This window comes from Massilia soli (assembly GCF_016809835.1).
GTDB classification, from domain to species: Bacteria; Pseudomonadota; Gammaproteobacteria; order Burkholderiales; family Burkholderiaceae_D; genus Telluria_A; species Telluria_A soli.
The window spans coordinates 56,791-111,437 of the sequence record NZ_JAFBIL020000011.1; the positions used below are offsets into that span (position 1 = coordinate 56,791).

Sequence of the window (54,647 nt, forward strand, 5' to 3'; positions counted from 1 at the left end):
ACAGTATCGCGATGCGGCAGTGGCCGGTATCCGCCACCTGCTCGGCGTGGCCGAAGGAGAAGCGGTACCCGTCGCCGTGATCGAAGCGGTCAAGATGGGCACCACCGTCGCCACCAACGCGCTGCTGGAACGCAAAGGCGAGCGCACCGCGTTGGCCATCACGCGCGGCTTCCGCGACGCGCTGCGCATCGCCTATCAGAACCGTCCGCGCCTGTTCGACCGCCACATCGTCCTGCCCGAACTGCTGTACAGCCACGTGATCGAGATTGACGAGCGCATGGGCGCCCACGGCGACGTGGTGCGCCCGATCGATGAAGCAGCCACGCGCAAGGCTCTGCAGGCCGCCTACGACAGCGGCCTGCGTTCGCTCGCCATCGTGTTCATGCACGGCTACCGTTTCACCGGGCACGAGGCAGTCACGGCCCGCATCGCGCGCGACATCGGCTTTACCCAGGTTTCGGTCTCGCACGAAGTGAGCCCGATGATGAAGCTGGTCGCGCGCGGCGACACCACCGTTGTCGATGCCTACCTGTCGCCGATCCTGCGCCGCTATGTCGATCAGGTTGCGGCCCAGATGCCCGATGTGAACCTGCAATTCATGCAGTCGAACGGCGGCCTGACCGACGCGCGCGCCTTCCAGGGCAAGGACAGCATCCTGTCCGGCCCGGCCGGCGGTATCGTCGGCATGGTGCGTGCCAGCCAGCTGGCCGGCTTCGACCGCGTGATAGGCTTCGACATGGGCGGCACGTCGACCGACGTGTCGCACTACTCGGGCGAGTTCGAGCGCGTGTTCGAGACCCAGGTGGCCGGTGTGCGCATGCGCGCGCCGATGATGAGCATCCACACGGTGGCGGCCGGCGGCGGCTCGATCCTGCATTTCGACGGCAGCCGCTATCGCGTCGGCCCTGACAGCGCCGGCGCCAATCCCGGGCCTGCCAGCTATCGCCGCGGCGGCCCGCTCGCGGTCACCGACTGCAATGTCATGCTTGGCAAAATCCAGCCAGCGCATTTCCCGAAAGTTTTCGGTCCCGCTGCCGACCAGCCGCTCGATGCCGATGCCGTTCGCAGCGCGTTCTCCGCGATGGCGCGCACGATCGGCGACGCGACCGGCACCATGCCTGCACCCGAGCAGGTGGCTGAAGGCTTTATCCAGATTGCGGTCGGTAACATGGCCAACGCGATCAAGCAGATCTCGGTGCAGCGCGGCCACGACGTGACCGACTATGCGCTGACCAGCTTTGGCGGCGCTGGCGGCCAGCATGCCTGCCTAGTTGCGGACGCGTTAGGTATGAAAACGGTGTTCATCCATACACTGGCCGGCGTGATGTCCGCGTATGGCATGGGGCTCGCCGACCAGACATCGATGCGCGAAGCCGCCGTCGAACAGCGGCTTGACGACCTCGCGCCGCAGGAGCTTGGCGCCAGATTGGCGCAGCTCGGACAGGGCGTCACCGACGAACTCGTGAAGCAGGGCGTGGCGCGCCAGCGCATCGCGCTGGTACGGCGCGTCCATCTGCGTTACGAAGGCACCGATTCGGCCATCATCGTGCTGGCCGACCAGCCGGCCGCCATGAAAGCCCAGTTTGAAACCGCGTACAAGAAGCGCTTCTCGTTCCTGATGCCGTCGAAAGCGCTGGTGGTGGAAGCCGTCTCGGTGGAAGCGATCGGCAAATCCGACGCGCCGGAAGAGAGCTTCGCCCAGGGTATTGCCGAACGCGGCGCCGCGCTGGCGCCGCACGAGCAGGTGCGCATGTTCGGCGGCGGGGCATGGCACGAAACCGGGCTGTTCAAGCGCGCAGGAATGCGGCCAGGCGATGTGATCGACGGCCCGGCGATCATCGCCGAGGATAATTCGACGACGGTCGTGGAACCGGGCTGGCAGGCCCGGGTTACCGGCTTCAACCACCTGGTGCTGACCCGAATCGAGGCGCTGCCGGAGCGCCGAGCCATCGGCACCACGGCAGACCCGGTGATGCTGGAGATCTTTAACAACCTGTTCATGTCGATCGCCGAACAGATGGGACTGCGCCTGCAGAACACCGCCTACTCGGTCAATATAAAGGAACGCCTCGATTTCAGCTGCGCGCTGTTCGACGCGCGCGGCAACCTGATCGCCAACGCGCCGCACATGCCGGTGCACCTTGGCTCGATGGGCGAGAGCATCAAGACCGTGATGCGCGAGAACGCGGGGGCGATGCGTCCGGGCGACGTCTTCATGCTCAACGACCCGTACAACGGCGGCACCCACCTGCCGGACGTGACGGTCATCTCGCCAGTGTTCGACCAAGCCGGCCAGGCGATCCTGTTCTACGTCGGCTCGCGCGGCCACCACGCGGACATCGGCGGCACCACGCCGGGATCGATGCCGCCCGACTCGGTCACCATCGACCAGGAAGGCGTCTTGATCAACAACTTCAAACTGGTCGACGGCGCCGACGGCTTGCTGCGCGACGCCGAAACGCGCGCCTTGCTGGCCGGTGCGCGCTACCCGGCGCGCAACCCGGACCAGAACATGGCGGACTTGCGCGCGCAGGTCGCGGCGAACCAGAAGGGCGTCGATGAACTGCACAAGATGGTCGCCCACTTCGGCCTCGAGGTCGTGCAGGCGTACATGGGCCACGTTCAGGACAACGCGGAAGAGGCGGTGCGCCGCGTGATCACGGCGCTCAAGGACGGCGACTACACCTGCCAGCTCGATAATGGCGCGCAGATCCAGGTGGCGATCAAGGTCGATCACAAGGCGCGCAGCGCGACCATCGATTTCAGCGGCACCTCCGGCCAGCTTGAAAACAACTTCAATGCGCCGTCGGCTGTCTGCATGGCCGCCGTGCTGTACGTGTTCCGCACGCTGGTGGACGATGAGATTCCGCTCAACGCCGGCTGCCTCAAGCCGCTGAACGTGATCATCCCGCCCGGTTCGATGCTGAACCCGCGCTATCCGGCCTCGGTCGTGTCGGGCAACGTCGAGACCTCGACCTGCATCACCAATGCCTTGTACGGCGCGCTCGGCGTACTGGCCGCCTCGCAGGGAACGATGAACAACTTCACCTTCGGCAATGCGAAGTACCAGTATTACGAGACCATTTCGGGCGGTTCGGGCGCCGGCGACGGCTTTGACGGCACCGACGTGGTCCAGACCAATATGACCAACTCGCGCCTGACCGACCCGGAGATCCTCGAATTCCGTTTCCCGGTGCGGCTCGAAAGCTACGAGATCCGGCATGGGTCGGGCGGAGCAGGGCGCTGGCATGGCGGCAATGGCGGCGTACGCAAGGTGCGCTTCCTGGAACCGATGACGGCGGCGATCCTGTCGAATAACCGCCTGCACGCGCCGTTTGGCATGGCCGGCGGAGGCGAGGGCGCAAAGGGTATCAATGCGGTCGTGCGGGCCGACGGCAAGGTCGAGCAGCTGGCCCACATCGGAAAAACCAGCATGGAGGCGGGCGACATGTTCATCATCGAGACCCCAGGAGGCGGAGGCTACGGGAAAGCCGAGTGATTGTGCTGGCTTATGCAATGCGCATGGGGATAGAATAGCTGGCAATGACTATCAGAGCGTTCACGCCCCCTCCAGGATTTGTCGACCTGCTGCTCGACGCGGTATGCGTTGTCGATTCGGACGGCCGATTCCTGTTCGCCAGCGCTGCTTGCGAGCGGATCTTTGGCTATCGGCCGGACGAAATGGTCGGCACCCTGATGATCGACATGGTCGCGCCGGAGGACCGCGGGCGCACCCTCGAAGCGGCGCGCCAGATCATGGGCGGCGATGCCAAGCCAGGTTTTGAAAACTGCTATCTGCGCAAAGACGGCAGCAGGGTGCACATCCTGTGGTCGGCGCGATGGTCGGCGCCAGACCAGGTGCGCATCGCAGTAGCGCATGACATCACCGAGCGCAAACGGGCCGAAGCCGTCCAGAAGGCGCTGTACGCGATTTCAGAGGCAGTTCATACAGCCGGCGACCTGTCGGCGCTGTTCCCGCACATTCACCGCATCATCAATACGCTGCTGCCGGCGACTGGCCTGACGATTGCGCTGTTCGACCCGGCCTGCCAGCAGCTTGACTTCCCTTATCACGCCCACGGAGCCGACGATGAATCGGCCAGGGCAGCTGCGGCCCATCATGCACTGTGCGAGTACGTCAGCAAAACCGGCGAGCCGCTCCTGCTGAGGCGCACGGGCACGGAACGCTTGCCCGACTGGCTCAGCGATGCGGCTGCGCAAGTGGCCCCGTGCTGGCTTGGCCTGCCGCTGGTCTCGGGCAAAGGCGTCATTGGCGCACTGGCTGTGATGGAGATGGCCGATTCGCCGTGCTACAGCGAGCGCGATCAGGAGCTGATGCAGTTCGTGTCGGCCCAGATCGCAACCGCGATCGAGCGCAAGCAGCTCGACTCGGAATTGCGCCACATGGCCCAGCACGATGCATTGACCGGGCTGCCAAACCGGACTGTGCTGCACGATCGCCTCAATACGTCGCTCGCGCACGCGCGCCGCAACAATCGCGGCATTTCGCTGTTGTACATCGACCTCGACAGGTTCAAGTCGATCAACGACCTTCATGGCCATGAGACCGGCGACAAGCTGCTGAAGGAGGTGGCACGCCGGATCAACGGCTGCCTGCGCGATGCCGACACCGTGGCCAGGGTCGGGGGCGACGAGTTCGTGGTGCTGCTCGACGGCGACTGCGAACAGGGCGACGCGGAACGGGTCGCCGAGAAAATACGCGCTGAGTGCGCCGGCATCCGGATCCGCGACCTTGATCTGGTCATCACGCCCAGTATCGGAATCGCGGTCTATCCCGACAACGGCGAGAACGCGCAACAGCTACTCAGGTACGCAGACGATGCGATGTATCGGATGAAGAAGAAAGGGCGAGACGGTCGTTAGGCCGGCATTTGTAATGCCAGCCAGTGCCTGGGCCGGGCGCACTGACCGGGTCAGGCCGCCGCGATACCGTACTTGCGCTGGAGCGCGATGTACTCGCGATTGATCAGGTCCAGCTGCGGATGCCCCGGATCGTCCCGGTGGATTGCTTCCATTTGCGCGTGGCAGATTTCCGCCAGCGGGTTGTCCCAGCCCAGTTCGTCCAGCTGGCGGAGGATGCCTTTGGCGACGGCGATCATCACCTGCTGGTTCCCCGGCGACATGTGCATCGCTTCGAGCAGCGACTGCACCGCGCCCTTGAAGTCACCCATGTTGGCTTTTTCGGCTGCGACCCCGAGCATTATCTGGGCCTGCGCCTTGAGCTGCGCGCCCATGCCGTCGGCCAGGTCGCGCCGGCCGGCCTTGACGAACACGCTCATGGCTTGCTGGGTCGACACGCCGCTCTTGGTATCGTTCATCACCGACAGCATGACTTCCGAGGCGCCCTGGTCAAGCTTGTGGGCGAGGCAGCTCTCGGCCAGGCCGATGCGCAGCTTGGTCGACAAGCCGCTGCTGGCGCGCACGGCGCCGACCGCGTTGGCCAGTTCGGTCGCCGCGGCGTCGCTGTTGCCTGCCGCGTCGTGCAGCATCGCGACCGATATCGCCTTGCACGCGTCGACATTGGGATTGCCGCGCAATGAGCGTTCAAGGTCGCGAATGACGCCGCTGGCCTGCGTGGCGTCGCCTCTCTGCACCAGGGTCTTGACCAGGTTGACATGGTCTTCGGGATCGCGGAATTCGGAGTACTTGGCCTTCGACACCACCTGTTTGAATGACTTCTCGGCCGCCGACATGTCGCCCGCGTCGAGCGCCACTTCGCCCAGGTGGCGCAGGCGGCGCACCATGTGCGGCGAAATCGCCACCGCGTCTTCCAGCACCTGCTGCGCGCGTGCTGAAGCGCCGTTCGACTCGTGGCACTTGGCAAGCATGTCGTAGGCGGCCATCAGCTTGGGATTGACGGCGACGAGCTGGGTCAGCACGGCTTCGGCATCGTCGATGCGGCCTTGCGCAAACAAGGAACGCGCCAGGCCGAGCGACGCCCAGCCGATCTGCTTCACGCCGAGCATCGCGGTGTACAGGTGTTCGGCTTGCGGATGCTCGCCCAGGCTGGCGTGCAGCTCGGCGCGCAGGCGCACGAAATCGGCGGCATAGCGCGGATTGGCGGTTTCGGCATCGGCGGCGGAGCGAATCGCGTCGCGCACGCTGCCCTGGTCGATCAGTTTGTACGTCGGCAGGAACACTCTGCGGCGCTCGACTGCGCGGGTAATCCGCTGCATCAGCACATCGACGGTAAATGGCTTGAGGATGTAATCGGTTGGCGTGAGCTCGGCCGCGCTGACGACCTTGCTGTAGACGCCTTCGGACGTGAGCATGATGAAGATGGCGCCCATGCCAATCAGCTTGTGATGGCGCAGGTCTTCGAGCAGCTGCTGGCCGTCCTGCCCTTGCTCGCCGCCGCTATCGAGGTCGTACTCGCACAGGATGATGTCGAACGCCCTGCGCGACAGCGCGCGGATGGCGGTGCCCGAACTGACGGCGAATTCGATCTTGCTGATGTTCGACATGTTCAGCATGTTCTGCAGGCTGCCGCGCATCCCGGGATTGGGGTCGATCACCAATACGGTCAGGTTGCCGTTGTCTTCCATGGTCTCACTTTCGCCCTATGAACAAGGGTCTCGTTGAATCTTAATCGTTTATGGTAATTCTTGAAACTGAAAGATACGCGATTGTTATGTTCCCGGCAACAGGGATTGCATATTGGCAGGCAAAGTGTTGCTTATCGCTTCCAGAGGTCAAGATGCCAAGGGATGGTGCGACGCGGTATAATAGCGGCCTAAAGGAATTCTGCATCACGTACCAGTGTCTCATCTACCTTTAACCCGCAGCCACGCTGCATCAACCATCGTCCAAACATGTTGATTCTGCCGGGTTCCAATGCCCTGTCTGTCTTCCGCACACAACGCCTCCTGAGCCAACTTCAAGCCGTCGCGCCCGCGATCACGGCCATTGCCGGCAGGTTCTACCACTTCATCGACACCAGTGCGCCGCTAACGGCGCAAGATACTGAGCGTCTCAGCGCCATGCTTACGTATGGCGAACCGGCAGCAGCAGGGCAGGACGGCGCGAGCGAAGAGTTCTTCGTGATCCCGCGGCTCGGCACCATTTCGCCGTGGGCGTCCAAAGCAACCGACATCGCGCACAACTGCGGCATGACGCATGTGCACCGCATCGAGCGCGGCATCGCCTACACGGTCTCGCTGAAGCAGGGTGTTTTGGGAATCGGCGCGGTCAAGAAGCTGGCCGCGGACGAAGCAAGCGCCGTCGCCGGCCTGCTGCACGACCGCATGACCGAGAGCGTGCTGCGGCACGCGGATGAAGCGGCCAACCTGTTCAGCGAACTGGAAGCGCGTCCGCTCGAGTCGATCGACGTGCTCGGCGCCGGCAAGGCCGCGCTGGAAACGGCGAACACCGAGCTTGGCCTGGCTATGTCGGACGATGAAATCGACTACCTGCACGAGGCGTTCACCAAGGCCGGGCGCAACCCGACCGACGTCGAGCTGATGATGTTTGCGCAGGCGAACAGCGAGCATTGCCGCCACAAGATCTTCAACGCCGACTGGATCATCGATGGCGAGCAGCAGCCAAAGTCGCTGTTCCAGATGATCAAGAACACCCACCAGCTGAACCCGCGCGGCACCGTCGTTGCCTACAGCGACAACTCGTCGATCATCGAAGGCGGCACCGTCACGCGCTTCTACCCGCGCGGCGAGAACCACGAGTATGCGGCGTCGACCGAGCTGACCCACATCCTGATGAAGGTCGAGACGCACAATCACCCGACCGCGATTTCGCCATTTCCGGGCGCCTCCACCGGCGCCGGCGGCGAGATCCGCGACGAAGGCGCGACCGGCCGCGGCGCCAAGCCGAAGGCAGGCCTGACCGGCTTCACCGTATCGAACCTGGTTATCCCCGGCGCCGAGCGCAAATGGGAAAACGCCGCCAGCGTCACCGCGCCATTCGGCCAGCGCGCCGAAGCGGGCGTGTACGGCAAGCCTGACCGCATCGCCTCGCCGCTGCAGATCATGATCGACGGCCCGATCGGCGGCGCAGCCTTCAGCAATGAATTCGGCCGCCCGGTCCTGGGCGGTTACTTCCGTACCTACGAGCAGAATGTCGGCGACACCGTGTATGGCTATCACAAGCCGATCATGATCGCCGGCGGCATCGGCAGCATCTCGGCCGCGCACACCCACAAGAACGATATCCCGGTCGGCAGCCTGCTGGTGCAGCTGGGCGGCCCTGGCATGCGCATCGGTATGGGCGGCAGTGCCGCCTCGTCGATGGCCACTGGTACCAACACCGCCGACCTGGACTTCGACTCGGTCCAGCGCGGCAATCCGGAGATGGAACGGCGCGCGCAGGAAGTGATCAACGCGTGCTGGCAGATGGGCGCGGACAATCCGATCATCTCGATCCACGACGTGGGTGCGGGCGGCCTGTCGAACGCTTTCCCTGAAATTACCAATGACGCCGGGCGTGGCGCGATCTTCGACCTGCGCAAGGTGCCGCTCGAAGAAAGCGGCATGGCGCCGAAGGAAATCTGGAGCAACGAGTCGCAGGAACGCTATGTGCTGGCGATCTCGCCGGACAACCTGGCGCTGTTTGCCGCCATGTGCGAGCGCGAGCGCTGCCCGTTTGCCGCCGTCGGCGTCGCCACCGAAGAACGCCAGCTCAAGCTGATCGATCCGGAACTGGGCAACTCGCCGGTCGACATGCCGATGGATGTCTTGCTGGGCAAGCCGCCAAAGATGCTGCGCGACGTGAAGCATGTATCGAACGACTACCCGCCGGTTGACGTCACCGGACTTGACCTGGCCGATGTGGCCGAGCGCGTGCTGCTGCTGCCTTCGGTGGCCGACAAGTCCTTCCTGATCACCATCGGCGACCGTACCGTCGGCGGGACCACCGTGCGCGACCAGATGGTTGGGCCGTGGCAGGTGCCGGTGTCGGACTGCGCGGTCACCGCGATGAGCTTCGAGGGCTACCTGGGCGAAGCGATGGCGATGGGCGAGCGTACGCCGCTGGCAGTCATCAACGCCGCCGCATCGGGCCGCATGGCGGTCGGCGAGGCGGTCACCAACATCGCCGCCGCACCGATCAAGGATATCTCGGACATCAAGCTGTCGGCCAACTGGATGGCTGCATGCGGCCAGCCTGGCCAGGACGCGGCGCTGTTCGACACCGTCAAGGCAGTGGGCATGGACCTGTGCCCGGCGCTCGGCATCAGCATCCCGGTCGGCAAAGACTCGCTGTCGATGCGCACCACCTGGCGCGACGAAGATGCGCAGAAGTCGGTGATGTCGCCGGTCTCGCTGATCGTCTCGTCGTTCGCGCCGGTGTACGACGTACGCAAGGCGCTCACGCCGCAGATCCGCATGGACGCAGGCGATACCGCCATGATCCTGGTCGACCTCGGGCGCGGCAAGAACCGCCTCGGCGCTTCGGCGCTGGCCCAGGTGACCCAGCAACTCGGTAACGACGTGCCTGACGTCGACAGCGCGGAAGACCTGAAGGGCTTCTTCAAGGCGATCCAGCAGCTCAATGCAGAAGGCAAGCTGCTGGCTTACCATGACCGTTCCGACGGCGGCCTGTTTGCGACCCTGTGCGAGATGGCGTTTGCCGGCCGCAGCGGCCTGTCGATCAACCTCGACATCCTCGCGCACGAAGGCGAGCACTCGTCCGACTGGGGCGACGCCAAGAACTGGGCAGGGCAGGTGGCTGAACGCCGTAACGAACTGACCTTGCGCGCGCTGTTCAACGAGGAGCTGGGCGCAGTGATCCAGGTGCGTGCCGACGAGCGCAGCGAGGTAATGAATGTGCTGCGCGAGCATAACCTTGGCGCCTGCAGCCATATCATCGGCAAGCCGAACGACCGCGGCGTGATCGAGTTCACCCGCGACGCCAAGATCATCTACAGCCAGGCACGCAGCGCGCTGCACCGCCTGTGGAGCGACACCAGTTGGCGCATCGCGCGCCTGCGCGACAACCCGGCCTGCGCGGACGCCGAATACGACCGTCTGCTGGACGAAACCGATCCTGGCATCTCGCCACGCCTGACCTTCGACCCGAGCGAAAACATCGCGGCGCCGTTCCTGGCGACCGGCGTGCGCCCGCGCGTGGCGATCCTGCGAGAGCAGGGCGTCAATTCGCACATTGAAACCGCGTGGGTAATGCACCAGGCAGGTTTCGCCGCGGTCGACGTCCACATGAGCGACCTCATTGCAGGGCGCGTCAAGCTGGACGATTTCCAGGGCGTGATCGCGGTGGGCGGCTTCTCGTACGGCGACGTGCTGGGCGCCGGCGAAGGCTGGGCCAAGACGATCCTGTTCAACGACAAGCTGGCCGACCAGTTCGCGCGCTTCTTCGCACGCGGCGACAGCTTCGGCCTGGGCGTCTGCAACGGCTGCCAGATGATGAGCAACCTGAAGTCGATCATCCCTGGTGCGCAGGCATGGCCCAAGTTCACGCGTAACAAGTCCGAGCAGTTCGAAGCGCGCTTTGCGATGGTCGAGGTGCTGGAGTCGCCGTCGATGTTCTTCAGCGGGATGGCGGGCACGATGACGCCGATCGCGGTGGCGCATGGCGAAGGCTTCGCGGACTTCTCGCAGACCGGCGATATTGGGCAGGTCGTGAAGTCGATGCGCTTTGTCGACAACCGCGGCGATGCGACTGAAACGTATCCGTTCAATCCGAATGGATCGCCGGCAGGTTTGACGGCGGTAACGACGGCCGACGGCCGCTTCACGGTGATGATGCCGCACGCCGAGCGCGTGTTCCGCTCGGTGCAGCAGTCGTGGCATCCGGAAGCGTGGGGCGAGGATTCGCCGTGGATGCGCATGTTCCGCAACGCGCGGAAGTGGGTCGGTTAAACCATTAAACGTAGGGCGGATAAGCGCTTGCGCGCATCCGCCGAATTGGCGTCGCGTTGGCGCCAATTCGGTGGGCACGCGCAAGCGCTTTTTCTTTGCTAGCTCAGACTAAAGCTGACACATGGCGTCCGATGACGCCAGCATCCGTTCGAACCGGATGGCCGAGTCGTCGCCTATCGTGCCGCCAAAACCATCGTGGCAGCAGCAACTAAGGAGCACGCCATAACCGTCACCTCAGGTCCGGGCGGGGGACAGGTACTGTCTTGCGCGAATCCGCTGCACTGTGCAACGCGATATTTGGATTGGCACAGTCGAAAACCTTCGCATACTTGGCAAGCGGAGGCAGATTGACAGCACGGCGGCGCTCATCCACCTTATCGATATCTTCTATCTTGAAGGGTTGCCATTCCTGCCTGCTGACGCAGTTGCCCTGCGTGCCGAAGCGCTGTGGATAGTGGGTGCGGTCATACAGATAGGCATAATCCGTTCCCGAGGCCTGCTGGCGCGCTACCAGCGGCGCCATCATGGCAAGTACCTTTCGCTGGAACGCCTCGTCGGAGTCGGCATGCTGCGCCAGCAGCCATGCGGCACGAGCGCCATCAACCCCGACCATCTTATATGTCGGCCAGCCAAATTGATCGACGATTTGTTTCAAGCGCGCCTGGTTAGCGTGATCGACCTCTTGCCATTTGCTGAAGTCTCCTCGTTTTGAGGCGCGACGAACCTCCTGGTCGCGCGCTGCCATTGTAAGCAGTTCTCCTCGCAATTCCGGATGCGTTCTGTCGGCTGCATATGACGACACGCCGATCATGCAAAGAAAGCCCGCTGCAAGCAATGGATGACGGATGGGGTTTTGCATTGTCGTGCCCGTGCTCTTGTTGAGTTCGCTCTAAGCATAGCGCAAAGGGATGCTGGAGAACGCAATCCACTCTGGACATTCCTGTCCATAACCACAGATAGAAATGACTTTCCCCATTTCGAGACAGTTTCGTGATGTGCGCGTTTGTACCCATTGTTCCGACGGGAGCTGACCTACACTAAAAGTACCGCAAGCCTATGGCGGCTTTGCGGTATGCGACGCCCGCCACGAGGCTTATCCGGCGTGACGCCTGTCCAAAGGTTTCTGCTTTGTGAAGGAACGATCATGCGACCACTATCTTTCCTGATTTCCACATCCCTGCTCGTGCTTGCCGCTGGCGCAAGCGCACAGACCCAACCCTATCCACGGCCCGATACGGCACCGCTTACAAGTGTGACGGTGACGGCTCCAGAAAGGCCAGTCCGGCTCAGGCCTGACGAAGTAAGGCAGATAGCCGGAACCTACGACATGGCCAACGGCTGGCGACTGGAAGTGCGCGGCAGACCAGAATTCATCGACGCGACGATCGACACCGAAAAGCCGATGCGGCTCAAAGCAGTGTCGAAAAACAAGTTCGTCTCCGGCGACGGCAACGTGATCATGGAATTCAACCAACGCACGGGCGACGACATGAAGCTGAGTTATGTGCCCGACCCCAGCAAGCCATCGATGGTGTCGATACCGGCGCAGAAAGCCAGGCGCTGAGCGGTGCGTATCGGGCGCCGAGGCTTGAACGCCAACCGCCGGTTGGCGTTTTTTCGGGTTCTGCCAGTCATCGGCTGCGCATTCAAGCTGCAACCGGCAACCGGCAGCCACTGTCAGGTCACGCCAGAGCCAGTCCGGCACCACCCTGAGCGATCCACTCCATCTTCTGCACGGTGATCTGAGGGTGGCTTTCCAACGCCTCCCAGACCGGTAAAAACTCGAACCCCAGCTTTTTATAGAACGCGGTTGCGCGCTTGTTTTCGACTGCCACATCCAGCGCCACGCGCGAATAGCCGCGGTCGATCGCATTCTGCTTGATCGATTCAACCAGATTCGCGGCCACGCCGGCGCCACGATATTCCGGCCTGACCCACATCGCAATCAGCCCAAACTCGCCGGCAGCATTGACCACCGCGCCTGCCAGGCCGACCGCGGCGCGATCGGCAAACGCCAGCACAAATCGCCCCGGCCCACGCCCAGCAGCCCGCTCACGCCACTGCGCCTCGGTGTTGGCCGCCGCGGCCGCGTAGGTCGTCCCAAACGCGGTCGGTGCGTCCAGCAGCGACGCCATCCGAATCTCGCGCAGTATTTCCCAGTCTTGTTCCGTCGTCGCTCGGATCATCGCTCACTTTCAACAGGCGTAAAAAAAGCGCTTCCGTGGAAGCGCCTCTTGTCATGCAAAACCCAGCTTACTGGATTTTTGCTTTTTTCATCAGCTCTTCACGGAATGCCTGCAGCTTGCGCTGTTGCAGCGACTCGGTGACCTGCTGCTTGACTTCCTCAAACGGAGGAATTTTAGCGGCGCGGGTGTCTTCCAGCTTGATCACGTGGTAGCCGTATTGCGTCTTGACCGGGGTGTCGGTGATGGCGCCTTTTTGCAGGGCGACCATAACCTTCGAGAACTCAGGCACGTAGTTGGCCGGGCTTGCCCAGTCAAGGTCGCCGCCATTGGCTGCCGAGCCGTCCTTCGACTGCGCCTTGGCCAGTTCTTCAAACTTGGCACCGCCCTTGAGCTTGGTGATGATCGCCTTGGCTTCGTCCTCGGTAGGCACCAGGATATGGCGCGCACGATATTCCTTGTCGCCCAGCTGTGCCTTGTACTTGTCGTATTCCGACTTGGCTTCAGCGTCGCTGACCGGGTTCTTGCGCACGTAGTCAGCCAGCATCGCGTTGATGACGATGCTCTGGCGTGCATTTTCCAGCGCTTGCTTGACTTCGGCACGGGTGCCGAAGCCTTGCTTGTCGGCTTCCTGGATCATGACTTCGCGCGCGATCAGGTCTTTCTTGATGGCTTCGCGCAGTTGCGGCGAATCGGTCTGCTTGCCCTGGGCAGCGACCTGCTTGACGATCTGCTCGACCTTGGCAGCTGGAATTGGTTTACCGTTCACGGTAGCGACGTTCTGCGCGAAGGCAGGAGCCGCAGCCGCCGCGAGGAGTACTAACAACAGGCGGGCTGGTTTCAACATCATCATTCAGATCCTATCAATTTCAATACGTTAATCAATTCGAACTGCTGCCGGCGCAGAGCGCCGGCGCAAGCGGATTATTGTACTTTAGCTTTCTTGACCATCGCGTCCTGATAAGCCATCAGCTTCTTCTGAGCCATGGCTTCAGCAATCTGCGGTTTGACTTCTTCGAACGTTGGCAGCTTGGCAGCGCGGGTGTCATCGAGCTTGATCACGTGGAAGCCGTTTGGCGTCTGCACTGGTGCGGAAGCAACTTCACCCTTTTTCAGGCCGACGAAAGCGTCGCTGAAAGGCTTCGGGAACGAGCTTGGGGTTGCCCAGTCAAGGTCGCCACCGTTGTTGGCAGTGCCAGCGTCTTTCGAGGTCTTGGCCAGGTCTTCAAACTTGGCGCCGCCCTTGAGCTTGGCGATCGCCGCTTTTGCGTCGGCTTCGGTTTCCAGCAGGATGTGGCGGACATGGTATTCCTTGTCGCCGGCCTGTGCCTTGAAGCGGTCGTACTCCGCCTTCATGTCGGCATCCGAGATTGGATTCTTGGTGATGTATTCCTTGGCCAGCGCGTTGACGACCAGGCTCTGGCGTACGTTTTCCAGCTGTGCCTTGACGGTCGCGTCTTTGTCGAAACCGCGCTTGATGGCTTCCTGCATCATTACTTCGCGTGCGATCAGGTCTTTCTTGACCATTTCGCGCAGCTGCGGGGTGTCCGGCTGCTGGCCTTGCGCAACGACCTGCTTGACCACCGCGTCAGCGCGGGACGATGGAATGGCCTTGCCATTAACGACAGCGATGTTTTGCGCAAACGCTGGGACGGCAACGACGGCGATAAGGGCGGACAGCAGGGCAGGCTTGAAAGTCATTATTAATTCCTGTTGGGGAAAGTTACGGACAAAGATTGGATTAATTATTTTACTTAGCGATTCAATTGTCGAACAGATTTCTTAAGACTTACTGAAGAGTTACGCTTGCTCACACTTCTGATGGTGCCAGGGCAGTGATCGCAAGTGCATGGATTTCAGTGTGCATCATTGGGTGCACGGCATCATACACCAGACGATGGCGCATGACGAGTTTGAGACCATCGAACTTGTCCGAGACGATCCGAAGCCGGTAATGGCCGCCGCCGGAAGCGGCGCCGGCATGGCCTGCGTGCAAAGCGGATTCGTCGGCAAGCTCAAGGACGCTTGGCGCCAGCGACTGCTCCAGCGAGGTACGGATACGGTCCATGCGGGTTGCTGGTGTGCTCATGCTTTTTCTTCTTCTTCAATGTATTTAGACAAGAGCATCGTCTGTCCGATAACAAAGGCAAAAAAGATGCCTGTAATACCGAACAGCTTGAAGCTGACCCAGGCGCTCGTGTCGGTCTTGAAGACAACAAACGCGACGAAGACATTCAGGACGCCGATCAGGAAGAAGAATACCATCCACGAAAGGCTGAGTTTCGCCCATACGGGATCTGGCAGCTTGATATTCTGCTCCATGACCTGTCGAATCAGGTTTTTCCTAAAGCCGAACTGCGCCAGCGCCAGCGCAAACGCGAATACCCAGTACAAGATCGTCGGCTTCCACTTGATGAACGTGTCATCGTGGAAGTAAATGGTCGCGCCGCCGAAGACGGTAATGACAGCCAGCGAGATCCACAGCATGCCATCGACCTTCCGGCCGCGCAGCTTGACATAAGCGATCTGCGCGAAGGTCGCCAGAATCACGACCACCGTTGCCAGGATGATCGGACCTTGCTCCGGAGAAATTGAACCGCCGGAAATCAGTGCGGACAAATACTCCGTCACGATGCCGTGGGCAACGTCGGGATCGCGTTCGCCCAGCTTGAACACGCCGAAGAACAGCAGGATCGGAAAGAAGTCGAACAGGAATTTCATGAGCAGTTCTTATTTAGGTTCGAATTTCAATGATGCCGAATTAATACAATAACGCAAGCCGGTTGGTGGCGGACCATCGGGGAACACATGCCCCAGGTGGGCGTCGCACACGGCGCAGATAATTTCGGTGCGCAGCATACCATGGGTACGGTCGACTTTTTCAATCACATTGGCCGGATCGAGCGCCTTGAAATAACTCGGCCAGCCGCAGCCGGAATCGAACTTGGTGTCCGATTCGAACAGCGGCGTGTTGCAGCAAACGCAAGTGTAAATGCCGTGCTCGTGGTGATCCCAGTACTTGCCGGTAAATGCGCGCTCGGTGGCGGCGTGGCGGGTGACCTGGTATTCGATCGGCTCGAGCATGTCGCGCCATTCTGCATCGGTTTTGGTGACTTTGGTATCCATGATGGTTCCTTAAGATGAGCAGCTGACTTCAAGATGGCTCGCCCAATCGGGCGGCAATGCGGCGTAGTGTTCGTTGCCGGGCTGTTCGTCGAACGGCTTTTCCAGTACCGCCAGCAGGCGCGACACTTCGGAAAAGTCCTTCTGCTGCGCCTTTTCGATGGCAACCTGCGCCAGGTAGTTGCGCAGGACGTATTTTGGATTGGTGCGGTCCATCGATGCCTTGCGTTCCCCGTCGTGGCTGTTTTCCAGCCGCAGCCGGGTGCGGTAGGTGAGGGCCCAGGCATCGAAGGCGCCGCGGTCGATAAACAGGTCGCGGATGACCGTGTCGGCAGCGGCATCGTCAACCCGCAAGTTGCCCAACTGGCGGAAGAACTGCGTGAAATCGACGTGGCTGTCCTGCATGAGCTTGAACATTGCATCGAATAGGCCGCTGTCGTCCTCTTGCACCGTGGCCAGGCCGAGCTTGGCGTGCAGCAGGGCGTCCATGCGCTGGCCAAATTCGGGACGGTAGATTTCCAGCGCTTCCTCGGTATCGTCAACGGAGCCGATCAGCGGCAACAGCGCCTGCCCCAGCGCAAAGCAGTTCCAGTGGCCGATCTGCGGCTGGTTCGCATACGAGTAGCGCCCTTGCTGGTCGGTATGGTTGCAGATGTGCCCGGAGTCGAACGCTTCCATGAAGCCGAACGGGCCGTAGTCGAGGGTCAGGCCCAGGATAGACATATTGTCGGTGTTCATCACGCCATGCATGAAGCCGACTGCCTGCCAATGCGCCATCAGATGCGCGGTGCGCCGGGTGACTTCGGTCAGCAGCGCCTTGTACGGGTTGGGATCGCCGGCAAGCTCTGGGTAGAACGTCTGGATGACGTAATCGGCCAGCGTGCGCAGCTGTTCCGGCTTGTCGCGATAGAACCAGTGCTCGAAGGATCCGAAGCGCACGAAACTTGGCGCCATCCGGGTGACTACCGCGGCGCTTTCGACGGTCTCGCGGATCACACCCTGTTCCGAGCCGGTAATGATCAGCCCGCGCGTGGTCGGCACGCCGAGGGCGGCCATTGCCTCGGAGCACAGGAATTCGCGGATCGATGAACGCAGCACCGCGCGGCCATCGCCCATGCGCGAGTACGGCGTCATGCCGGCGCCCTTGAGTTGCAGTTCCATCGGCCCCGACGGCCCCTTCAGCTCGCCCAGCAGGATGGCGCGGCCATCGCCAAGCTGGCCGGCCCAGACGCCGAACTGGTGGCCCGAATACACGGCCGACAAGGGCTTGGCGCGCGGCGGCACCTTGTTGCCGGTAAATAAGGCAACGAAATCGTCGTTCGCCAGGTCGTCCGCATTCAGGCCAACCAGTTGTGCCGCCTTGGCGCTGGCGGCGACGAAGTAGGGCGCCGGCAGCGGGGTGGGCATCAAGCGCGTGTAGAACGCGGGCGGCAATTCGGCGAACGAATTAAAGAAGGGCAGGTCGTCGGAAGTGATGGCAGTTCCAATGGTATCGTTAGCCGAGGCAATGGCAGAATTTTACCGTACCCGGCCGATTTTCTTCGCGCGTCCCCCGATACTGAATCGCGCCGCCAGCGGCCGCGCCATGCATCGGGGGTTGGTGCTGCGGCGCAGCATCGAATTTCATTGACTGTTTTAGCACGATCGGTCGAAACTGGTTTTCCATGCTTTTTACTTAACATCCAGGAGAGTCGATGACGTCGTACCCGATGAGCCCCGTCGCGGGCCAGATGATGAGCCAGCCCCTGCTTGTTTCCAGCATTATCGAATACGCCGCCCGCCACTATGGCAGTGCCGAAATTGTCTCGCGCAGGGTCGAAGGCGACATGCACCGCTACACCTACCGCGAGCTGCACCAGCGTTCGCGCCGCCTGGCCAATGTGCTCAAGGGGCTCGGGGTGCAGATGGGCGACCGGATCGCGACGCTGGCGTGGAATGGCTACCGCCACATGGAACTGTATTACGCGGTATCGGGCTCGGGCGCGGTGCTGCACACAATGAATCCGCGCCTGCATCCGGAGCAGCTTGCCTACATCGCCAACCATGCCGAAGACCAATACCTGTTCTTCGACCTCACCTTCCTGCCGCTGATTGAAGCGGTCGCGGCCCACTGCAAGACGGTCAAGGGCTTCGTGCTGATGGCCGACCGCGACCGCATGCCGAAGGAAACCAGGATCGCCAACCTGCTGTGCTACGAAGATTTGATGGCGAGCAGCTCGGACGACTTTGCCTGGCCGCAGTTCGACGAGAATTCGGCCGCCTCGCTGTGCTACACGTCCGGCACCACCGGCAATCCGAAGGGCGCGCTGTACTCGCACCGCTCGACGGTGCTGCACGCCTACGGCTCGGCCATGCCGAACGCCCTGAACGTGTCGTCCGCCGACACAGTGCTGCCGGTCGTGCCGATGTTTCACGTCAACGCCTGGGGCCTGCCGTACTCGGTGCTGCTGTCGGGCGCGAAGATGGTGTATCCGGGCGCGGCGCTGGATGGCAAATCGCTGTACGAACTGTTTGAGGCCGAAGGCGTGACATTCTCGGCCGGCGTGCCGACGGTCTGGCTGGGCCTGATCAACCATGCGCTGCAAAACGACCTGACGTTCTCGACCTTCCGCCGCACCGTGATCGGCGGCTCGGCCTGCCCCCCGTCCATGATGGACACGCTGATCGACAAATTCGGCGTCCAGGTCATCCACGCTTGGGGAATGACGGAGATGTCGCCTCTGGGCACCACCGGCACCCTGCAGGGCAAGCACAAGCTGCTGCCGCAGGATGAACAGCGCAAGATCCTGCAGAAGCAGGGCCACGCGGTGTTCGGCGTCGACATGAAGATCGTCGATGACGATGGCAAGGAACTGGAATGGGATGGCAGCACCTATGGCCACCTTCTGGTGAAAGGCCCGTGGATCATTTCGAGCTACTTCAAGAACGAGGGCGGCGATGTGCTGCAGGATGGCTGGTTCCCGACCGGCGACGTGGCCACCATCGACGCCGACGGCTACATGCAGATCACCGACCGCAGCAAGGACGTCATCAAGTCCGGCGGCGAATGGATCGGCACCATCGACCTGGAAAATATCGCCATGGCGCATCCGGCCGTGCTGCAGGCGGCCTGCATCGGCGTGGCGCACCCGAAATGGGATGAACGGCCGTTGCTGCTGGTGGTGAAGCGGCCGGGCCAGGAGGTCTCGCGCGAAGACTTGCTGCAGTTCTTCGAGGGGAAAGTCGCGAAATTCTGGATGCCTGACGACGTCGCGTTCATCGACGCCTTGCCGATGGGAGCGACGGGCAAGATTCAGAAGAACAAGTTGCGTGAGCAGTTCCGCGAACATCAGCTTCCGACCGCCTGAGTACGCCGTACGGATAATATTAGCTATGTCACCATTGCATGTGAAAAAGGGATCGGCCACCGTCCCGCCTGCGCCGGAAGGACGGAGTCAATTCCACACTTCACGGTGACATCGCCAAATAATACGACCGTACTTTTTTGATGTATAGTTGAGAGCTTACTGGTTCAACTAATAAAGGAAGAGACATGAGCGCCGAATACCAGGTCAATGGCAGCGTAGCCGTCATCACATTGAATAATCCACCAGTCAACGGTCTCGGACTGGCGACCCGTACGGCGGCAGTGGACGGGATCCGCAAGGCCCTGGCTGACGACAGCGTCAAGGCGATCGTGATCACCGGCGCCGGCAAGGCGTTCTCGGGCGGCGCCGACATCAAGGAATTCAATTCGCCGAAGGCGCTCACCGAACCGACCTTGCATACCCTGATCAATGTGGCAGAGGGCTCGACCAAGCCGGTCGTTGCCGCGATCCACAGCGTCTGCATGGGCGGCGGACTCGAACTGGCGCTCGGCTGCAACTACCGCGTGGCCATGCCGGGTGCGCAGATAGCGCTGCCTGAAGTCAAGCTTGGCCTGCTGCCGGGCGCAGGCGGCACCCAGCGCCTGCCGCGCGTGCTCGGCCTCGAGATGGCGCTGAACATGATTGTCTCCGGCACGCCGGTGATGTCGGACAAGCTGGCCGGGACCGCGATGTTCAGCGAGGTATTCGCAGCCGACGCCAACCTGGTCGACGCGGCAGTCGCTTTCGCCAACAAGGTTGCCGACGTCCGGCCGCTGCCGCGCGTGCGCGACCGCAGTGTCGATTATCCGAACCACGAAGCCTTCCTCCAGTTCTCGCGCAATACCGTCAAGGCGATGGCAGGCCCGTTCCCGGCGCCGCTCGAATGCGTCGAAACGGTCGCCGCGTCGGTCACCAAAAAGTTTGAGGATGGCCTGAAGTTCGAACGCGAGCGCTTCCTCCACCTGATCCAGACGCCGGAGTCGAAGGCGCTGCGCCACGCATTCTTTGCTGAACGTGTCGCCAGCAAGATCCCGGACGTTCCGGCCGATACGCCGGTGCGCGCCATCAAGAAAGCGGCGATCATCGGCGCGGGCACGATGGGCGGCGGCATTGCGATGAATTTCGCCAACGCCGGCATTCCGGTCGTGCTGGTCGAAACGAAGCAGGAGGCGCTCGACAAAGGCCTGGCGACGATCCGCAAGAACTACGAAAACACCATGAAGAAGGGCAAGCTGACGCCGGAGAAATTCGAGCAGCGCGTCGGGCTGATCAGCGGCACCCTGTCGTACGACGACATCGCCGATGCCGATATCGTCATCGAAGCCGTGTTCGAGGACATGGGCGTCAAGGAAACGGTATTCCGAAAGCTCGATGCGGTGATGAAGCCGGGCGCGATCCTGGCGTCGAACACCTCGACGCTGGACCTGAACAAGATCGCCGGCTTCACCAGCCGCCCGCAGGATGTGATCGGTACGCACTTCTTCAGTCCTGCCAATGTGATGAAACTGCTCGAAGTGGTGCGCGGCGAGAAGACCGGCAAGGATGTGCTGGCGACCACGATGGCGTTGTCGAAGAAGCTGCGCAAGACCGGGGTGGTGTCGGGCGTCTGCGACGGTTTCATCGGCAACCGCATGATCGAGCAGTACAGCCGCCAGGCAGGATTCCTGCTCGACGAAGGCTGCCTGCCGGAACAGGTCGACAAGGCGATCGAAAAGTTCGGCTTTGCGATGGGACCGTTCCGCATGGGCGACCTGGCGGGCAATGACATTGGCTGGGCGATCCGCAAGCGCCGCTATGTCGAGTCGCCGCAGATTTCGTACTCGAAGAACGCCGACCTGCTGTGCGAGATGGGCCGCTTCGGACAAAAGACTGGCGGCGGCTGGTACGACTACAAGGCCGGCGACCGCAAGGCATACCCATCGCAGGCGGTCAACGAGATGATCGTCAAGCACTCGGCCGACCTGGGCGTCGAGCGCCGCAAGATCAGCGACCAGGAAATTGTCGAGCGCCTGGTGTATTCGCTGGTGAATGAAGGCGCGCAGATCCTGGACGAAGGCATTGCATTGCGCGCCTCGGATATCGACATGATCTACCTGACCGGCTACGGCTTCCCGCTGTTCCGCGGCGGCCCGATGTTCTACGCCGACCAGGTCGGGCTGTCGAATGTGCTGATGGCGATGGAAAAGTACGCCGCCGGCCTGCATGGCGAGGCGTGGACGCCGGCACCGCTGATGACCAGGCTGGCGGCCGAGGGGAAGGGCTTCAACAGCCAGGCTTGACGCCAGCCCGGCGCGCGCGCCGGGTGTCGGCTATCGCCGTCAAGGCATCAGGAAGCGCGCAAGCCAGGCATGGCCCATGCGATAATGTCCTAAAATGATCGAAACTGGTCCCCCAGCGAGCGGCATGGTAGGCAAGGCACCATCAAAATAGAGGCTTATCATTAATCATCAAGAGAGAGCCTCCGATGAAAACGTGTCTGATTGTGATCGATGTCCAGGAATCGTTCCGCCACCGCCCTTATTTCACCGAAAGCGGGACGGTGGCCTACCTGCAGTTCCAGAATGCCTTGATCGCTGGCTGCGAAGAACGCGGCATCCCCATCGTCCGGGTCCTGCACGCGGACGATCCAGACCAGGCGGATAACCCGTTTTCGCTCGCATCCGGCCATGTCGTGCCGATGCGTGGCTTGCGCGAATTCACTCCTGCTGCCAGCTTTCTCAAGCGTCGCCACAGCGCGCTGGTCGGCACAGGGCTTGACGTTTGGCTCACTGAACAGGGGATCGGCCGCCTGATCATCTCAGGCATCCGCACCGAGCAGTGCTGCGAGACAACAACCCGCCATGCCTCTGACCTGGGCTGGGACATCGATTACGTCACCGACGCCACCCTAACGTTCGACATGTTGCAGCCAGACGGCAGCCCCTTGAGCGCGGCAGACATCAAATCGCGCACGGCCACGGTGCTGAGTGGGCGTTTCGCCACCCTGTGCACGGTTGAACAAGCACTGGCTCGGGCCGCATGATCGATGTGCTGTTCCTGCTTTTGCCGGGCAGCCTGATCCTTGACTGGGCAGGTCCGGCCGAGGCCCTGCGCATCGCCAATGAACTGATGCGCAGGCAGGGCAGGGCGGCGCCGTTCGCGCTGCGCTTTTGTGCGCAGCGTCCCGAATCGACCAGTTCGGTTGGCGTGCAGTTGGCCGGCCTGGAAGCGCTTCCCGCATCGCTTGCGCCGCACAGCTGGGTAGTGCTGGTGGGACAGGCCGGGGCGCACGTCAGCGTCGACTCGCCCGATACCCGTGCGCTGCTCGACTGGCTGCGCCCCCTGCCGCTGGCAGCTGGCCGGCTGGAGCTTGTCACCGTTTGCGCCGGCGCCGTACTCGCCGCCCATGCGGGCTTGCTGGCGGGACGCCGTGCCACCACCCATCATCACCACCTCGATGAGCTGCACAGCGTGGCGCCGGCCTGTGACGTGGTGCGCAACCGGGTGTTCGTCGAAGATGGCCCGGTGTACAGCAGCGCAGGTGTCACCACCGGGATCGACCTGATCCTGCACCGCATCGACGCCATCTGCGGCCCGGCCCTCGCGGCCCAGGTGGCGCAGACCATGGTGGTGGCGCTGCGGCGCGGCCCGCACGACCCCGAGCTGTCGCCCTTTCTGGCCTATCGAAACCATGTCCATCCGGCACTGCACCGGGTGCAGGACGCGGTGAGCCAGTCGCCTCAGTCGGATTGGTCGGTGCCTGGCATGGCGGCGGTGGCCCATACGTCGCCACGCCACCTGACGCGATTGTTCCTCGAGTACGCGCAGATCGCGCCGCTGCAGTATCTGCGCCGGATCCGGCTGGCTGTGGCCCAGACGGCGCTGGCGTCGGGCCGCAGCGTGACTGACGCGGCAGCGGCGGCCGGCTTCAGCTCGGACACCCAGCTGCGTCGCGCATGGCAGCATTTCGCGGTGCCCGGCACGCCCGCTCGCCATGCGGAGGCGGTGGCGGTTCAGGGTGGCCGCAGTACTGCTTCATGAGACTTCGGCCCGGTACCTGTGGTCGCCATCGACCGCTAGACGCGCTGGGTATGCATGTTCATTGACGGCGAGGTGAGGTTTTCACAACCTTCGCCGATTTGGCTGCCTTCGCAGGCGCTGCCTTCTTCCGCCTGGCCGGCACCTCCGTCTCGACCGGCCCCAATGAAAGCAGCGTATCAACATACGACACGAAGTGATTCAGGTAATCCGGCGAAATTGCCTGCATCATTGCCAGCGAACGTAGTACCAGCATATGCGAATTGATCGGCCCCGCATTTGCCGGCGCCTGTTTCATGGCCAATGACAGCTGCCTGTCAACGCTTATCCTGGCCCAGGTTGCGCGTGATTCGCGCACTGTCTTCAGGTCGAGGGCGGGCGAATCGGCCGCGGTTGCGCGCGACAGCGCCTGCGCTCCAGGCGATTGTCCCGGTTCCAGCTGCGATACCAGCCCAGTCAACGCCGCGCAGTGCTCACGCGCTTCCAGCGTGGCCAGGCAGTAACGCAACCCCTTGAAATCGCTCGCGGCAAACAGCTGCTGCAGCTCGGCGGCGGCTTGCGGATGCCTCCGGCAAGCAGCATCGAGAAGCTCTGCCGCGGCAGAGCGCGCCGTCTCCAAGCGCTCGGAAAATGCAGCAACCGCCCGTTCAAGTTTCGCCTCCAGCAGGCGCCGCACACTTCCCTCATGCGCCTCCGCGTGGCGTGCCAGCGTGTCGAGATAGTGCCATCCTGCAGGGTCAAAGTGTGCTGCACCCTGATCCTTCAATCCGGCAAGCAGGTCGACAACAACGTCACCCATCGGAAGACGCTTTGGCTGATGCAGACTTTGGTACTGGCGCCATTTCCACGCGCCGGTTCTGCGCACGCGCGGCCTCATCCAGGTTCGGCTTGACTGGCTGCTCGGCACCGAAGGCAGCGGCGAACACCATTGATGATGGCATTCCCTGCTCAACCAGCGTGCGCGTCACCGTCAGTGCGCGCTGCGCCGACAGTTCCCAGTTGTCCTTGAACGGCCCGTTGCGGATCGCATTGTCGTCAGTAAAGCCGCTTACCATCAGCATCTCGCCGCGCGCAGCGAGATAGGTGCGCAGCGGCCCCACCAGGGTGTTGAGCAACTGACGGCCGTCCGGCTGCAACTGATCCGAATTCTGGGCAAACAGTACCTGGCCACTGATGCCGATGCGGCCATTGTTGAGGGTAATGCGCCCGCTCGCCAGCGGAATCGCCAACGCCTTCTCCAGCGTCAAGCGGCGCTGCTCTTCGGCGTGACGCTTCTTCACCTCTTCCTGCAGGCTCGATGCCAGCTCCATCTGCACGCCAACCACCGCCACCAGCAGCAGCACGAAAGCGCCCAGCAGGCCGGACATCAGGTCGCCAAAGACGGCCCAGACTGGCGTACTGGTTTCGGATGCGTCCAGTTCGTCCATCATCTGCCTTCATCGGCCAGCATGGCCGGCAGCTGACGCAACTCTTCAACGATTGATTTCTGCGAACTCATGGAGAGGTCGATAATCTCACGCGCCTGTGCGACGTAGTAGGCCAGTTGCCCGTCACTGCGCGTCATGGACTTGTCCAGCGCGACCTCAATGCGGTCTAGGTTGGATGCGAGTTTTTCATTTGCGGCATTGAAGGAGCGCACCGCGACGCCAAAGGCGTCCGCCAGGCTGGCCACATCCACGGCGCTGCTGGTCACACTGGCGGCAATCTCGGAAAGCTTGCCTGCTTCGGTGGCGATGTTGGCGGAGAACGCGCTGCTGGCCGCATCGAGCTTTACCGACGACGACGCCACCAGCGCATCGATCACGGTGCGCTGTTCGTGCGATGCATGGTTGATGCCGTCCAGAAGTGTGTTCAGCGTCTCCATGATGCGGCTGCGCTCTTCCAGCAGCGCATTGTCGCGCGCCACACTGTGGGATATTTCCTGGCGTAGCTGGCCAATCACGTCGGCAGCCGCGCGTGGCGCCTCCGCGGCGGTCTCGATCAGGCGCGTGATCGGTTCTTCCAGCGCAGTGCCGAGCGTGGTCAGATGCGTGGTGACTGCGCACTGCAGGTCAGCCAGGTGCGCCACTGCGGCATCGCCACGCGCGGCCTCCTGCTCGCGCAGCGCGCCCAGCTCGGCCTGAAGCACACGGGCCAGCTGGTCCATGCGCTCGCGGTGCTGGTCCAGCCACTGCGCTTCCGAGGCAATGCGGGAGCGAATTAACTCTTCGGCCGTGGCGACCAGGCGCGCGGTCTCGGCCCGCGACGTGCCCGCGTCGGCCTGAACCTGGTCGGCAAGGCCTCGCACCGCGTGCGTGACAGCGGTGCAGATTTCCTGCTGCTGCGACAGCACCTGGGCGCCGCTATCCTGCAATTGGCGCGTGAGCGTGGCGGCCATTGCTTCAAGCGACTGCGTCCAGGCCTGCTGGCGCTGCGCATCCTGCGCAGCCTGTCCGGCTTGCAGGCCCGTGTAGGCGTCCCCCATCGTGACAACCAGTGCGCTGGCGCGTTGGTCGAATGCGGTGCTGACAGCCTTTAGCGAACACCCGATGTCGGCGGAGAGGCTCTGGTTGGCCTGCTTCTGGCTCTCGAGTGCGGCGTTCCAGGTCTGGGCGATGCTGGTGGTGGCGACGCTGAAGCGATCGGCCAGCCCGTCGAGCTGCTGCTGCACGGTGCCGGCAGTGCGTTCATGCATGGCGATTGCTTCCTGAACCATGCCGTGCATTGCTGCTTCAAAAACCGGCCTGATGCTGTCGCCGGCCGCCTGCGCGCTACCGGCCAGGCTTTCACGCAGCGATGTGTCGACCGACCGCGCCAGCGCCGTGTAAGTCTCGCTTGCACTACTGTGAAATTGTTCCTGGTTGGCGAGCAGGCGCTGGTTCAACTGTCCGCTTATCGCTTCCATTTGCAGCATCATTGCTTGCAGCTTGTCGACTACTTGCGGCAGGGCTTCAGACTGCAACTGCAGCGCCGTGAAAGTTCGCTCGCGCTGGCGGGCGTGCGAGAAGCCGCTCAGTACCGAGGCGGCCTTGGCGTCAAGAAGCTGGCCTGCCTGCATCCGCTCGCGACGGCACAGCGCAGACATCAGGCCCAGCACCGCCGAGGCGGCGACACCGGCGACCGAGGTGCCGAAAGCCAGGCCGAGGCCTTTTACCGGAACGGCCAGCGCCGAGCGCATGGCTTCCAGGTCGGCAGTTTTTTCGAGGGTAAAGACTGCACCCTTGAGCGTGACGACCATGCCGAGGAAGGTGCCGAGCATACCCAGCATGACCAGCAAGCCGACCAGATAGGGCGTGAGCGAAGGGCCGGGCAGGCCGGTTCGCTCGCCCTCGATACGCAGGCGCACAGGATGCTGCAGCGAACCATCGAGACTCGCCAGAAAGCGGCTTAAGTCAGGCAGGTCGTCCGGTATCGCGTGCAAGGCCATCGTGAGGCTGGCGGTTGCCTGGCGGAAGCGGTGCAGTTCCACGGCGCCAGCAAGATACACGATGAAGATCAGCGCCGTCATCGCCATCGCCAGGGCGCCGGAATCGATGAAGCCCAGGCCGACCCAGATGATCGAGAGCGCGCCTGTGAAGAAGGCTAGGTTGAAAAGATGTTTATTCATGGGCTTTTTGTTGGTTGAATGCTTCAAGCAGTCCTGCGCTTGGCTGCAGGCGCAGCTCAGCTTCGGCCAGCAGCAGCGTTTGCAGGGTCTGGCAGAAGCGGGTCAGCCAGCCGTCAGGGTGTATCCAGGCGGCCTGGCTGTCGGGCTGGGCGCTCCTTGCAAGCTGATCCTGATGCGCGGCGGTCAGGGTATCGAAACGCTTTTGCAGCAGCAGCGGCACCCTGGCCAGCAGCCGGTTCTCCCGCTCGCGCAAAAACTTGTCCATCATGACGTCAAGCTCAGCCAGTTTCCTGAGTGAGGGCGAGGCCTTGGCCAGCGCGTTGCGCAGGTTAACGCGCAGCGGTTCGACGCTCAGCGCCATGTCGCGCTGGTGCGCTTCATAGAATCGCCGGTAAGGCGAATACGTTGCTTCCAGGTCGGGCGGCAGCGGTAGCTTGATTGCCGAAGAACCCCCCGCGCAGCTTTTCGTGATCGAATTGACCATCAATGTGCGGGTCCGCTCAAATTCAGCACCCAGGCGCACCCCGGTCGCTTGATGCAGCACCGGGCTCTGTGCTGGCATGTTGGCCATGCCGCTGTCGAGCACGGTTGACAAGGTGATCGCGTCGGTGAAGTGCAGCCACTGGCCCAGATCGTCCGCAAAGTCACCCGCAGGCTCGGCGCCTTCCAAAAGGTCGAGCTCAGCAAGGCAGCGGATGAGTTGGGAACTATGGAAATTTGTACGAGGAAGGACGCGCGTCATGCCGCAGGAGTGAGAATTGAAACGAAGGCAGTTGTCCGGGTGCAGACGCTAGCGCGGGGCTGTTACCTTATTTCCAGCAAGTAAAGCCCCCGGATTATATCGGCTGTGAGGGGGAAACTCAAATCGCCGACAAGGTCGCGGACTTTGGGGGCTGAACAGGAGCTTCATTGCGGTATGGATGAACGGATCGATGCAGTGATAGGGCAAAAAAAATGCCGCTATTGCTAGCGGCATTCCGGGTGAGACGCTGAAACGCTTAATCGTTAGCGTAAATGTCGTTGTCCTTGGTTTCCTTCACGAACAGCGCGCCGATGACCACGGTGATCAGTGCGATGACGATCGGATACCACAGGCCGTAGTAGATGTCGCCTTTGAACGCCACCAGCGCGAACGCGGTGGTTGGCAGCAGGCCGCCGAACCAGCCGTTACCGATATGGTATGGCAGCGACATCGAGGTGTAGCGGATACGGGTTGGGAACATTTCCACCAGCATCGCCGCGATCGGGCCGTACACCATCGTTACATACAGCACCAGCAGGAACAGCAGCGCGACAACCATCGGCTTGTTGATCTGGGCTGGGTCAGCCTTGGCTGGATAACCCGCGGCCTTGATCGCGCCGCCGATTTCGGTCTTCAGCGCAGCTTCTTTCGCCTTGCTGTCCGCATCGAAATTCAGGCCAGCCGCATCCATGGTGGCATTAAACGAAGTGTATTCCTTGTCGCCAACCTTGACCTTGGCTACCGTGCCAGCCGGCGCGTCGACCTTGGTATAGCTGACCGACGCGGCGGTCAGCATGCCAGTGGCAATGTCGCAGGATGACGGGAACTTGGAGGTGCCGGTCGGGTTGAACTGGAAGTGGCAGGTGGCCGGATCGGCAACCACCACAACTGGCGAGGTTTTCAGTGCGGTTTCCAGGGCCGGGTTGGCGTAGTGGGTCAGCGCGCCGAAGATCGGGAAGTAGGTCACTGCGGCAATCAGGCAACCGCCCAGGATGATCCACTTGCGGCCGATTTTATCCGACAGCATGCCGAACACGACGAAGAACGGGGTTGCCAGCAGCAGCGAAATGGCGATCAGGATGTTGGCCAGCGCGCCATCGACCTTCAGCGTTTTCTCGAGGAAGAACAGGGCGTAGAACTGGCCCGTGTACCAAACGACAGCCTGGCCCATGGTCAGGCCGACCAGCGCGAGGAAGACGATCTTGGCGTTCTTAGGCTTCAGGAATGCTTCGCTCAGTGGTGCTTTCGACGTCTTGCCTTCTGCCTTCATTTTGGTGAATGCCGGCGATTCGTTCATCGACAGGCGGATCCACACGGAGATGCCGAGCAGCAGGACCGATACCAGGAACGGAATGCGCCAGCCCCATGCGCCGAACTCTTCTTCGCCCAGCGCGGTGCGGACACCGAGAATGACGAGCAGCGACAGGAACAGGCCCATGGTCGCGGTGGTCTGGATGAAGGAGGTAAACAGGCCGCGTTTGCCTTCGGGAGCGTGTTCGGCCACGTAGGTTGCAGCACCGCCGTATTCGCCGCCCAATGCCAGGCCCTGCAGGATGCGCAAGGTCACCAGCAGGATAGGCGCGGCGATGCCGATCGTCGCGTAGCTAGGCAGCAGGCCGACCAGGAAGGTCGAGGCGCCCATGATCAGGATGGTGATCAGGAAGGTGTACTTGCGGCCAATCATGTCGCCGAGGCGGCCGAACACCAGTGCGCCGAATGGACGCACGATGAAGCCCGCGGCAAACGCCAGCAGCGCAAAGATGAAGGTGGTGGTTGGATCGCCGATAAAGAACTGCTTCGCGATAATGCTGGCGAGCGCGCCGTACAGGTAAAAGTCGTACCATTCGAAAACGGTACCGAGGGATGATGCAAAGATGACCTTGCGTTCTTCCTTGGTCATCGGCGACGACGCAGCTGGAACCTTGCGTCCGTCGGCGGTCATGCCTGGGGTTATTGCCATGTTTGTCTCCGTGTATATATTTAGTGTCATCGGATTAGCCGATACATCTTCAGCTGTGACGGAGTGTGGACCGTTAAACTTACGTCATTCTTGCTTCAAACTTACGCAAAGCTTACAAGCCTGTTTCACGCGGTGCGGGGCGAGAATAATTTGCGAACGACCGTACTATATTGTGCTATTCTCGTATCGATCAGCGCGCCGCGAAGGCGTTCCCAACTTCCTTCAGGAGACATCAATGTTAGATGCAGTCATCGTATCGACCGCCCGCACCGGCCTGGCCAAATCGTGGAAAGGGGCATTCAACATGACCCACGGCGCCACCCTCGGCGGCCATGCGCTGCAGGCTGCCATCGCGCGCGCCGGCATCGAGCCCGGCGAGGTCGAGGATGTGCTGATCGGCTGCGCCAACCCGGAGGGCGCGACCGGCGCCAACATCGCGCGCCAGATCGCCATCCGCGGCGGCTGCCCGGTCACCACCGGCGGCATGACAATCAACCGGTTCTGCTCGTCGGGCCTGCAGACGATCGCATCGGCCGCGCAGCGCATCATTGCGGGCGAGGGCGACATCTACGCGGCCGGCGGCGTCGAGTCGATCTCCTGCGTGCAGCAGGAAATGAATACCCACATGCTGGCTGACACCTGGCTCAAGCAGCACAAGCCTGAACTGTACTGGCCAATGCTGCAGACGGCCGAGACGGTCGCCAGGCGCTACAACATCGGGCGCGATCGCCAGGACGAGTATGGCGTCCAGAGCCAGCAGCGCGCCGCCAATGCCCAGGCGGCCGGCAAGTTCGACGCCGAGATCGTGCCGATGACCACCGTGATGGGTGTGGCCGACAAGGAATCGGGCATGCTGCTGACCCGCGAAGTGACCATCTTGGCCGATGAAGGCATCCGTGCCGACACCACGCTCGAAGCGGTGTCGAAGATCCGGACGGCCCTGCCTGGCGGCGTGATCAGCGCCGGCAATGCCAGCCAGTTTTCCGATGGCGCATCGGTTGCCGTGGTGATGAGCAGCCGCGCCGCCGAGGTCAAGGGCTTGACCCCGCTGGGCATCTTCCGCGGCTTCGCGGTGGCCGGGTGCGAGCCGGACGAAATGGGCATCGGCCCGGTGTTCGCGGTGCCGAAGCTGCTGCAAAAAGCCGGCCTGTCGGTTGCCGACATCGGCCTGTGGGAACTGAACGAGGCATTCGCGGTGCAGGTGCTGTACTGCGCCGACCGCCTGGGCATCCCGATGGACCGCCTGAACGTGAATGGCGGCGCGATCGCGGTCGGCCACCCGTACGGGGTCTCCGGCGCGCGCCTGGTCGGCCATGCGCTGATCGAAGGCAAGCGGCGCGGCGTCAAGTATGTCGTGGTCACGATGTGCATCGGCGGCGGGCAGGGCGCCGCTGGCCTGTTCGAAGTCGTCTGAGAAAGAGAGCAATCATGGTCAAGCACATCGTCATGTGGAAACTGAAGGACTTCGCCGAAGGCGCCGACAAGGCGGCCAACGCGTTGAAGATGAAGCAGAAGCTGGAATCCTGCGCGCAGCTGGTGCCGGGGACGCTGAAATTTGAAGTGAAGCTGCCCGAGCCGGGATTGGAAGCGACCTACGACATCGTGCTGTATTCGGAGTTCGACAGCAAGGAGTCGCTCGACGCCTACGCCGACCATCCGGTGCATGTCGCGGTCAAGCCGTTCATCGGCGCGGTGCGCTCGGAGCGCCAGTGCATGGACTACCACGCCTGATACAAGGACAAGCATCGATGCGAACGACACAAGAACTATTTTCACTGGCGGGCAAGACCGCGCTCGTCACCGGCGGCTCACGCGGGCTCGGCCTGCAAATGGCCGAAGCGCTGGGCGAGCAGGGCGCGAAGGTGGTGATTTCCTCGCGCAAGCAATCGGAGCTGGACGAAGCCTGCGCCCACCTGGCCTCGCGCGGCATTGACGCGTTCGCCATCGCGGCCGACCTGTCGCAGGATCAGCAGGTGCAGGCGCTGGTCGGCGGCGCCATCGCGCACCTCGGCCATATCGATATTTTGGTCAATAACGCCGGCGCAAGCTGGGGGGCGCCGGCCGAGGACCACCCGGTCGAAGCCTGGGACAAGGTGATGAACCTGAACATCCGCGGCATCTTCCTGGTCAGCCAGGCGGTCGGCAAGCTGTCGATGATCCCGCGCAAATACGGCCGCATCATCAATATTTCGTCGATTGCCGGCCTGGCCGGCAACCCGGCCGGCACCATGCAGACCCTGGCCTACAACACGTCCAAGGCCGCGGTCATCAACTTCACGCGCACCCTGGCCGGGGAATGGGGACGCTACAACATTACCGTCAACTCGATCGCACCGGGCTTCTTCCCTTCGAAGATGACCAAGGGCGTGCTCGACGCGATCGGTGTCGACAAGCTGTCGCGCGGCGCGCCGCTCGGCCGGATTGGCGACGACGAAGATCTCAAAGGCGCAACGGTGCTGTTCGCATCCGATGCTGGCAAACATATCACCGGCCAGACCCTCGCGGTCGATGGCGGTGTCTCAGCGGTATAAATCATGACTACACAATTCCAACGCATCGTCCTGGCGTCGCGGCCTCACCGTTCGGTACTGCCAGAAAATTTCCGCCTCGAGACCGCGGCGGTTCCTGAACTGAAAAGTGGCGAGGTCCTGGTACGCAATCATTACCTGTCGCTCGATCCGTACATGCGCGGGCGCATGAGCGAAGCGAAAAGCTATGCGGCCTCGCAGCCGCTCGACGAGACCATGATCGGCGGCACCGCCGGCGAAGTGGTGGCGTCCAACAATCCGAAATTCGCGGTCGGCGACATGGTCGTCGGCATGATGGGCTGGGCGGAGATGGGCGTCGACGATGGCCGCAACCTGCGCAAGGTCGACACCACCCACGTGCCGCTGTCGGCCTACCTCGGCGCCGTGGGCATGCCCGGCATGACCGCCTGGTACGGCCTGAACCAGATCATCGCCCCGAAAGCCGGCGAAACCGTGGTGGTGACGGCCGCCAGCGGCGCGGTCGGCAGCGTGGTCGGCCAGCTGGCCAAGCAGCATGGCTGCCGCGCGGTCGGCATTGCCGGCGGACCGGAGAAATGCGCTTACGTGGTCGACGAGCTCGGCTTTGATGCCTGCGTCGATTACAAGGCGGGCAACCTGAAGGCCGACTTGCTGGCTGCTGCGCCGAACGGCATCGACGGCATCTTTGAAAACGTCGGCGGCGAAGTGTTCGACCGCGCGCTGTCGCAGACCAATGCCTTTGCACGGATCGCGCTGTGCGGCCTGATCTCCGGCTACAACGGCGAGGAAACACCGCTGCGCAACGCGCGCTTCCTGCTGACCAACCGCATCAGCCTGCGCGGCTTCATCGTGACCGAGCACATGGAATTCTGGCCGCAAGGCCTCGGTGAACTGGGCATGCTGGTCGGTACCGGCAAGCTGAAGTACCGCGAATCGGTGGCGCCCAACCTGGCCGCGGCGCCGGAGGCGTTCATCGGGCTGCTGCAAGGGCGTAACTTCGGCAAGCAACTCGTCAAGCTGATCTGATGAAGCACTTCGCCGGCAGGGTGGCCGTCATCACCGGCGGCGCGGGTGGGCTGGGGCGTGAGTTCGCCACCGTCGCGGCCGGTCTCGGCATGAAGCTCGTGCTGGCCGACGTCCAGCAAGATGCGCTCGACGACGCGCGCCGCGCGCTCGAAGAGCAGGGCGCCGAGGTGCTGGCGATGGCCTGCGACGTGCGCAAGGGCGAACAGGTGCAAGCGCTGGCCGATGCGGCCATGGCGAGGTTCGGCGCGGTGCACCTGGTGTTCAACAACGCCGGCGTTGGATCGGGCGGACTAATCTGGGAGAACAGCGAGGCCGACTGGGAGTGGGTGCTTGGCGTCAACCTGTGGGGTGTGATTCACGGGGTGCGCATCTTCACCCGGCTGATGCTCGACTGCGCGGCCCGCGATCCGCAGTTCGAGGGCCATATCGTGAATACCGCGTCGATGGCGGGGCTGCTGAACGCGCCGGCGATGGGGGTGTATAACGTGTCCAAGCACGCGGTGGTGTCGCTGTCGGAAACGCTGTACCACGACCTGCAGCTGGTTGGGGCGCCGGTCGGCGCCTCGGTGCTGTGCCCGTACTTTGTACCGACCGGCATCAGCCAGTCGCATCGCAACCGTCCCGATGACGTGAGAATGGATGCGGCGCCAACCGCGAGCCAGATGGCGGCCCAGGCGATGACCGTGAAAGCGGTGGAGTCGGGAAAGGTCACCGCCGCGCAGGTTGCGCAGATGACCTTCGATGCGGTGCGCGACGGCCAGTTCTATATTTATTCGCACCCGGGCGCGCTCGGCAACGTGGCCGAGCGGATGGCGGCGATTGTCGAGCAGCGCAATCCAGGCGACCCGTATGCGGCAACGCCGCACGTGCGCGAATTTTTGCGCTCGAAGCTGTAGCCGCTACTGGACCAGGCGTTCGTGCAATTGCGCCGGAGCGTCCGCATACAGCTTGACGACCGTCGAGGTGCGCGTGCCGTACCCCGGCGTTTCGATGCACACGGCCGATAGCTGACGCTCGATTTCGATCGCGACGCCGGTATCGGGCAGGCGCGCGTCCGGCGCCCGCGTGGTGTCGGCCAGCATTTCGAAATAGGCATCCTCCGGCGCGCCCTGGCACAGCAGGCTTGCGAACTGGGCCTTGGTGCGCACCACCTTTGGCCAGGGCGCATCGAGCAAACCGTTCGAGACGCCGTATATGCCCGGCGCGAGCAGCTTGCCGTTGCGCGGATCGCCGGCGCCACGATTCGAGAACCAGTACAGGCCGCCACGGTCGCCCAGTACCAGGTTGAACCCGTTGTACTGGCCGCTGGCGGCGGCAATGCGCGCGATATACGCCTCGGCAGGGAGGTCGCCCGCCAGGTAATCGGCGACCAGCGCGCCGCGCGACGGGGCATCGGCGCGCCGTTCCTGCGGGCCGCGGATATTGGTGATGGCGGCGAAGCGCGCGCCGTCCGGGCCTTGCTGGGTGATGCCCATCCAGGTGCCGCCCGCCTTCAGGTCGCGGCCGGCGATGACGTTCGGGGCCTCGGGCCAGCTATCGGCGGCACTGGCCGGGCGGTCGTAGAATTCGTCGCGGTTGGCGGCGGCGATCAATGGCACGCCAGGGATCACTTGCCAGGCGAAAACAATCAGGCACATGGGCTCAGGTCCATAAACACTTCGACGCGGCGGTCGCCTTCGATCAGCTCCGATAGTGACGCATCGCGTTCGGCGGCGGCCAGTGCTGCATCAAAGCCGTCGCCGGTTGCCAGGTAGATTTCCATCCAGGTCTGCAGGCCGTCGCGGCTGTCGGGGCGGCGCTTGATGTCGCCATACACGCCGGTCAGCGCGCCCAGTTCAGCCTGCATCATGCGCAGGCGCAGTTCCAGCGCGTCGGCGTGCCGGTCGCTTACCTTGTAATAGATATAGAGATCGCGCATGGCGGCTACAGTTCGAGTGCGTCGAGCGCGTACGGCATCGACTTGAAGGCCAGCGCGGCGCCGGATGCGGAGCCGAGGCGGATATCGCCTTGCTCCAGCGATGCAAGCTTCAGCTCGACCAGCGCGTCCACGCCACCGGCGCCGTTGGGAGCGGCGTTGACGATCATGCCGCAGGGCTGGTCGGGGTCGGCCACGTCGAACACTTCGTCGCCAGCGGCGACGCCGCGCGCAGCGATGCTGGCGAGGGCGGTGCGGCGCTTGAGCTTGCCGAGGTACTGGCTGCGCGCGACGATTTCCTGGCCCGGATAGCAACCCTTCTTGAAGTTGACGCCGCCGATCAGCTCGTAGTTGATCATTTGCGGAACAAACTGCTCCTGCGTCTTGAGCGTGATCTGCGGGATGCCGGCGTGAATTTCCGATAGCCGCCAGGCGTCACTTCCGCCCAGTGCGAGTGTCGAGCGCAGGGAGGGCAACACGGCGAGCGCGGACTCAGGCGTCGTCAGCCATTGATAGCGTGCCGCGCCGAAGGCGTCCGCCAGGCGCATCACGGTGCCAAGCGCGTGGTCGATGCGGGTGTATGGCGCGGGCGGCAAGTCGCCCAGCACAGCCTGCAGGGCCGCCTGGCCACGGGCGCCGCCGATGCCGATCGTTACCGAGTTTGCAGTATCTGCGGACACATCGGATAATCTGGCTTTCGCACGCAGCACAAACATCGACAAGCGTTTTTGCAGTGCAGCACGAAGTTCGGCGGGGAGCTGCAAAAACACCGACTCGGCATTGCGCCACATGAGGAAACTTGCGAGCAAGCGGCCCTTGGGGGTGCAGTAGCCGGCGAGACGCACTTCGGCGTTGCCGAGGTGCTCGACGTCATTGGTCAGCTGCCCATGCAAAAAACTGGCGGCTTCTTCACCGGTGACGGCGATAATGTCCTGGCCGGTGATTGCGGCAACAAAGCCGTCGGCGAGCTGGTCCGGTGTAAGGACAGGGGCGCCGGCAGCAGCGAGATAGTCGTTCCAACTGTTTATATTATTCATTTATTTGCCGATTAAAGCTTTATCATTACGGGCTCATTATAAAGATGTCGAGAAAATCGCGCCGGAAGCCGCGCAAAACCAAGGGATCGGGTATGTCGTTCATTAAAAAAATAGCTGTCGCAGCGATCCTCGTCACCGCGGCCACCGTCGGCGGTTTCAGCTACTGGGCCAAGCAAGCCATCACCACGCAGGGGGAGCCGATTTCGTTTACGGTGCTGCCAGGCAGCGGCGTCGGCGCCGCCGCCAAGGAAATATCGGCTGCCGGGGTGCCGGTCAACCCGTTCCTGCTGTCGACACTGGCGCGGGTGACGCAGAAAAGCGGCAAGATCAAAGCCGGTTCCTACGAGCTGAAACCGAATACCACGCCGCGCGGCCTGATCGACCTGATGGTGCGCGGCGAGTTCGCCCAGGAATCGCTGACCATCATCGAGGGTTGGACCTTCCGCCAGATGCGCGAAGCGGTCGCGGCCAACAAGGGCTTGCGCCACGACACCGCCAAGCTGTCGGACACTGAGCTGATGCAGAAGATTTCAAAGGAGTACACGGCACCGGAAGGCCTGTTCTTCCCGGATACCTACCTGTTCGCCAAAGGCGCCAGCGACCTGACCATCTACAAGCAGGCGCACAGCGTGTTGCTGGCCAAGTTGAATGCCGCCTGGGAAAAGCGTGCGCAAGACTTACCTTACACCACGCCTTACCAGGCGCTGGTGATGGCCTCGATCGTCGAAAAGGAAACCGGCAAGGAATCGGAGCGCCCGATGATTGCCGCGGTGTTCGTCAACCGCCTCAAGCGCGGCATGATGCTGCAGACCGACCCGACCGTCATTTACGGCATCGGCCCCAAGTTTGACGGCAACATCCGCAAGAAGGATCTGGAGACCGATACCCCTTACAATACCTATACGCGCTCCGGCTTGCCGCCGACGCCGATCGCACTGCCGGGCGAGCAGTCGCTGGCCGCGGCGATGGGCCCGGCCACCACCGAGGCGCTGTATTTCGTCTCGCGCGGGGATGGCAGCAGCCAGTTCTCCGACAACCTGCCTGACCACAATCGCGCAGTGAATAAATTCCAACGATAGGCCTTGCGTTTCATGAAACAAAGTACAGCGGCACCGGGCAAGTTCATCAGCTTTGAAGGCATCGACGGCGCCGGCAAGTCCACCCATATCGGCTTCGTGGCCGATTACCTCGCCTCGCGCGGCAAGACCGTGGTGTCGTCGCGCGAGCCGGGCGGCACCGGGGTAGGCGAGAAGCTGCGCGAGCTGCTGCTGCACGAAAAGATGGACCTGGAAACGGAAGCCTTGCTGATGTTTGCCAGCCGCCGCGAACACATCGCCCAGGTGATCGCGCCGGGCCTGGCGCGCGGCGACTGGGTGCTGTCGGACCGCTTTACCGACGCCAGTTTCGCCTATCAGGGTGGCGGCCGCGGCCTTGACCGCGCCAAGCTCGAAGCGCTGGAAAACTGGGTGCACCCGCACCTTCAGCCTGACCTGACGCTGCTGTTCGACGTGCCGCTGGAAGTTGCCCGCACGCGCCTGGACGCGACGCGCACGCTGGACAAGTTCGAGCGCGAGCAGGCCGCGTTCTTCGCCGCATGCCGCAACGAGTACCTGCGCCGCGCGGCGCAGTTCCCCGAGCGCATTGTCGTCGTCGACTCGACCCGCAGCATCGACGAGACCCGCGCCTTCCTCGCTGGCGTGCTCGGAAAGCTGGTCGCCTGATGGTCAAGCCACTGTACCCCTGGCACGCGCAGGCGTGGGAGCAGTTGCAGCTGCTGCGCGAGCGCCTGCCGCACGCCATCTTGTTCTACGGCGCGGAAGGCACCGGCAAGTCCGGCTTCATCGAAACCTTCGCCCAATCGCTGCTGTGTGAAAACGTGCGCGCCGACGGCCACGCCTGCGGCGCCTGCGGATCGTGCGGCTGGTTCGAGCAGAACAACCACCCCGACTACCGGCGCGTACGCCCGGAAGCGCTGGAGGACGAGCCTGGTTCGGACGGCGACGAGGGCGCGGACGGCGACACCGGCAAGAAATCCAAATCGACCAAGGCGCCGTCGAAGGAAATCAAGATCGAGCAGATCCGGAACCTGGCCGACTTCATGAACATCTCGACCCACCGCCAAGGCCTGCGGGTGGTGGTGGTGTACCCGGCCGAGGCGCTCAACACGCCGGCGTCGAACGCGCTGCTCAAGACGCTGGAAGAGCCGCCGCCCGGCACCGTGTTCCTGCTCGCATCCAACAGCCTGGACCGGCTGCTGCCGACCATCCTGTCGCGCTGCCGCAAGTTCGCCTTGCCGATGCCCGACACTGCGGCCGCGCTGGCCTGGCTGAACCAGCAAGGCCTGGCCGACGCCGACAGCTGGCTGCGCGAGCAGGGCGGGGCGCCGCTGGCCGCGCTGGCACAATCGGAATCGGGCAGCCGCGAAGACATGGAGGCGCTGCTGCAGGTGCTGGCACGCCCTGGCGTGGAGGGCGCGCTGAAAGCGGCCGACAAGCTCAGCAAGGCGCCGCTGGCATCATTGGTTTTCTGGCAACAGCGCTGGCTGTACGATCTGTTGTCATATAAGTTATCCGGCAAGATTCGCTACTTCCCCCGTTACGAGAAGGAACTTGCAGTACTGGCAGGCAAGGTGCACACTGCGAATCTGATGCGCGCCATCAAGGGTGCAAACGACCGCCGGGCGGTCGCCGACCACCCCTTGTCGCCGAAACTGTTTGTCGAGGACATGCTGCTTGATTACACTGCATGTTGTGCTTGAAAGGATTTGAATGAGTGGCAACCCAACTGACCCGAACGCTCCGCTGATCCCGCGGCCATCGGTGCTGTCGCTTGCCATCAAGGAAAAGGCGGCACTGTATGCCGCCTATATGCCGTTCCTGAAGAACGGCGGCATCTTCGTGCCGACGGCCAAGCCCTACAAACTCGGCGACGAGATCTACCTGATCCTGGCGCTGATGGAAGACCCGAACAAATACCCGATCGCCGGCAAAGTCGCCTGGATCACGCCTGCTGGCGCCAACAACAACAAGGCGCAAGGCATCGGCGTGCATTTCCCGGACGACGAAGCTGGCCAGCGCGCCAAGCTGCGCATCGAAGAAATCCTCGGCGCCGCACTGCGTTCATCGCGCGCCACCCATACCCTTTAATCCCACCTCCGCTTTTATGCCGTTTTTCGTCCATCGCGTCGCACGCCCTGAAGACTTGCCTGTCATCGTAGACATTTACAACTCCACCATCGCCTCGCGCGAGGTGACCGCCGATACCGAGCCGGTTACGGTGGCCTCGCGCCAGCAGTGGTTCGATGACCACGACCCGGCACGGCGGCCACTGTGGGTGATTCACGAAACGAATCACAGCGGCCCAGTGATAGGCTGGATGTCTTACTCGAACTTTTACGGGCGTCCGGCGTATTCCGGCACGGCCGAGGTGTCGATCTATATCGCCGAAGACTGGCGCGGCAAGGGGCTGGGGCGGTATTGCCTGGAGCAAGCGATCGCCCATGCGCCGAAAATTGCCGTGCACACCTTGCTTGGTTTCATTTTTGGGCACAATGCGCCAAGCCTGGGCTTGTTCAAGAAGTATGGCTTCGAGACCTGGGCGAACTTGCCGCGCGTTGCCAACCTGGACGGCGTCGAACGCGACCTGACCATCATGGGCAAGCGCGTCGCCTGATACCCGCTTGCGGTTCGGCGCCGGCGCGACGCTTTTCCGCCCTGCGCCCGGCGACCGGGGCGGTTGCCGCGTACAATGACGCCATGTATATCGATTCCCACTGCCACATCAACTTCCCGGAGCTGGCTGCCCGGATGCCCGAGATCCTTGCCAAGATGGCCGAAAACAGGGTCACCCACGCGCTCTGCGTGTCCGTCGACCTGCCTGACTTTCCGCAAGTACTCGCGCTGGCCGAACAGTACCCGCATATTTACGCCTCGGTCGGCGTGCACCCGGACTACGAAGACACCCCCGAACCAAGCGTCGACCAGCTGGTCGAACTGGCAAACCATCCAAAAATCATCGCCATCGGCGAGACCGGCCTCGATTATTATCGGCTCGAAGGCGACCTGGAGTGGCAGCGCGAGCGTTTTCGCACTCACATCAAAGCTTCAAGAATCACCCGTAAGCCTTTGATTATCCACACTCGCGCGGCGAGCGAAGACACCATTCGCATCATGCGCGAAGAAGGCGCCGGCACCGACAAGGGCGGCGTCGCCGGCGTCATGCACTGCTTCACGGAATCGCTCGAAGTGGCGGAAGCGGCGCTGGAGATGGGCTTTTACATCTCGTTCTCCGGCATCGTCACCTTCAAGAGTGCCAAAGACCTGCAGGCGGTGGCCCGCGCGGTCCCAATGGAGCGCATCCTGATCGAAACCGACTCGCCGTACCTGGCCCCGGTGCCGCACCGCGGCCGAATGAACGAGCCTGGTTTCGTTTGCCACGTCGCCGAGTACCTGGCAACGCTGAAGGACGTCCCGCTCAGCCAGGTCGCGGAGCAGACGACAAGTAATTTTTTCAATCTATTCAACGTCGTACGCTGAGGACTTCATGTTGATACTGCGCCGCCCGACCTGCTTCATGTTGTTTCTCATGTTGTGCTTCGGCGCAATACGCAGTGCCAGCGCAGATGACCTGACCGAGTTCTTCCGGGTGGTGCAAGTCGATAACGCCAACGCCGTGAGCGCGATGCTGGCCAAGGGCGTCAGCGCCAATGCGCGCGATCCGCGCAGTGGCGAGACCGCGCTGATCATCGCACTGCGTGAAGATTCCCACGGCGTTTTCAATACCTTGGTGGCAGATCCTCGCGTAGAACTCGAACTTGCGGCGCCGAACGGCAATACGGCATTGATGATGGCGGCATTCAAGGGCAACAAGCCAGCCGCTGTGGCATTGCTGGAACGCGGCGCATCGGTCAACCGGTCCGGCTGGAGTCCGCTGCACTATGCGGCGGCCGGTGGTTCAGCCGACATCGCCCGCATCCTGGTCGAGCGCGGCGCGGCCCTCAACGCGCGCGCGCCCGGCGGGCTGACACCGTTGATGATGGCGGCGCGCGAAGGCCAGGAGCCGGCGGTGGCCGTGCTGCTGGACGCGGGCGCCGACACCGGCCTGAAAGGCGCCGACGGCCTGACCGCCGCCCAGCTGGCCGAGCGCATGGACAGGCCGCGCATCGTCAAGCTCATCAAGGCGCATCGCCCGCAAGGCCGCCGCACCCGATAGTTCGTTCAGGCAATTCCCGAACTGGCATGGAAACACCGCCCACCTCGCCGCATGGGCCGAGGCCGTTGTTGCCGATAATTGCTCTGTTAGAACCACAACAGGCAAGCCGGCGTAGGGCAGGGCTTAGCCGCAGGAGCGAAAAGGGAAACCATGCGGAACGAAAGCGAAATCGAAAGTTGCTATTTGGGGCAGTTCATCCCCGTCCATTACCACCACAATATGTTGATGGACCAAAACCGCATGCACGGGTTTAAGGCCGCCATTCACTATGCCGTGCGTCCCGGTCACAAGGTGCTGGAACTGGGCGGCGGCACCGGCGTGCTGTCGTGGTTCGCGGCGGCCAAGGCCGACAAGGTCTACTGCGTCGAGTTCAACCCCGACATGGTCAAGGAAGCGCGCAAGATGCTGGCGCTGAACCCGAATGGCCACAAGGTCGAAGTGATCCACGCCGATGCCTTCAATTACCTGCCGCCGGAGCCGGTCGACGTCGTGATCTGCGAAATGATCCATGTTGGCATGCTGCGCGAGAAGCAGGTCCAGGTCATCGAAGCCTTCAAGATCCGCTACCTCGAGCGTTTTGGCGGGCCGTTGCCGGTGTTCCTGCCGGAAGCTGCCATCATGGCGGTCCAGCCGATGCAGGTCGAGTACGACTTCGAAGGCTTTTACGCGCCTATCGTTCAGTTCCATGAAACCAACGTGATCCACCCGGGCACCATCGCGCTGGCGCAGCCGGCCGTCTACAGCATCATCGACTTCAGCCAGCCCACCGACCCGCAGATATCCTGGGAAGGCGAATTCGTGGCCGAACGCAGCGGCACCTTCAATTCGCTGCGCTTCATCACCAAGAACATCCTCGCCGTCGTGCAGGAAGAGGGCAGCACGATCGACTGGCTCAACCATTACATGAGCCTGCCGGTTCCCACGGCCGTGGCGGTCAAGGCCGGCGACGTGGTGCAAGTGAGCTTCTCGTACCGGGCCGGCGGCTCGCTGCCATCGCTGGAAGCGACAATGCGCGTCTCGGTGGCCCACGACATGGTCGCCACCACGGCGCAGCACAACGCCGTCCGCGCTTAAGCCCGCGGCGAACGCCCGGCCGCCAGGGCCGGGCGGTTTTCACCTCCCATTGGTTTTCATGGCAAGCGTCATCGCCAACCCGTAAAATAGCGGCTTGTCCGATCACCAGCGAAACTTCCCTATGGAAAACAATGACCAGCGTTACCTCGTCCAGCAAAACAAAATCAGCGATGGCGACACCAAGCCGCCTGTGTTTGCGAAGGTAATGCGCAGCAAGGAAGGAAAGTTCGAAGGCGTTTCCTTTATCAAGAACAAGGAGAAAGCCACCGTGCTCACCGTTGCCGAGGCGCAGGAGGCAATCGACTGGGCGACCAAGCGCAAGCCCAATGCACACGAGTACACCACCAAGATCATCTGCCTGGGCCAGTAAGCCCGGCTGTCCGTTTATCCCCGGTTTTTACGGCTTGTCGCTCCCACATGCAATCGGTCGCATGGCGGTTGCCCTGCGCTGCGCGCTTGGTTACTGTACGCACACTGATTCTCTATTCAAGCGGAGTGTACGATGCTTAGTTTCCTGGTGTGGTTGCTTGTGTTGTTCCTGTGCTGGCCGCTGGCGCTGCTTGCACTTGTATTGTGGCCGGTAGCCTGGCTGCTGACGCTGCCGTTCCGCCTGATCGGGATTGGCGTCGAAGCGGTGTTCGAATTGCTGCGCGCCATCGTCATGCTGCCTGCCCGTATCCTTGGGTCCGGTCCAGGCCGATAACCGGTCAATGTGGGGGACTTAACAGACAGAACTGCCGCGCTTCTTCAAAGTAAGGCTACGGATCCGCACATCGATGGCGTGGTCCGCCTTTCTTTTCATAGGAGTTCAGCATGCGCTTGGATATCTACCGCAGGGCCGAGAACGACGGCAAATTCCAGTATCTCGCAGTTCCCGAGAGCCGCAACATTCCCGAAGAAGCGACCAATACCGACTGGCAGGTCGAGGCGAGGGCGATCGAGGTCGATGACGACGCGACCCAGATGCCGGACTACGACATCGAGAAACTCTCCGAGCAGCTGTCTGAAAAAGGCTACGCTGTTACTTCCTCCGTCCACTAATCACTCCCGCCATGAAACTTACCCTCATTAAACAAGCTGTCGTCGTTTCCGTTATTGCAACCCTCGCGGGCTGTTCCTCGACCACCAGTCCCGGCGCAGTCGACGTTGATCGCAGGCAGCTGCTGATTGTTCCGGCCCAACAGCTCGAACAAATGGCGCAGGTAAGTTTCAACGAGCAAAATGAAAAAGCACGAGCGGCAGGCAAGCTCGTTACGCAGGGCGCCGCATACGACCGTGTGCGGCGCGTTGCCGCGCGCTTGCAGCAGCAGGCGCCGGTGTTCCGTCCCGACGCGGCCAACTGGAACTGGGAAGTGGCGCTGATCAATTCCCCTGAACTGAACGCATCGGTGGCGCCCGGTGGCAAGATCACCGTCTACACCGGCATCATCGACAAGCTGCAGCTGACCGACGACGAACTTGCGATGGTGCTAGGCCACGAAATAGCGCATGCGCTGCGCGAGCACGGCCGCGAACGCGTGTCCCAGGCGATGGCGCAAAACCTGATCGGCTCGGTCGTGATGGGCGCACTGCAGACCTCCGAAGCGCAGGCCAAGATGGCTGGCCAGGTAACGGATGTGATGCTGACCTTGCCAAATTCCCGCAAGAATGAAATCGAAGCGGACAAGATTGGCCTGGAAATCGCCGCGCGCGCCGGGTACAACCCGGCAGCGGCCATGAGCGTCTGGCAAAAGATGGGCAGCGCCAGCAGCGGAGCGCGTCCACCGGAATTCCTGTCGACCCATCCGGCCAATGAATCGCGCATCGCGGAATTGACCCGCATGCAGGCAGCTGTCATGCCGCTCTACCAGGCCGCAAGCCGGCAGTAGACGGGCAGGGCAATGCCCGCCAGCAGCACAGGTTAAAGCAGGGAGCTATGCAACCGTTCCTTTTTGCGACTGGCATTGAGAATAGCTATCCGGTCATCACCTTGCCGGATGGCTCTCGCCATCGCGTCGACGAGATGGAGAAAACCGGCCACTATGCGCGCTGGCGCGAAGACCTGGGGCTGGTCAAGGAGCTCGGCATCGAGGTGCTCCGCTACGGTCCGCCGTATCACCGCACCCACCTCGGTCCCGGCCGCTATGACTGGGAATTCACCGACCAGGTCTTCGGCGAAATGCGTCGCCTCGGCATCGAACCCATCGTCGACCTGTGCCATTTCGGCGTTCCCGACTGGCTGGGGAACTTCCAGAACCCCGACTTCCCCATGCTGTTTGCCGAGTACGCAAAGGCCTTCGCCGAACGCTTCCCGTGGATTACGCTGTACACGCCGGTAAACGAAATGTTTGTCGCGGCCAATTTCTCCGCGCGCCGCGGCCTGTGGAACGAGTGCCTGTCATCCGACAGCGGTTTCGTCACGGCCACCAAACACCTAGTCAAGGCCAACATCCTGGCAACCGAAGCGATCGAACAGGTACAGCCCGACAGCAGGTTTATCCAGAGCGAGTCGTCGGAATATTTCCACGCCGCCGAGCCCGCCGCGACCCACGTGACCGACCACCTCAACGAGCTGCGGTTCCTGGCGCTGGACCTGAATTACGGCTACGACGTGTGCGGCACCATGTACGAATACCTGATGGACAACGGCATGACACGCGAGGAGTACCATTTCTTCCTCGACCGGAACGTCCGCGCCGTTTGCATCATGGGCAACGACTACTATGCGACCAACGAACATATCGTGTATCCCGATGGCAGCATGTTCGTCTGCGAAATGTTCGGCTATTACGTCATTACCAAGCAGTACTATGACCGTTACCGGCTGCCGGTCATGCATACGGAAACCAATAACCGCGCCGACGGGCGCAACGAGAAGGACGGGCGCTTGTGGCTGGAGCAGCAATGGGCAAACGTGTTGCGGCTCAAGAATGACGGCGTGCCGATCATTGGATTTACCTGGTACAGCCTGATTGACCAGGTCGATTGGGACGGCCTGCTGGCAGTCAATGCCGGGCACGTCAACCATTACGGACTGTTCGACCTCGAGCGCCGCATCAGGCCGGTCGGCGAGGCGTACCGCGAACTGATCAAGACATGGTCCGGACAGGTCAACAGCGGGCTGATGTGCCTGCGTAAGTGACGGTCCAATGGAACTGCGCGATCGGGTGGCGGTAATTACAGGAGGGACAGGCGGTATCGGTGCGGCGATCGCGCGCAAGTTTGTCGAAGAGGGCGCGCTGACGGCAATCATTGGCCACAGCGATGACGCCGGGCGCAAGGTAGAAGCCGAATTGAAGGCGCTGGCAGGGCGCCTCGGGACCGGAGACTGCAGCTATTTCCATGCCGATGTCGGCAACAGCGGCGAGGTGAGGGCGGCCATTGCGGCCATTGTCCAGCAATGGCGGGCGATCCACGTGCTGGTCAACAATGCCGCCGTCATGGCGACCGGGCCCCTGATCGACATGCCGGAGGCGGAATGGGACCAGACCGCCGCGGTCAACATGCGCGGGCCTTTCCTGATGAGCAAGTACGCGATCCCGCACATGCCGGAACAGGGTGTCATCCTGAACATCTCATCGGTGCACGCGGTGGCGACCGACACCCACAGCACGGCCTATTCGGCGAGCAAAGGCTGGCTCGAAGCATTCACGCGCGGACTTGCCCTGGAATGCTATGAGCGGCGCATCCGGGTCAATGCCTTGCGCCTCGGCGCGGTCGATACCGACATGCTCTGGAATAATCCGCACGTGAAGTCAGGCGAGGAAAGCATCGACGCGCACGAGGTTGGCAAGCCGGCCGAGGTCGCCGAAGTCGCGCTGTTTCTCGCTTCGCACCGATCGAGCTTTATCTCCGGAACCGTGGTCACTGCCGACGGCGGCCGTTTGCCGATCCTGGGAAGCCAGGCGGCTACGCAGGCGCCGGGGCGCCGGCACTGACGGATTACTCTGAATTTACTGACCGATCGCAGCCTGCGATGAACTGATTGTCGTGATGGCTTGTCAATCAGGTTGGAGCTGGACACGGAGCGCACATGCGGGCCGGGCTTCAGCCGTTTCCAACACATTCTCAGGGAGATCGTCATGAGCTACATGAACAATGGCAGCAGCCAACTGGCCTTGTGCTTCGCACTGGCACTGGCACTGGCCGGTGTCGCTGCACCCGCATCGGCCCAGTCCGAACAAGCAAAAACCGAGGCCAACGGGACGGACCAGGCCAGCCCGGCCACCCCGGGCCAGACCGCGCAAGGCGGGACCGGAACGTCCCGCACGGAGTCCGGCACCGGGCAATCCGCACAAAAGGGCCAGCCTTCCAAGGACCGCGCGGCGGGCACGACGCCACACGTATTTGTGCTGATTCCGGTCGACCTGGCCGCACGCGAAGCATCGACCAAAAGCGGCTGCTGGGCCAAGATTTACGATGGCGAAAATTACATGGGCGACACCTTGACCCTGACCGGTCCGATTTCGCTGGCGGATATGAGCGGCCCGTTTGGCCTGAACTGGGACGACCGGGTCAACAGCATCGAACTGGGCCCGAAGGCGATGATGACGGTGTACGACAATGAAGGATTCCGCGACCAGGTAGCGATGTTCAAGGGAGGCCAGAAAGTGCCCGACATCAGCCGCAAGCTGGGATTCTTTGATGAATTCGCCTCGATCCGGATAACGTGTGCAAAGTAGCATGCATTGCCCGGCCGGTGTTTGCCCGTCGGCGTCCTATGCCGCACGGGCAAAACAACGGATAATGGTGCCCAACTCATGTTGAACACTATTTTGGATATCCCCCATGGAAATTAAGGTCAACTTTCTCGACAAGCTTCGCCTTGAAGCCAAGTTCGATGATTTCACGGTCATTGCCGACCAGCCGATTCGCTACAAAGGCGATGGCTCCGCGCCCGGTCCTTTCGATTACTTCCTGGCGTCGTCGGCCCTGTGCGCGGCTTATTTCGTGAAGTTGTACTGCTCGACGCGCAATATCCCGACGGAGAATATCCGTCTATCGCAGAACAACATTGTTGACCCGGAAAACCGGTACCAGCAAATCTTCAAGATCCAGGTCGAACTGCCGGCTGATATCTCGGCCAAGGACCGCGAAGGCATCCTGCGCTCGATCGACCGTTGCACCGTGAAGAAAGTGGTTCAAGCCGGCCCCGAGTTCGTCATCGAAGAGGTCGAGAACCTCGATGCCGATGCGCAGGCACTGCTGACGCTAAAGCCGGCAGCCGACGCCAGCACCTATATCGTCGGCAAGGACCTGCCGCTGGAGCAGACGATCGCCAACATGTCCGAAGTGCTGGCCGGCCTGGGCATCAAGATCGAGATCGCATCGTGGCGCAATATCGTACCCAACGTGTGGTCGCTGCATATCCGCGACGCCCACTCGCCAATGTGTTTCACCAACGGCAAAGGCGCGACCAAGGAAAGCGCGCTGGCATCGGCGCTCGGCGAGTACATCGAGCGAATCAACTGCAACCATTTCTACGCCGGCTCGTTCTGGGGCGAAGACATCGCGAACGCCGCGTTTGTCCATTACCCGAACGAGCGCTGGTTCAAGCCTGGCCCGAAAGGCGCGATCCCGGCTGACATTCTCGACGACTACTGCCTGGACATCTACAACCCGGATGAGGAATTAAGCGGCACGCACCTGTACGACACCAACTCCGGCAACATGGCGCGCGGCATCTGCGCGCTGCCCTTTGTCCGCCAATCCGACGACGAGGTCGTCTATTTCCCGTCGAATCTGGTTGAGAACCTGTACGGCAGCAACGGCATGAGTGCCGGCAATACGCTGGTTGAGGCCCAGGTGCAATGCCTGTCCGAGATTTTCGAAAGGGCGGTCAAACGCGAGATTATCGAAGGCGAGATGGCGTTGCCGGACGTTCCGCAGGAAGTGCTGGCCAAGTATCCGGGCATTCTCGCCGGCATCAAGGGCTTGGAAGAGCAGGGTTTCCCGGTGCTGGTCAAGGACGCGTCGCTGGGCGGGGTCTACCCGGTGATGTGCGTAACGCTGATGAACCCGCGCACCGGCGGCGTGTTTGCCTCATTTGGCGCGCACCCGAGCTTTGAAGTGGCGCTTGAGCGCAGCCTGACCGAATTGCTGCAGGGGCGCAGTTTTGAAGGCCTGAACGACCTTCCGCGTCCGACCTTCGCCAGCGAGGCAGTGACTGAGCCGAACAATTTTGTCGAACACTTTATCGACTCCAGCGGCGTCGTGTCGTGGCGCTTCTTCAGCGCCAAGGCCGATTTCGATTTCGTGGAATGGGATTTCTCCGGCCACGGCGAGAACTCGAATGCCGACGAAGCGGCAGCCTTGTTCGGGATTCTCAAGGACATGGGCAAAGAGGCGTACATGGCGGTGTACGAGCATTTTGGCGCCACTGCATGCCGCATCCTGGTGCCGGGGTACTCTGAAATCTATCCAATTGAAGACCTGGTGTGGGATAACACCAACAAAGCGCTGCTGTTCCGCGAAGATATCCTGAACCTGCACCGTCTCGACGACGACGCGCTCGAGGCCTTGCTGGATCGCCTGGAGAACAACGAACTGGATGACTACTCCGATATCGCCACACTGATCGGGGTGGAATTCGACGAGAACACCGACTGGGGCCAGCTGACCGTGCTGGAGCTCAAGTTGCTGATCAATCTCGCGCTGGAGCAATTCGAGCCGGCACAAGAGCTGGTGCAGGCCTTCCTGCAATACAACGACAACACGGTGGAGCGCGGATTGTTCTACCAGGCGCTGAATGTGGTGCTTGAAGTGCTGCTCGATGCCGACCTGGAACTGGACGATTACGCTGTCAATTTCCGCCGCATGTTTGGCGACCAGCGGATGGACGCGGTAATGGGCTCGGTGGACGGCAGCGTGCGCTTCCACGGCTTGACCGAGACGAGCATGAAGCTCGAAGGACTCGATCGCCACGCGCGCCTGATCGACAGCTACAAGAAACTGCACGCGGCGCGGGCACACACGCCGCCAACCGAATAATTGCAGGCATAGCAATAACGTATAATCGAAGATCGTTTCCCACTCATGCAAAATCAATGAAACAGTCCGGTGCCGCGTCGTTGCCCGTCTCAATGTCGTTCCTCGATAACACTGGTGAAATGGGCGATCTGATCGCCCGCTTCGACTGGTCTCAGACTTCCCTCGGGCCGATCAGCGCCTGGCCTCAGAGTGTCAAAAGCACGGTCTCGCTGATTCTGCATTCGCCATTCCCGATCACGACGATGTGGGGCGACGAGGGGGTGATGATCTACAACAGTGGCTACGCCGAAGTGGCGCAGGACAAGCACCCCGGCGTGCTCGGCATGGCGGTGCGCGCTGCCTGGCCGGAGGCGCATGAGTTCAATGACAACGTCATGCGGGTCTGCATGGCTGGGCAAACGCTGCATTACGCCGGCCAGGAATTGACGCTGCACCGCAACGGTCGCGAGGAGCAGATCTGGTTCAATCTGGACTATTCCCCGATCCTCGGCGAAGACCATGTGCCGGTCGGTGTGATGGCGATGGTGGCCGACACGACCAATGAGGTACGTGTCGAGCGTTTCCTGCAGGGTGAACGGACACGCCTGCAACAAATGTTTAATCAGGCGCCCGGTTTCATGGCGATGCTGGAGGGGCCGGAGCACCGCTTCGTCCAGGTCAACGAAGCCTACCTCGAGCTGGTTGGCTACCGCGATCTCATCGGCAAAACCATCGCCGATGCCTTACCCGAGGCGGTCGAGCAAGGCTTTGGGGCCCTGCTGGACAAGCTGTATGCCAGCGGCGAGGTGTATTCCGGTGTCGCCGTGCCGTTTTCGACCGTTGAAACGGCAAAAGCTCCAGCCGCAGCGCGTTTCGTCGACTTCGTGTATCAACCGGTACGCGACCAGCACGGCGCCGTGTACGGCATTTTTGTCCAGGGCGCGGACGTCACAGCACGCGTGACCGCAGAGCAGTCGATGCGCGCCAGCGAGAAATTGTTCCGCACCTTGGCGCAGGCCTTGCCCAATCAGGTCTGGTCGGCGCCGCCGGACGGCATGCTGGACTGGTTCAACGATCGCGTCTATAGCTACTCCGGCCATCAGGCCGGCGATCTGGGCGAAGGCCGCTGGGCAAATATCGTACATCCCGACGACATCGATGCCGCGGTGTCGGCGTGGAGCCACGCGCTCGCCACCGGCAACACCTACGAAATCGAATTTCGCTTGCGGGACCACATGGGCAATTATCGCTGGCACCTGGGCCGCGGCATGCCAGTGCGCGACGACAGCGGCGCGATCACGCGCTGGGTCGGCACCAATACCGACATCCAGGACCAGAAGCGCGCTGCCGAAGCGCTCCTCACGCTGAACGACAAATTGGCCGAACAGGTCAGCCAGCGGACCGCGGAGCGTGACCGCATCTGGCTGCTGTCGACGGAACTGATGCTGGTGGCCGACTTTGGTTCGCAAATTGTTGCCGTCAACCCCGCGTTCACAACCGTTCTCGGCTGGGCCGAAGAGCAGTTGATCGGTACGGCGTTTCTTGACCTCGTGCATCCCGAAGACGTCGCCTCGACCATGCGCGAGGTCGGTGGCTTGAGCGAAGGCCGCACGACCTTCAGTTTTGAGAATCGTTATCGCCACCGCGATGGCAGCTACCGTACCCTGGCATGGTCGGCCACGCCGGACGCCGGCTTTATCCATGCAGTGGCGCGCGACGTCACCGCCGAGCGCGAAGCCGCGGCAGCCATGAAGCGCACCGAACAGGCGCTGCAGCAGTCGCAAAAAATGGAGACTATCGGCAAGCTGACTGGTGGTGTGGCCCACGATTTCAATAATTTGCTACAAGTGATCGCGGGAAACCTGCAACTGCTCGGTACCGACGTCGCCAACAACCCGCGTGCGCAGCGCCGCATCGAGAACGCCATGGACGGCGTGCTGCGCGGCGCCAAGCTGTCCAGCCAGCTGCTCGCTTTCGGGCGTCGCCAGGCGCTCGAACCAAAGGTGGTACGCCTTGGACGCAACGTGGCTGCCATGGACGACATGCTGCGGCGTGCGCTGGGCGAGGCGATCGAGACCGAAACCATCATCCAGGCCGGGCTCTGGAATGCTTTCGTCGATATTTCGCAGGTCGAGAACGCAGTCCTCAACCTGTGCATCAACGCGCGCGACGCGATGGCCGGCGTCGGCAAGTTGACCGTCGAGGTTGGCAACGCCAAGCTGGACGATGATTATGCGACTGCCCATCCGGATGTGACCCCGGGCCAGTATGTGATGATTGCCGTCAGCGATACCGGATCGGGCATGCCGCCTGAGGTGATCGCGCAGGCGTTCGAGCCGTTTTTCTCGACCAAGCCCGAAGGGAAGGGCAGTGGCCTCGGCTTGTCGATGGTGTATGGCTTTGCCAAGCAGTCGGGCGGCCACGTCAAGATCTACAGCGAGGTCGGGCACGGCACGACCGTGAAACTGTACCTGCCGCGATCGCTCGAAGCCGAAGACGCCCTTGAGCCGGTCGACCTGCGCGAACCGACCGGCGGCAGCGAAACGATTCTGGTGGCCGAAGATGATGAAGGTGTGCGCGAAACCGTCGTCGAAATGCTCGGCGAGCTGGGCTACCGTGTGCTGAAGGCGCCGGACGCTACCAGCGCGATGGCGATCATCTCAAGCGGCATTCCGATCGACCTGCTGTTCACGGACGTGGTCATGCCGGGGCCGCTGCGCAGTCCAGACCTGGCACGCAAGGCGCGCGAAGCCATTCCCAACCTGGCGGTGCTGTTCACCTCGGGTTACACGGAGAATGCGATCGTGCATGGCGGCCGGCTGGACGCCGGTGTCGATTTATTGGGCAAGCCGTACACGCGTTCATCGCTTGCGGCCAAGATCCGCCATGTACTGGCCAACCGCAATCAGCGCATGGGAGCAACACGCGACTTGACCCAAGCCAGGGCGCAGACCAGATTGGCGGTCAGGGAGCCGGCCGCGCTGAAAATCGTGCTGGTCGAAGACGACGACTCGCTGCGGGCAACGACGACGGAGCTGCTGCAACTGTTCGGGCATGCCGTGACCAGCGCGGCTACTGGTGAAGATGCGTTGGCGCTGCCTGAACTGGCGTTGGCCGACGTTCTGATGACCGACCTGGAACTGCCTGGGATGTCGGGCGAGGATCTTGCTGGTCAGGCACGCGCATTGTCGCCGCAGTTGAAAGTGCTGTTTGCCTCGGGACGCAATACCAACACCTCGCTGGCAGACTCGACGATGCTGCTCAAGCCGTACGAAATCGGTGCGCTGAAAAGAGCGCTGGACGATTTTGCGGCAGCGGCCGGATAGCGGGCAAAAATAACGCACATAGGACAGGTCGCGGGCGATGCGCTCGTCGCGCTGCGGGGCGGCCGATCATATCTTGAATGCCTCCTTGATCGTTGCATTTGACGACACGAGTCGCGAGATGGCCACCGTCTGCAGTGACGCACTCACGTACAGCTACGCTAAGATTGATACTTGGTCTCATGAATACGCGACACGAGACAACCGACAGATCAAACATTGCTTCGTGATCGCCGGCCCCCCCCGTTCCGGAACTTGAAGCGGAAATTACCAAGCTGGGTAGAGAATTGGCCGAGCTCGGATGCGAAGTTACTAAGCCCGTAACGCGCGGTATGAGCCCCACAGCGACAGCACAGCCAGCAGTGGGTATATCAGCAGCAGATCGACCCGTATGTTGGCCTCAGGCGTCCGCAGGAGAATCACCCATTCCCACACCGCGTAGCTTGCCCAAGCCAAAGCAGCCAGCAACGGCATGTGTGATCGTCGGCTTACGTCTGCCGCCTGGCTTCTGCGCCAGAGGTACAACACCAGAAATAGCATTGCCACCAACGCACTGCGCCAGGGCTTACCGATCAACAGGGCCGCAATGGTCTCCATTAAGAATCACCAAGTCGATCTGAGCGTCAGCCGCCCTGAACAATGGCGTCCGAGACCTCGTATCGCTCTTCACCGATACGAATGATATTCAGGTCACTTTGCTTGTGTGCCTGGAGCGGGCTGCGATCAGCCTGGCTCTTGTCATACCCCACGGGGTTCCCGTTCTTGAAGAAGATGACACGCTGCCGCCCATCCGGGCCGGTGATGGTGACATTGGCATTGCCGCCGCCCTCACGCCGGACGCCGAAGTTGCACTGTCCCGTGGGCTGACCACCACCTGCGGAGCAGGGGAGTTGTCCGGTGGCATGGAAGTTGGTTCCGGGCACCAGGACATCGCCACTGGGAGGGCGCTGCGTTTGCTGTCCAGGGCTGCCTATGGCCATCTTCAACCGGAAAGGGGCCACTTCATTGCGGCGTGCAGCCGAACGCATCATGTAGACGCGGATTTTGTAGTCACCGTTTGCAGGCAACGTACCTTCGAACCGGTTGTCGTTCATCGAGCCATTGAACATGGCCACTTCAGTTTCACCAGGGGCCAGGATGTTGAAGTAGGTAGCTCCGTGCTTGGTAGTCATGCTGACGTTCATGTGCTGGCCAGCGCGTGCCCCGAGCAAGTAGTCCACGCTCTCGTAGCCCTTGATGCGGGATTCCACCGTGGCACTGTTGCTGCCCCGCTTAAACTGCACTCTCTCGGTACGCGTTTGGTCAGCAGCAAAGCCCGAACCCATGACAAGCAGCGCGCCAGCCAGAATCCAGAAGCGGCGGGCAAGGTGTTTGGTTTCCATTGGACTTCTCCCAAGGTTGATCATGTCTCCACCCATACCACGGGTTGGTGTCGCCGCCACGCCGCCTTATTGCGGTTGAAAGTCATTGACTTGACCGGAGGCATTCACCGAACAACTTGCACGGCGATGGCCCGTAGCCACCACGACTTCATAGTTGCCTTGTCCATAGCCGAACACGCTGACCGGAACTGTGCTACCAGCCGGAACGCGCCAGTAATCATCGCCACGCGCTTTACAGGCATTTTGCGCGTTGGCGGGTGCGCCACGAACTAATACGCTATTGGCATAACGGCGATTATTCCGTTCGGTTTCTCCGGCCATATACCCTGAATGGTAGGGTGAATCGCCACGACTTCTGCAGACACTCTTGAGCCATAATTCTGGGCTAAAGGAGTGAGTATGAGTGGCAAACGATA

At 62.1% G+C, this 54,647-nt stretch carries 51 protein-coding genes (1 of these 51 running past the window's edge); 30 read left to right on the top strand and 21 right to left on the bottom strand.

Features of this window, described 5'->3' with window-relative positions; all coding sequences use genetic code 11:
• Both I4X03_RS22220 and I4X03_RS22225 read left to right on the top strand, forming a co-directional pair.
• Positions 1-3,499, top strand: partial view of a hydantoinase B/oxoprolinase family protein gene (locus tag I4X03_RS22220; protein ID WP_223471047.1) — the 3' portion only. 107 nt of this gene lie to the left of the window's left edge; the window shows 3,499 of its 3,606 coding nt (coding positions 108-3,606); the start codon falls outside the window, past its left edge; the stop codon is at positions 3,497-3,499.
• Between the two features lie 44 nt (positions 3,500-3,543).
• Positions 3,544-4,884 carry a sensor domain-containing protein gene (locus I4X03_RS22225; protein WP_223471056.1) on the top strand — a complete coding sequence of 447 codons (1,341 nt, stop codon included), beginning with the start codon at positions 3,544-3,546 and terminating at the stop codon, positions 4,882-4,884.
• A 50-nt stretch (positions 4,885-4,934) separates the two neighbouring features.
• On the opposite strand, the gene I4X03_RS22230 is transcribed toward I4X03_RS22225, so the two are convergent.
• Positions 4,935-6,566 carry a tetratricopeptide repeat protein gene (locus I4X03_RS22230; protein WP_223471059.1) on the bottom strand — a complete coding sequence of 544 codons (1,632 nt, stop codon included), beginning with the start codon at positions 6,564-6,566 and terminating at the stop codon, positions 4,935-4,937.
• 267 nt (positions 6,567-6,833) lie between these two features.
• Between I4X03_RS22230 and purL the strand changes: the two genes are divergently transcribed.
• Positions 6,834-10,850, top strand: coding sequence for a phosphoribosylformylglycinamidine synthase (purL, locus tag I4X03_RS22235; protein WP_223471061.1), 4,017 nt, complete (start codon positions 6,834-6,836; stop codon positions 10,848-10,850).
• Between the two features lie 229 nt (positions 10,851-11,079).
• Here the strand turns inward: purL and I4X03_RS22240 are convergent, their stop codons facing one another.
• A complete protein-coding gene (locus tag I4X03_RS22240; RefSeq protein ID WP_223471063.1) occupies positions 11,080-11,709 on the bottom strand; it encodes a DUF6624 domain-containing protein in 630 nt (209 codons plus the stop codon).
• Positions 11,710-11,994: 285 nt separating this feature from the next.
• Here I4X03_RS22240 and I4X03_RS22245 point away from each other — a divergent pair, with 285 nt between their 5' ends.
• Complete coding sequence (locus I4X03_RS22245; RefSeq protein WP_223471065.1) at positions 11,995-12,414, top strand: hypothetical protein; 420 nt, start codon at positions 11,995-11,997, stop codon at positions 12,412-12,414.
• Positions 12,415-12,532: 118 nt separating this feature from the next.
• Here I4X03_RS22245 and I4X03_RS22250 read toward each other — a convergent pair whose 3' ends face one another.
• The 8 genes from I4X03_RS22250 to I4X03_RS22285 form a co-directional block, all read right to left on the bottom strand.
• Entirely contained in the window at positions 12,533-13,036 is a 504-nt protein-coding gene (locus tag I4X03_RS22250) for a GNAT family N-acetyltransferase (protein ID WP_223471067.1), read from the bottom strand.
• Between the two features lie 67 nt (positions 13,037-13,103).
• Positions 13,104-13,883: a peptidylprolyl isomerase gene (locus I4X03_RS22255; protein ID WP_223471205.1), complete on the bottom strand. Its 780-nt coding sequence runs from the start codon at positions 13,881-13,883 to the stop codon at positions 13,104-13,106.
• Positions 13,884-13,957: 74 nt separating this feature from the next.
• Positions 13,958-14,734: a peptidylprolyl isomerase gene (locus tag I4X03_RS22260; protein ID WP_223471070.1), complete on the bottom strand. Its 777-nt coding sequence runs from the start codon at positions 14,732-14,734 to the stop codon at positions 13,958-13,960.
• 109 nt (positions 14,735-14,843) lie between these two features.
• Positions 14,844-15,122 (bottom strand): BolA family protein, encoded by a 279-nt coding sequence (locus I4X03_RS22265; RefSeq protein WP_223471072.1) that lies wholly within the window; start codon positions 15,120-15,122, stop codon positions 14,844-14,846.
• Positions 15,119-15,754, bottom strand: a complete 636-nt coding sequence (locus I4X03_RS22270) for a septation protein A (RefSeq protein WP_223471081.1) — start codon at positions 15,752-15,754, stop codon at positions 15,119-15,121. The genes I4X03_RS22265 and I4X03_RS22270 overlap by 4 nt, the downstream gene beginning before the upstream one ends.
• Positions 15,755-15,763: 9 nt before the next feature.
• Positions 15,764-16,159 carry a peptide-methionine (R)-S-oxide reductase MsrB gene (gene msrB / locus I4X03_RS22275; RefSeq protein ID WP_223471096.1) on the bottom strand — a complete coding sequence of 132 codons (396 nt, stop codon included), beginning with the start codon at positions 16,157-16,159 and terminating at the stop codon, positions 15,764-15,766.
• Between the two features lie 9 nt (positions 16,160-16,168).
• Complete coding sequence (locus I4X03_RS22280) at positions 16,169-17,644, bottom strand: protein adenylyltransferase SelO (protein WP_441295280.1); 1,476 nt, start codon at positions 17,642-17,644, stop codon at positions 16,169-16,171.
• Positions 17,645-17,651: 7 nt separating this feature from the next.
• A complete protein-coding gene (locus I4X03_RS22285; RefSeq protein ID WP_223471099.1) occupies positions 17,652-17,822 on the bottom strand; it encodes a hypothetical protein in 171 nt (56 codons plus the stop codon).
• A 28-nt stretch (positions 17,823-17,850) separates the two neighbouring features.
• On the opposite strand from I4X03_RS22285, the gene I4X03_RS22290 reads away from it, so the two are divergent.
• From I4X03_RS22290 to I4X03_RS22305, 4 genes are all read left to right on the top strand, one after another.
• Positions 17,851-19,503: a 3-(methylthio)propionyl-CoA ligase gene (locus I4X03_RS22290; RefSeq protein ID WP_223471101.1), complete on the top strand. Its 1,653-nt coding sequence runs from the start codon at positions 17,851-17,853 to the stop codon at positions 19,501-19,503.
• Between the two features lie 185 nt (positions 19,504-19,688).
• Positions 19,689-21,782, top strand: a complete 2,094-nt coding sequence (locus tag I4X03_RS22295; protein WP_223471110.1) for a 3-hydroxyacyl-CoA dehydrogenase NAD-binding domain-containing protein — start codon at positions 19,689-19,691, stop codon at positions 21,780-21,782.
• Between the two features lie 185 nt (positions 21,783-21,967).
• Complete coding sequence (locus tag I4X03_RS22300; protein WP_223471118.1) at positions 21,968-22,525, top strand: cysteine hydrolase family protein; 558 nt, start codon at positions 21,968-21,970, stop codon at positions 22,523-22,525.
• Complete coding sequence (locus I4X03_RS22305; protein WP_223471120.1) at positions 22,522-23,523, top strand: GlxA family transcriptional regulator; 1,002 nt, start codon at positions 22,522-22,524, stop codon at positions 23,521-23,523. Before I4X03_RS22300 ends, I4X03_RS22305 begins: the two co-directional genes overlap by 4 nt.
• Before the next feature lie 58 nt (positions 23,524-23,581).
• On the opposite strand, the gene I4X03_RS22310 is transcribed toward I4X03_RS22305, so the two are convergent.
• From I4X03_RS22310 to I4X03_RS22330, 5 genes are all read right to left on the bottom strand, one after another.
• Complete coding sequence (locus I4X03_RS22310) at positions 23,582-24,319, bottom strand: DUF2894 domain-containing protein (RefSeq protein WP_223471122.1); 738 nt, start codon at positions 24,317-24,319, stop codon at positions 23,582-23,584.
• On the bottom strand, positions 24,312-24,947 hold the full coding sequence (locus tag I4X03_RS22315) for an OmpA family protein (protein ID WP_223471210.1): 636 nt from the start codon (positions 24,945-24,947) through the stop codon (positions 24,312-24,314). Before I4X03_RS22315 ends, I4X03_RS22310 begins: the two co-directional genes overlap by 8 nt.
• Entirely contained in the window at positions 24,947-27,106 is a 2,160-nt protein-coding gene (locus tag I4X03_RS22320) for a DUF802 domain-containing protein (protein WP_223471124.1), read from the bottom strand. Before I4X03_RS22320 ends, I4X03_RS22315 begins: the two co-directional genes overlap by 1 nt.
• Positions 27,099-27,848: a DUF3348 family protein gene (locus I4X03_RS22325; protein ID WP_223471126.1), complete on the bottom strand. Its 750-nt coding sequence runs from the start codon at positions 27,846-27,848 to the stop codon at positions 27,099-27,101. The genes I4X03_RS22320 and I4X03_RS22325 overlap by 8 nt, the downstream gene beginning before the upstream one ends.
• 256 nt (positions 27,849-28,104) lie before the next feature.
• Positions 28,105-29,808, bottom strand: coding sequence for an MFS transporter (locus I4X03_RS22330; RefSeq protein WP_223471128.1), 1,704 nt, complete (start codon positions 29,806-29,808; stop codon positions 28,105-28,107).
• Positions 29,809-30,043: 235 nt separating this feature from the next.
• Here I4X03_RS22330 and I4X03_RS22335 point away from each other — a divergent pair, with 235 nt between their 5' ends.
• The 5 genes from I4X03_RS22335 to I4X03_RS22355 are packed head-to-tail and all read left to right on the top strand — an operon-like array spanning position 30,044 to position 34,237.
• Positions 30,044-31,222, top strand: coding sequence for an acetyl-CoA C-acyltransferase (locus I4X03_RS22335; protein WP_223471130.1), 1,179 nt, complete (start codon positions 30,044-30,046; stop codon positions 31,220-31,222).
• A gap of 14 nt (positions 31,223-31,236) precedes the next feature.
• A complete protein-coding gene (locus I4X03_RS22340) occupies positions 31,237-31,539 on the top strand; it encodes a Dabb family protein (protein ID WP_223471132.1) in 303 nt (100 codons plus the stop codon).
• Between the two features lie 17 nt (positions 31,540-31,556).
• Positions 31,557-32,339, top strand: a complete 783-nt coding sequence (locus I4X03_RS22345; RefSeq protein ID WP_223471134.1) for an SDR family oxidoreductase — start codon at positions 31,557-31,559, stop codon at positions 32,337-32,339.
• A 3-nt stretch (positions 32,340-32,342) separates the two neighbouring features.
• Positions 32,343-33,341: an NADP-dependent oxidoreductase gene (locus tag I4X03_RS22350; RefSeq protein ID WP_223471136.1), complete on the top strand. Its 999-nt coding sequence runs from the start codon at positions 32,343-32,345 to the stop codon at positions 33,339-33,341.
• The gene (locus I4X03_RS22355) at positions 33,341-34,237 is read left to right on the top strand and encodes an SDR family oxidoreductase (protein ID WP_223471138.1); all 897 of its coding nucleotides are present in this window, start codon (positions 33,341-33,343) and stop codon (positions 34,235-34,237) included. Before I4X03_RS22350 ends, I4X03_RS22355 begins: the two co-directional genes overlap by 1 nt.
• 3 nt (positions 34,238-34,240) lie before the next feature.
• On the opposite strand, the gene I4X03_RS22360 is transcribed toward I4X03_RS22355, so the two are convergent.
• From I4X03_RS22360 to ygfZ, 3 genes are read right to left on the bottom strand one after another with little or no spacing between them, the layout of a single operon-like run.
• Complete coding sequence (locus I4X03_RS22360; protein ID WP_223471140.1) at positions 34,241-34,978, bottom strand: NRDE family protein; 738 nt, start codon at positions 34,976-34,978, stop codon at positions 34,241-34,243.
• Entirely contained in the window at positions 34,969-35,259 is a 291-nt protein-coding gene (locus I4X03_RS22365) for a DUF4936 family protein (protein WP_223471142.1), read from the bottom strand. Before I4X03_RS22365 ends, I4X03_RS22360 begins: the two co-directional genes overlap by 10 nt.
• 5 nt (positions 35,260-35,264) lie before the next feature.
• Positions 35,265-36,293 carry a CAF17-like 4Fe-4S cluster assembly/insertion protein YgfZ gene (gene ygfZ / locus I4X03_RS22370; RefSeq protein ID WP_223471144.1) on the bottom strand — a complete coding sequence of 343 codons (1,029 nt, stop codon included), beginning with the start codon at positions 36,291-36,293 and terminating at the stop codon, positions 35,265-35,267.
• A gap of 92 nt (positions 36,294-36,385) precedes the next feature.
• On the opposite strand from ygfZ, the gene mltG reads away from it, so the two are divergent.
• The 17 genes from mltG (at position 36,386) to I4X03_RS22455 (ending at position 52,852) form a co-directional block, all read left to right on the top strand.
• Positions 36,386-37,372: an endolytic transglycosylase MltG gene (gene mltG, locus I4X03_RS22375; RefSeq protein ID WP_223471146.1), complete on the top strand. Its 987-nt coding sequence runs from the start codon at positions 36,386-36,388 to the stop codon at positions 37,370-37,372.
• A 12-nt stretch (positions 37,373-37,384) separates the two neighbouring features.
• Entirely contained in the window at positions 37,385-38,014 is a 630-nt protein-coding gene (gene tmk / locus I4X03_RS22380) for a dTMP kinase (RefSeq protein ID WP_223471147.1), read from the top strand.
• A complete protein-coding gene (locus tag I4X03_RS22385; RefSeq protein ID WP_223471149.1) occupies positions 38,014-39,051 on the top strand; it encodes a DNA polymerase III subunit delta' in 1,038 nt (345 codons plus the stop codon). The genes tmk and I4X03_RS22385 overlap by 1 nt, the downstream gene beginning before the upstream one ends.
• Positions 39,052-39,061: 10 nt before the next feature.
• Complete coding sequence (locus tag I4X03_RS22390) at positions 39,062-39,439, top strand: PilZ domain-containing protein (protein ID WP_223471160.1); 378 nt, start codon at positions 39,062-39,064, stop codon at positions 39,437-39,439.
• 16 nt (positions 39,440-39,455) lie between these two features.
• On the top strand, positions 39,456-39,965 hold the full coding sequence (locus I4X03_RS22395; protein ID WP_223471161.1) for a GNAT family N-acetyltransferase: 510 nt from the start codon (positions 39,456-39,458) through the stop codon (positions 39,963-39,965).
• An 83-nt stretch (positions 39,966-40,048) separates the two neighbouring features.
• The gene (locus I4X03_RS22400; protein WP_223471163.1) at positions 40,049-40,828 is read left to right on the top strand and encodes a TatD family hydrolase; all 780 of its coding nucleotides are present in this window, start codon (positions 40,049-40,051) and stop codon (positions 40,826-40,828) included.
• A gap of 7 nt (positions 40,829-40,835) precedes the next feature.
• On the top strand, positions 40,836-41,504 hold the full coding sequence (locus tag I4X03_RS22405) for an ankyrin repeat domain-containing protein (RefSeq protein WP_223471165.1): 669 nt from the start codon (positions 40,836-40,838) through the stop codon (positions 41,502-41,504).
• A 150-nt stretch (positions 41,505-41,654) separates the two neighbouring features.
• The gene (locus I4X03_RS22410) at positions 41,655-42,578 is read left to right on the top strand and encodes a class I SAM-dependent methyltransferase (protein WP_223471167.1); all 924 of its coding nucleotides are present in this window, start codon (positions 41,655-41,657) and stop codon (positions 42,576-42,578) included.
• A 121-nt stretch (positions 42,579-42,699) separates the two neighbouring features.
• Positions 42,700-42,948, top strand: a complete 249-nt coding sequence (locus tag I4X03_RS22415; protein WP_223471169.1) for a hypothetical protein — start codon at positions 42,700-42,702, stop codon at positions 42,946-42,948.
• A gap of 132 nt (positions 42,949-43,080) precedes the next feature.
• Positions 43,081-43,281 (top strand): hypothetical protein, encoded by a 201-nt coding sequence (locus I4X03_RS22420; RefSeq protein WP_223471171.1) that lies wholly within the window; start codon positions 43,081-43,083, stop codon positions 43,279-43,281.
• Between the two features lie 110 nt (positions 43,282-43,391).
• Positions 43,392-43,619 carry a DUF6139 family protein gene (locus I4X03_RS22425; protein ID WP_223471174.1) on the top strand — a complete coding sequence of 76 codons (228 nt, stop codon included), beginning with the start codon at positions 43,392-43,394 and terminating at the stop codon, positions 43,617-43,619.
• 11 nt (positions 43,620-43,630) lie between these two features.
• Entirely contained in the window at positions 43,631-44,446 is an 816-nt protein-coding gene (locus I4X03_RS22430; protein ID WP_223471176.1) for a M48 family metallopeptidase, read from the top strand.
• A 47-nt stretch (positions 44,447-44,493) separates the two neighbouring features.
• Positions 44,494-45,699 (top strand): family 1 glycosylhydrolase, encoded by a 1,206-nt coding sequence (locus I4X03_RS22435; protein ID WP_223471178.1) that lies wholly within the window; start codon positions 44,494-44,496, stop codon positions 45,697-45,699.
• 7 nt (positions 45,700-45,706) lie between these two features.
• Positions 45,707-46,495 carry an SDR family NAD(P)-dependent oxidoreductase gene (locus I4X03_RS22440; protein WP_223471180.1) on the top strand — a complete coding sequence of 263 codons (789 nt, stop codon included), beginning with the start codon at positions 45,707-45,709 and terminating at the stop codon, positions 46,493-46,495.
• Between the two features lie 144 nt (positions 46,496-46,639).
• Complete coding sequence (locus tag I4X03_RS22445) at positions 46,640-47,239, top strand: beta/gamma crystallin domain-containing protein (protein ID WP_223471183.1); 600 nt, start codon at positions 46,640-46,642, stop codon at positions 47,237-47,239.
• A 106-nt stretch (positions 47,240-47,345) separates the two neighbouring features.
• Positions 47,346-49,547 carry an OsmC domain/YcaO domain-containing protein gene (locus I4X03_RS22450; RefSeq protein WP_223471185.1) on the top strand — a complete coding sequence of 734 codons (2,202 nt, stop codon included), beginning with the start codon at positions 47,346-47,348 and terminating at the stop codon, positions 49,545-49,547.
• Positions 49,548-49,603: 56 nt separating this feature from the next.
• Positions 49,604-52,852: a PAS domain S-box protein gene (locus tag I4X03_RS22455; RefSeq protein ID WP_223471187.1), complete on the top strand. Its 3,249-nt coding sequence runs from the start codon at positions 49,604-49,606 to the stop codon at positions 52,850-52,852.
• Positions 52,853-53,161: 309 nt separating this feature from the next.
• Here the strand turns inward: I4X03_RS22455 and I4X03_RS22460 are convergent, their stop codons facing one another.
• From I4X03_RS22460 to I4X03_RS22470, 3 genes are all read right to left on the bottom strand, one after another.
• Positions 53,162-53,446, bottom strand: coding sequence for a hypothetical protein (locus I4X03_RS22460; RefSeq protein WP_223471189.1), 285 nt, complete (start codon positions 53,444-53,446; stop codon positions 53,162-53,164).
• 26 nt (positions 53,447-53,472) lie between these two features.
• Positions 53,473-54,231 carry a hypothetical protein gene (locus I4X03_RS22465; protein ID WP_223471197.1) on the bottom strand — a complete coding sequence of 253 codons (759 nt, stop codon included), beginning with the start codon at positions 54,229-54,231 and terminating at the stop codon, positions 53,473-53,475.
• Positions 54,232-54,297: 66 nt separating this feature from the next.
• On the bottom strand, positions 54,298-54,647 hold a 350-nt coding region (locus I4X03_RS22470; protein ID WP_223471199.1), incomplete at its 5' end, for a hypothetical protein.

Excerpts from the sequence above, each read along its gene's own strand:
- I4X03_RS22225 (WP_223471056.1), top strand. The coding sequence starts at position 3,544 with ATGACTATCAGAGCGTTCACGCCCCCTCCAGGATTTGTCGACCTGCTG.
- I4X03_RS22230 (WP_223471059.1), bottom strand. The coding sequence starts at position 6,566 with ATGGAAGACAACGGCAACCTGACCGTATTGGTGATCGACCCCAATCCC.
- purL (WP_223471061.1), top strand. The coding sequence starts at position 6,834 with ATGTTGATTCTGCCGGGTTCCAATGCCCTGTCTGTCTTCCGCACACAA.
- I4X03_RS22240 (WP_223471063.1), bottom strand. The coding sequence starts at position 11,709 with ATGCAAAACCCCATCCGTCATCCATTGCTTGCAGCGGGCTTTCTTTGC.
- I4X03_RS22245 (WP_223471065.1), top strand. The coding sequence starts at position 11,995 with ATGCGACCACTATCTTTCCTGATTTCCACATCCCTGCTCGTGCTTGCC.
- I4X03_RS22250 (WP_223471067.1), bottom strand. The coding sequence starts at position 13,036 with ATGATCCGAGCGACGACGGAACAAGACTGGGAAATACTGCGCGAGATT.
- I4X03_RS22255 (WP_223471205.1), bottom strand. The coding sequence starts at position 13,883 with ATGATGTTGAAACCAGCCCGCCTGTTGTTAGTACTCCTCGCGGCGGCT.
- I4X03_RS22260 (WP_223471070.1), bottom strand. The coding sequence starts at position 14,734 with ATGACTTTCAAGCCTGCCCTGCTGTCCGCCCTTATCGCCGTCGTTGCC.
- I4X03_RS22265 (WP_223471072.1), bottom strand. The coding sequence starts at position 15,122 with ATGAGCACACCAGCAACCCGCATGGACCGTATCCGTACCTCGCTGGAG.
- I4X03_RS22270 (WP_223471081.1), bottom strand. The coding sequence starts at position 15,754 with ATGAAATTCCTGTTCGACTTCTTTCCGATCCTGCTGTTCTTCGGCGTG.
- msrB (WP_223471096.1), bottom strand. The coding sequence starts at position 16,159 with ATGGATACCAAAGTCACCAAAACCGATGCAGAATGGCGCGACATGCTC.
- I4X03_RS22285 (WP_223471099.1), bottom strand. The coding sequence starts at position 17,822 with ATGGAAAACCAGTTTCGACCGATCGTGCTAAAACAGTCAATGAAATTC.
- I4X03_RS22290 (WP_223471101.1), top strand. The coding sequence starts at position 17,851 with ATGACGTCGTACCCGATGAGCCCCGTCGCGGGCCAGATGATGAGCCAG.
- I4X03_RS22295 (WP_223471110.1), top strand. The coding sequence starts at position 19,689 with ATGAGCGCCGAATACCAGGTCAATGGCAGCGTAGCCGTCATCACATTG.
- I4X03_RS22300 (WP_223471118.1), top strand. The coding sequence starts at position 21,968 with ATGAAAACGTGTCTGATTGTGATCGATGTCCAGGAATCGTTCCGCCAC.
- I4X03_RS22305 (WP_223471120.1), top strand. The coding sequence starts at position 22,522 with ATGATCGATGTGCTGTTCCTGCTTTTGCCGGGCAGCCTGATCCTTGAC.
- I4X03_RS22310 (WP_223471122.1), bottom strand. The coding sequence starts at position 24,319 with ATGGGTGACGTTGTTGTCGACCTGCTTGCCGGATTGAAGGATCAGGGT.
- I4X03_RS22315 (WP_223471210.1), bottom strand. The coding sequence starts at position 24,947 with ATGGACGAACTGGACGCATCCGAAACCAGTACGCCAGTCTGGGCCGTC.
- I4X03_RS22320 (WP_223471124.1), bottom strand. The coding sequence starts at position 27,106 with ATGAATAAACATCTTTTCAACCTAGCCTTCTTCACAGGCGCGCTCTCG.
- I4X03_RS22325 (WP_223471126.1), bottom strand. The coding sequence starts at position 27,848 with ATGACGCGCGTCCTTCCTCGTACAAATTTCCATAGTTCCCAACTCATC.
- I4X03_RS22330 (WP_223471128.1), bottom strand. The coding sequence starts at position 29,808 with ATGGCAATAACCCCAGGCATGACCGCCGACGGACGCAAGGTTCCAGCT.
- I4X03_RS22335 (WP_223471130.1), top strand. The coding sequence starts at position 30,044 with ATGTTAGATGCAGTCATCGTATCGACCGCCCGCACCGGCCTGGCCAAA.
- I4X03_RS22340 (WP_223471132.1), top strand. The coding sequence starts at position 31,237 with ATGGTCAAGCACATCGTCATGTGGAAACTGAAGGACTTCGCCGAAGGC.
- I4X03_RS22345 (WP_223471134.1), top strand. The coding sequence starts at position 31,557 with ATGCGAACGACACAAGAACTATTTTCACTGGCGGGCAAGACCGCGCTC.
- I4X03_RS22350 (WP_223471136.1), top strand. The coding sequence starts at position 32,343 with ATGACTACACAATTCCAACGCATCGTCCTGGCGTCGCGGCCTCACCGT.
- I4X03_RS22355 (WP_223471138.1), top strand. The coding sequence starts at position 33,341 with ATGAAGCACTTCGCCGGCAGGGTGGCCGTCATCACCGGCGGCGCGGGT.
- I4X03_RS22360 (WP_223471140.1), bottom strand. The coding sequence starts at position 34,978 with ATGTGCCTGATTGTTTTCGCCTGGCAAGTGATCCCTGGCGTGCCATTG.
- I4X03_RS22365 (WP_223471142.1), bottom strand. The coding sequence starts at position 35,259 with ATGCGCGATCTCTATATCTATTACAAGGTAAGCGACCGGCACGCCGAC.
- ygfZ (WP_223471144.1), bottom strand. The coding sequence starts at position 36,293 with ATGAATAATATAAACAGTTGGAACGACTATCTCGCTGCTGCCGGCGCC.
- mltG (WP_223471146.1), top strand. The coding sequence starts at position 36,386 with ATGTCGTTCATTAAAAAAATAGCTGTCGCAGCGATCCTCGTCACCGCG.
- tmk (WP_223471147.1), top strand. The coding sequence starts at position 37,385 with ATGAAACAAAGTACAGCGGCACCGGGCAAGTTCATCAGCTTTGAAGGC.
- I4X03_RS22385 (WP_223471149.1), top strand. The coding sequence starts at position 38,014 with ATGGTCAAGCCACTGTACCCCTGGCACGCGCAGGCGTGGGAGCAGTTG.
- I4X03_RS22390 (WP_223471160.1), top strand. The coding sequence starts at position 39,062 with ATGAGTGGCAACCCAACTGACCCGAACGCTCCGCTGATCCCGCGGCCA.
- I4X03_RS22395 (WP_223471161.1), top strand. The coding sequence starts at position 39,456 with ATGCCGTTTTTCGTCCATCGCGTCGCACGCCCTGAAGACTTGCCTGTC.
- I4X03_RS22400 (WP_223471163.1), top strand. The coding sequence starts at position 40,049 with ATGTATATCGATTCCCACTGCCACATCAACTTCCCGGAGCTGGCTGCC.
- I4X03_RS22405 (WP_223471165.1), top strand. The coding sequence starts at position 40,836 with ATGTTGATACTGCGCCGCCCGACCTGCTTCATGTTGTTTCTCATGTTG.
- I4X03_RS22410 (WP_223471167.1), top strand. The coding sequence starts at position 41,655 with ATGCGGAACGAAAGCGAAATCGAAAGTTGCTATTTGGGGCAGTTCATC.
- I4X03_RS22415 (WP_223471169.1), top strand. The coding sequence starts at position 42,700 with ATGGAAAACAATGACCAGCGTTACCTCGTCCAGCAAAACAAAATCAGC.
- I4X03_RS22420 (WP_223471171.1), top strand. The coding sequence starts at position 43,081 with ATGCTTAGTTTCCTGGTGTGGTTGCTTGTGTTGTTCCTGTGCTGGCCG.
- I4X03_RS22425 (WP_223471174.1), top strand. The coding sequence starts at position 43,392 with ATGCGCTTGGATATCTACCGCAGGGCCGAGAACGACGGCAAATTCCAG.
- I4X03_RS22430 (WP_223471176.1), top strand. The coding sequence starts at position 43,631 with ATGAAACTTACCCTCATTAAACAAGCTGTCGTCGTTTCCGTTATTGCA.
- I4X03_RS22435 (WP_223471178.1), top strand. The coding sequence starts at position 44,494 with ATGCAACCGTTCCTTTTTGCGACTGGCATTGAGAATAGCTATCCGGTC.
- I4X03_RS22440 (WP_223471180.1), top strand. The coding sequence starts at position 45,707 with ATGGAACTGCGCGATCGGGTGGCGGTAATTACAGGAGGGACAGGCGGT.
- I4X03_RS22445 (WP_223471183.1), top strand. The coding sequence starts at position 46,640 with ATGAGCTACATGAACAATGGCAGCAGCCAACTGGCCTTGTGCTTCGCA.
- I4X03_RS22450 (WP_223471185.1), top strand. The coding sequence starts at position 47,346 with ATGGAAATTAAGGTCAACTTTCTCGACAAGCTTCGCCTTGAAGCCAAG.
- I4X03_RS22455 (WP_223471187.1), top strand. The coding sequence starts at position 49,604 with ATGAAACAGTCCGGTGCCGCGTCGTTGCCCGTCTCAATGTCGTTCCTC.
- I4X03_RS22460 (WP_223471189.1), bottom strand. The coding sequence starts at position 53,446 with ATGGAGACCATTGCGGCCCTGTTGATCGGTAAGCCCTGGCGCAGTGCG.
- I4X03_RS22465 (WP_223471197.1), bottom strand. The coding sequence starts at position 54,231 with ATGGAAACCAAACACCTTGCCCGCCGCTTCTGGATTCTGGCTGGCGCG.